Origin of the sequence: Candidatus Acidianus copahuensis (assembly GCF_000632495.1) — an archaeon.
Taxonomy (GTDB): domain Archaea; phylum Thermoproteota; class Thermoprotei_A; order Sulfolobales; family Sulfolobaceae; genus Acidianus; species Acidianus copahuensis.
In genome coordinates, this window is the sequence record NZ_JFZT01000019.1 from 56,771 (window position 1) to 99,579 (window position 42,809).

Annotated in this window: 47 protein-coding genes (1 of these 47 cut by a window edge); 19 read left to right on the forward strand and 28 right to left on the reverse strand. The window is 35.4% G+C overall.

The window, feature by feature from the left end; all coding sequences use genetic code 11:
- Nucleotides 1-54, forward strand: partial view of an alcohol dehydrogenase catalytic domain-containing protein gene (locus CM19_RS02920; protein ID WP_048098950.1) — the end only. It extends 948 nt beyond the left edge of the window; the window shows 54 of its 1,002 coding nt (coding positions 949-1,002); the start codon falls outside the window, past its left edge; it ends in the stop codon at nt 52-54.
- Here the strand turns inward: CM19_RS02920 and rtcA are convergent.
- A complete protein-coding gene (gene rtcA, locus CM19_RS02925; RefSeq protein WP_048098951.1) occupies nt 38-1,045 on the reverse strand; it encodes an RNA 3'-terminal phosphate cyclase in 1,008 nt (335 codons plus the stop codon). The genes CM19_RS02920 and rtcA overlap by 17 nt on opposite strands.
- A gap of 12 nt (nt 1,046-1,057) precedes the next feature.
- Between rtcA and CM19_RS02930 the strand changes: the two genes are divergently transcribed.
- Complete coding sequence (locus CM19_RS02930; RefSeq protein ID WP_052349427.1) at nt 1,058-1,402, forward strand: hypothetical protein; 345 nt, start codon at nt 1,058-1,060, stop codon at nt 1,400-1,402.
- A gap of 68 nt (nt 1,403-1,470) precedes the next feature.
- Here the strand turns inward: CM19_RS02930 and CM19_RS02935 are convergent, their stop codons facing one another.
- Both CM19_RS02935 and CM19_RS02940 read right to left on the reverse strand, forming a co-directional pair.
- Nucleotides 1,471-2,526 (reverse strand): Y-family DNA polymerase, encoded by a 1,056-nt coding sequence (locus tag CM19_RS02935; protein ID WP_048098952.1) that lies wholly within the window; start codon nt 2,524-2,526, stop codon nt 1,471-1,473.
- Nucleotides 2,523-3,374, reverse strand: a complete 852-nt coding sequence (locus tag CM19_RS02940; RefSeq protein WP_048098953.1) for a PfkB family carbohydrate kinase — start codon at nt 3,372-3,374, stop codon at nt 2,523-2,525. Before CM19_RS02940 ends, CM19_RS02935 begins: the two co-directional genes overlap by 4 nt.
- Nucleotides 3,375-4,803: 1,429 nt before the next feature.
- Here CM19_RS02940 and agl3 point away from each other — a divergent pair.
- Complete coding sequence (gene agl3 / locus CM19_RS02945; protein WP_048098954.1) at nt 4,804-5,961, forward strand: UDP-sulfoquinovose synthase; 1,158 nt, start codon at nt 4,804-4,806, stop codon at nt 5,959-5,961.
- On the opposite strand, the gene CM19_RS02950 is transcribed toward agl3, so the two are convergent.
- From CM19_RS02950 to CM19_RS02970, 5 genes are read right to left on the reverse strand one after another with little or no spacing between them, the layout of a single operon-like run.
- Nucleotides 5,956-6,714: a nucleotidyltransferase family protein gene (locus tag CM19_RS02950; protein ID WP_048098955.1), complete on the reverse strand. Its 759-nt coding sequence runs from the start codon at nt 6,712-6,714 to the stop codon at nt 5,956-5,958. The genes agl3 and CM19_RS02950 overlap by 6 nt on opposite strands.
- 1 nt (nt 6,715) lies before the next feature.
- A complete protein-coding gene (locus CM19_RS02955; RefSeq protein ID WP_048098956.1) occupies nt 6,716-7,525 on the reverse strand; it encodes a class I fructose-bisphosphate aldolase in 810 nt (269 codons plus the stop codon).
- A gap of 17 nt (nt 7,526-7,542) precedes the next feature.
- On the reverse strand, nt 7,543-9,054 hold the full coding sequence (locus tag CM19_RS02960; protein WP_048098957.1) for an MATE family efflux transporter: 1,512 nt from the start codon (nt 9,052-9,054) through the stop codon (nt 7,543-7,545).
- Nucleotide 9,055: 1 nt separating this feature from the next.
- Entirely contained in the window at nt 9,056-9,286 is a 231-nt protein-coding gene (locus CM19_RS02965; RefSeq protein WP_048098958.1) for a hypothetical protein, read from the reverse strand.
- A gap of 38 nt (nt 9,287-9,324) precedes the next feature.
- The gene (locus CM19_RS02970) at nt 9,325-9,720 is read right to left on the reverse strand and encodes a CBS domain-containing protein (protein WP_048098959.1); all 396 of its coding nucleotides are present in this window, start codon (nt 9,718-9,720) and stop codon (nt 9,325-9,327) included.
- Between the two features lie 356 nt (nt 9,721-10,076).
- On the opposite strand from CM19_RS02970, the gene htpX reads away from it, so the two are divergent.
- Nucleotides 10,077-11,069: a zinc metalloprotease HtpX gene (gene htpX / locus CM19_RS02975; RefSeq protein ID WP_048098960.1), complete on the forward strand. Its 993-nt coding sequence runs from the start codon at nt 10,077-10,079 to the stop codon at nt 11,067-11,069.
- A gap of 41 nt (nt 11,070-11,110) precedes the next feature.
- On the opposite strand, the gene CM19_RS02980 is transcribed toward htpX, so the two are convergent.
- Entirely contained in the window at nt 11,111-12,220 is a 1,110-nt protein-coding gene (locus CM19_RS02980; RefSeq protein ID WP_048098961.1) for a GMP synthase (glutamine-hydrolyzing), read from the reverse strand.
- Between the two features lie 3 nt (nt 12,221-12,223).
- Complete coding sequence (locus CM19_RS02985; protein ID WP_048099002.1) at nt 12,224-13,603, reverse strand: cobyric acid synthase; 1,380 nt, start codon at nt 13,601-13,603, stop codon at nt 12,224-12,226.
- A gap of 14 nt (nt 13,604-13,617) precedes the next feature.
- On the opposite strand from CM19_RS02985, the gene cobS reads away from it, so the two are divergent.
- Both cobS and CM19_RS02995 read left to right on the forward strand, forming a co-directional pair.
- Nucleotides 13,618-14,346, forward strand: coding sequence for an adenosylcobinamide-GDP ribazoletransferase (gene cobS / locus CM19_RS02990; protein ID WP_048098962.1), 729 nt, complete (start codon nt 13,618-13,620; stop codon nt 14,344-14,346).
- On the forward strand, nt 14,319-15,230 hold the full coding sequence (locus tag CM19_RS02995; protein WP_048098963.1) for a cobalamin biosynthesis protein: 912 nt from the start codon (nt 14,319-14,321) through the stop codon (nt 15,228-15,230). The genes cobS and CM19_RS02995 overlap by 28 nt, the downstream gene beginning before the upstream one ends.
- Here CM19_RS02995 and CM19_RS03000 read toward each other — a convergent pair.
- Nucleotides 15,159-16,175 (reverse strand): zinc-dependent dehydrogenase, encoded by a 1,017-nt coding sequence (locus CM19_RS03000; RefSeq protein WP_048098964.1) that lies wholly within the window; start codon nt 16,173-16,175, stop codon nt 15,159-15,161. The two genes, CM19_RS02995 and CM19_RS03000, sit on opposite strands and share 72 nt — an antisense overlap.
- 79 nt (nt 16,176-16,254) lie before the next feature.
- Between CM19_RS03000 and CM19_RS03005 the strand changes: the two genes are divergently transcribed.
- From CM19_RS03005 to CM19_RS03020, 4 genes are all read left to right on the forward strand, one after another.
- Nucleotides 16,255-16,800 (forward strand): M48 family metalloprotease, encoded by a 546-nt coding sequence (locus CM19_RS03005; RefSeq protein ID WP_048098965.1) that lies wholly within the window; start codon nt 16,255-16,257, stop codon nt 16,798-16,800.
- Nucleotides 16,801-16,863: 63 nt separating this feature from the next.
- Nucleotides 16,864-18,993 (forward strand): glyceraldehyde dehydrogenase subunit alpha, encoded by a 2,130-nt coding sequence (gene cutA, locus CM19_RS03010; RefSeq protein ID WP_048098966.1) that lies wholly within the window; start codon nt 16,864-16,866, stop codon nt 18,991-18,993.
- Nucleotides 18,993-19,454 (forward strand): DUF1947 domain-containing protein, encoded by a 462-nt coding sequence (locus CM19_RS03015; RefSeq protein ID WP_048098967.1) that lies wholly within the window; start codon nt 18,993-18,995, stop codon nt 19,452-19,454. Before cutA ends, CM19_RS03015 begins: the two co-directional genes overlap by 1 nt.
- 4 nt (nt 19,455-19,458) lie before the next feature.
- The gene (locus CM19_RS03020; protein ID WP_048098968.1) at nt 19,459-20,145 is read left to right on the forward strand and encodes a polyprenol monophosphomannose synthase; all 687 of its coding nucleotides are present in this window, start codon (nt 19,459-19,461) and stop codon (nt 20,143-20,145) included.
- Here the strand turns inward: CM19_RS03020 and CM19_RS03025 are convergent.
- Complete coding sequence (locus CM19_RS03025; protein ID WP_048098969.1) at nt 20,123-20,437, reverse strand: Sul12a family chromatin-organizing protein; 315 nt, start codon at nt 20,435-20,437, stop codon at nt 20,123-20,125. The genes CM19_RS03020 and CM19_RS03025 overlap by 23 nt on opposite strands.
- A 63-nt stretch (nt 20,438-20,500) precedes the next feature.
- On the opposite strand from CM19_RS03025, the gene CM19_RS03030 reads away from it, so the two are divergent.
- Both CM19_RS03030 and CM19_RS03035 read left to right on the forward strand, forming a co-directional pair.
- Nucleotides 20,501-21,451, forward strand: coding sequence for an ornithine cyclodeaminase family protein (locus CM19_RS03030; protein ID WP_048098970.1), 951 nt, complete (start codon nt 20,501-20,503; stop codon nt 21,449-21,451).
- Complete coding sequence (locus CM19_RS03035) at nt 21,424-22,566, forward strand: aminotransferase-like domain-containing protein (RefSeq protein ID WP_048098971.1); 1,143 nt, start codon at nt 21,424-21,426, stop codon at nt 22,564-22,566. The genes CM19_RS03030 and CM19_RS03035 overlap by 28 nt, the downstream gene beginning before the upstream one ends.
- Here CM19_RS03035 and CM19_RS03040 read toward each other — a convergent pair.
- Nucleotides 22,556-23,608, reverse strand: coding sequence for a M24 family metallopeptidase (locus tag CM19_RS03040; protein ID WP_048098972.1), 1,053 nt, complete (start codon nt 23,606-23,608; stop codon nt 22,556-22,558). The two genes, CM19_RS03035 and CM19_RS03040, sit on opposite strands and share 11 nt — an antisense overlap.
- A gap of 29 nt (nt 23,609-23,637) precedes the next feature.
- Between CM19_RS03040 and CM19_RS03045 the strand changes: the two genes are divergently transcribed.
- A complete protein-coding gene (locus CM19_RS03045; RefSeq protein ID WP_048098973.1) occupies nt 23,638-24,597 on the forward strand; it encodes a histone deacetylase family protein in 960 nt (319 codons plus the stop codon).
- Here the strand turns inward: CM19_RS03045 and CM19_RS03050 are convergent.
- The 12 genes from CM19_RS03050 to CM19_RS03100 form a co-directional block, all read right to left on the reverse strand.
- Nucleotides 24,594-25,421: a zinc ribbon domain-containing protein gene (locus tag CM19_RS03050; protein WP_048098974.1), complete on the reverse strand. Its 828-nt coding sequence runs from the start codon at nt 25,419-25,421 to the stop codon at nt 24,594-24,596. The genes CM19_RS03045 and CM19_RS03050 overlap by 4 nt on opposite strands.
- 115 nt (nt 25,422-25,536) lie before the next feature.
- Complete coding sequence (locus CM19_RS03055; protein ID WP_048098975.1) at nt 25,537-26,256, reverse strand: class II glutamine amidotransferase; 720 nt, start codon at nt 26,254-26,256, stop codon at nt 25,537-25,539.
- Nucleotides 26,249-26,938, reverse strand: coding sequence for an MBL fold metallo-hydrolase (locus CM19_RS03060; protein WP_048098976.1), 690 nt, complete (start codon nt 26,936-26,938; stop codon nt 26,249-26,251). Before CM19_RS03060 ends, CM19_RS03055 begins: the two co-directional genes overlap by 8 nt.
- Nucleotides 26,935-27,060: a hypothetical protein gene (locus CM19_RS13400; protein WP_256368535.1), complete on the reverse strand. Its 126-nt coding sequence runs from the start codon at nt 27,058-27,060 to the stop codon at nt 26,935-26,937. Before CM19_RS13400 ends, CM19_RS03060 begins: the two co-directional genes overlap by 4 nt.
- On the reverse strand, nt 27,038-27,907 hold the full coding sequence (locus CM19_RS03065; protein WP_048098977.1) for a ribokinase: 870 nt from the start codon (nt 27,905-27,907) through the stop codon (nt 27,038-27,040). The genes CM19_RS13400 and CM19_RS03065 overlap by 23 nt, the downstream gene beginning before the upstream one ends.
- Entirely contained in the window at nt 27,904-29,112 is a 1,209-nt protein-coding gene (thiD, locus tag CM19_RS03070; RefSeq protein ID WP_048099003.1) for a bifunctional hydroxymethylpyrimidine kinase/phosphomethylpyrimidine kinase, read from the reverse strand. The genes CM19_RS03065 and thiD overlap by 4 nt, the downstream gene beginning before the upstream one ends.
- Before the next feature lie 38 nt (nt 29,113-29,150).
- Nucleotides 29,151-29,960, reverse strand: coding sequence for a M48 family metalloprotease (locus CM19_RS03075; protein WP_048098978.1), 810 nt, complete (start codon nt 29,958-29,960; stop codon nt 29,151-29,153).
- A 15-nt stretch (nt 29,961-29,975) separates the two neighbouring features.
- The gene (locus CM19_RS03080) at nt 29,976-30,521 is read right to left on the reverse strand and encodes an adenosylcobinamide amidohydrolase (RefSeq protein WP_216604250.1); all 546 of its coding nucleotides are present in this window, start codon (nt 30,519-30,521) and stop codon (nt 29,976-29,978) included.
- The gene (locus CM19_RS03085) at nt 30,518-31,126 is read right to left on the reverse strand and encodes a DUF929 domain-containing protein (RefSeq protein ID WP_338028267.1); all 609 of its coding nucleotides are present in this window, start codon (nt 31,124-31,126) and stop codon (nt 30,518-30,520) included. Before CM19_RS03085 ends, CM19_RS03080 begins: the two co-directional genes overlap by 4 nt.
- An 85-nt stretch (nt 31,127-31,211) precedes the next feature.
- A complete protein-coding gene (locus tag CM19_RS03090; protein WP_235185604.1) occupies nt 31,212-32,264 on the reverse strand; it encodes a Zn-dependent exopeptidase M28 in 1,053 nt (350 codons plus the stop codon).
- Between the two features lie 4 nt (nt 32,265-32,268).
- Nucleotides 32,269-33,174: an NAD(P)-dependent oxidoreductase gene (locus tag CM19_RS03095; RefSeq protein WP_048098981.1), complete on the reverse strand. Its 906-nt coding sequence runs from the start codon at nt 33,172-33,174 to the stop codon at nt 32,269-32,271.
- 685 nt (nt 33,175-33,859) lie between these two features.
- The gene (locus tag CM19_RS03100) at nt 33,860-35,062 is read right to left on the reverse strand and encodes an NRAMP family divalent metal transporter (protein WP_048098982.1); all 1,203 of its coding nucleotides are present in this window, start codon (nt 35,060-35,062) and stop codon (nt 33,860-33,862) included.
- 277 nt (nt 35,063-35,339) lie between these two features.
- On the opposite strand from CM19_RS03100, the gene CM19_RS03105 reads away from it, so the two are divergent.
- The 3 genes from CM19_RS03105 to CM19_RS03115 all read left to right on the forward strand — a co-directional run bounded on the left by CM19_RS03105 (nt 35,340) and on the right by CM19_RS03115 (nt 37,528).
- Nucleotides 35,340-36,179, forward strand: coding sequence for a hypothetical protein (locus CM19_RS03105; RefSeq protein WP_048098983.1), 840 nt, complete (start codon nt 35,340-35,342; stop codon nt 36,177-36,179).
- A gap of 81 nt (nt 36,180-36,260) precedes the next feature.
- Nucleotides 36,261-37,211 carry a zinc-binding dehydrogenase gene (locus tag CM19_RS03110; RefSeq protein ID WP_048098984.1) on the forward strand — a complete coding sequence of 317 codons (951 nt, stop codon included), beginning with the start codon at nt 36,261-36,263 and terminating at the stop codon, nt 37,209-37,211.
- A gap of 77 nt (nt 37,212-37,288) precedes the next feature.
- Nucleotides 37,289-37,528 carry a hypothetical protein gene (locus CM19_RS03115; protein ID WP_048098985.1) on the forward strand — a complete coding sequence of 80 codons (240 nt, stop codon included), beginning with the start codon at nt 37,289-37,291 and terminating at the stop codon, nt 37,526-37,528.
- On the opposite strand, the gene CM19_RS03120 is transcribed toward CM19_RS03115, so the two are convergent.
- Nucleotides 37,525-38,082 carry a carbonic anhydrase gene (locus CM19_RS03120; protein WP_052349428.1) on the reverse strand — a complete coding sequence of 186 codons (558 nt, stop codon included), beginning with the start codon at nt 38,080-38,082 and terminating at the stop codon, nt 37,525-37,527. The genes CM19_RS03115 and CM19_RS03120 overlap by 4 nt on opposite strands.
- A gap of 113 nt (nt 38,083-38,195) precedes the next feature.
- Between CM19_RS03120 and CM19_RS03125 the strand changes: the two genes are divergently transcribed.
- The gene (locus CM19_RS03125; RefSeq protein WP_048098987.1) at nt 38,196-38,771 is read left to right on the forward strand and encodes an XdhC family protein; all 576 of its coding nucleotides are present in this window, start codon (nt 38,196-38,198) and stop codon (nt 38,769-38,771) included.
- On the opposite strand, the gene CM19_RS03130 is transcribed toward CM19_RS03125, so the two are convergent.
- Nucleotides 38,772-39,539: an ABC transporter permease gene (locus CM19_RS03130; protein WP_048098988.1), complete on the reverse strand. Its 768-nt coding sequence runs from the start codon at nt 39,537-39,539 to the stop codon at nt 38,772-38,774.
- A gap of 5 nt (nt 39,540-39,544) precedes the next feature.
- Nucleotides 39,545-40,504, reverse strand: a complete 960-nt coding sequence (locus CM19_RS03135) for an ATP-binding cassette domain-containing protein (RefSeq protein ID WP_048098989.1) — start codon at nt 40,502-40,504, stop codon at nt 39,545-39,547.
- Between the two features lie 323 nt (nt 40,505-40,827).
- Here CM19_RS03135 and CM19_RS03140 point away from each other — a divergent pair, with 323 nt between their 5' ends.
- Together CM19_RS03140 and CM19_RS03145 are read left to right on the forward strand one after the other, a co-directional pair.
- Complete coding sequence (locus CM19_RS03140) at nt 40,828-41,259, forward strand: NUDIX hydrolase (RefSeq protein WP_048098990.1); 432 nt, start codon at nt 40,828-40,830, stop codon at nt 41,257-41,259.
- Between the two features lie 558 nt (nt 41,260-41,817).
- Nucleotides 41,818-42,738, forward strand: coding sequence for a transposase (locus CM19_RS03145; RefSeq protein WP_052349429.1), 921 nt, complete (start codon nt 41,818-41,820; stop codon nt 42,736-42,738).
- The last annotated feature ends 71 nt before the right edge of the window (nt 42,739-42,809 follow it).

Sequence of the window (42,809 nt, forward strand, 5' to 3'; positions counted from 1 at the left end):
GACGATATGATAGAAGAAAGAATTATAGGTAGAGCAGTTATAATTCCGCCTTAAATACGAACGGGCTAACTCCGGAAATTTCGATTTTTGTATTAGGAAAGAACTTTCTAATTACCTCTGCGTTTGTCTTTGCGTGACAAGTTAACCTCGAACCAGTATATTTTCCTCCATAAATGGAGGCATAAAGCATTAGCATGTCGCTCATATATCTATCTATAGCTCCACCTGACTTTAGATCTTCCATTAATTTTGTAGCAGCCTCTCTGCCAACAATCTCAGCCCTTTTCCCTTTTTCTCCAAGTGAATCCGATCCCATAACGCTCTTCCCATATGCCGCTAATGTAATACCAGAACCAACACTTTCTCCCTCTCTTATATCAGCCTCTATTTCAACTGTGACACCTAATTTGTCTAAAACTTCCTTTGATCCTGTAATTTGCCTTTCTGCTACATGAGATGGGAGAGAGGATGCGTGAGATATACCTTTAATTATCTCAACTCTACCAAGTTCTGTTATATCAAATTGACCTGGATTACCTTGGAAATTGAAAAGTCTTATCGCTCCTCCACCTTTGGGATAATGCCCTCTCTTTATTAGTTCTATCTTTCCGTTTACTCCGATATTCTCCAAAATTTTTAAGAATACTAATCTCATGTAGTCGAATGTAGGTGATTTAGGCACATCTGTTCCCCCAGTTAACGTAATGGTCAATCTAGAGTTAATTAATAAGGGAATTATCGTATTAGCTATCAAAGTAACGCTTCCTGCTGTACCTACGTTAAACTCTAATTTTCCTTCCCTTTTTATTTCTTTTGGAGTAAACAATATCTCCATAGAATTAATGAAATCTCCCTTAGTCTCAGCATCTGTCAAGTATTTCATTAGCTTAACTGCAGTCAGATGTTGATGTTGTAAACCTGGATTTGGTCTATTAGCTCTTATATTGTAGACTTTAATTGCCTTTCCTGTTAAAGCTGAAAGAGTTAGTGAAGTCCTAAGAATTTGACCTCCGCCTTCACCGAAAGACCCATCTATTTCAATCATGATTTAAGTGTTATGAAGGTAAAAATAAAGCCAATACTTCAGATTGTTGGTCACGAGGAATTAGTTGTAATTCCTATATCAATTTATGGAAAATATGTTTTAGGTCTTAACTTTTATGAAGATGTTGACGGTGGAAGATTAGCTAGACTAGTTTTAGTTATGGATAAATATGGCGAAATAACGGGAATTTCTGTAATTGAAGGTGATAAAGGAGTTGTTAGTGCATTTGGAGTTAAAGAGACTTTCTTAGAACTCTCTAAGGCGATAAAAATAGAGAGAAAATTGGAGACAAGTAGACTTCCATTTTTTGTAAATATTAAGAAAAAAATGAACCAGAAACAGAAGATAGAGGAATAACCGGATATAAGAATTACATGATGCTAAATCCTAATGTGGATTTCTCAAAGATAAAGGACATAGTAAAGCTAGAGGTTGAAGAACTTGTCCAGAGTTGACGATTTACTTATCTTTCCCAATCTAACTCCAACCCTTCTTAGCTTTCTATTGTCTTCTTTCAAAATATCTGATATTAATTTTTTTGCTTCTCTTTTTGCAATTTCCCTACTAATTCCAAAAGTAAAGGTCTTTTCTCTACTCACTATATTTAGATCTTCCATAATAGCTATTATCGCAATAGACCTTGGAATTCCCTCGGACTTAGAATAAGCATCGTCTATTGCCCTTTCTAGGTAGGGTAAAATATAGGTCAATTCCCTGCTATTTTCACCAAGAGTAACATATCTTCCTTTATGCTTGATATTCCTTGGTTTTACTGGATCTAAGAAAGTTCCACTAGCTAATGAGATCAGATATCTGGACTTAGCTTTGCCTATTATCTTCTCAAGACGGTTCAAATCAGCATCTAATACATCGATTAACCTGGAAATTCCAACTTCCTTGAGCCTTTCCTGAAGAATCTTACCGATTCCAGGAATTTCGTCAATATTTAACGAGTTCATAAAATCATTCACTTCCTCAGGCCTTACTACTCCTAACCCGTTAGGTTTACTCCTGTCTGCAACGATCTTTGCAAAGACCTTGTTGGGGGCAATTCCGACCGTTAGCGATATGCCCTCTCTTGATTTAATGTAATCCTTTATTTTTTTGCCTAAAGCAACTGCGTCGTCATAATCCTTAACTTTCTGCGTAATATCTAAGTAAGCTTCGTCAATACTTGCAATTTCAATTTTTTCAGAAAATGATGAAAGAATATTCATGATTCTTTTCGATAGTTGGAAATATATCTCTTTTCTCATTGGTAGAAACACAGCAGTTGGTGCGAGTTCCTTTGCCTTTATTATTGGAATTCCAGCCTTTACGCCAAGCTTTCTTGCAATATAGTTAGCAGTTGCTACCGCACCGCTATCCTTTGTTCTTCCAGAAAAAACGCAAACCACTACGGGTTTTCCCTTTAATTCGGGATTCAGAATCTCCTCTACTTGAGCGAAAAAGTAGTCAAAATCTACGAAAAGAACTATCATGCCCTGCATTTAACCTCTAACTTCTCTGATTTTAGCCTTTGCATTACTTCTACAAGGCTAGGAGATGAGATTCCTCCGATTCTTGTAACCTTTAAGCCAGAAGCAACAATAGCATATTTTAATACATCCTCTATACCTTCACCTTCTAGCATGAAAACATTAAATGCTGCATCAAACACATCACCTGCACCAGTAGTATCTATAGCTTGTATTTTTAGTGCAGGAGCAACACACTCCTCTGAACCATAAACGTATGCTCCTCTACTTCCCCTTTTTACGACTACCATATCAGCATTTACTCTTGACTTTAATAATTCGTGTTCCTTCTCGTTTACAAAGAGAATATCAACCCTTCTTCCATCATAGGACGAAGCGTAAGCTCCAGGATCATATGTTATCAATTTCGTCCTTATTTCTTTAGGGATAGATTCAGGAGGAATAGAAGCAAAGTGAATTATGTCAAACATTCCTGAGAATCTCATTACGTCTCCAGATGAAGGTAAAAGCGAGCTAGTAGTTTTTCTTACAATAGATATTGAACCATCATCTCTAAGGAATATAATTGCTGAGGACGGTTTAACATCAAGATGTTCGACAAACTCTAATCCTACACCCTCCTCAGCTAAAGGAACCATTAAAGAGTTCAATATAGAGCTTTTCCCAGTCTTAGCGTAAAGCTTAGAGCTATGACCTAATCTGTTCACTGCAACTGAGTAATTAGTTGCTGAACCTCCAGGAAGTATTTCAAGTATGTCAGTGAAAGATCTCTCGTCAGGAGATGGAATTTGATTTAACTTTGTAATTATATCTATATTGAACTTTCCAACAGCAAGATGAACTGGTTTCATCAGTTAGCCGCCACCTCTTCACTGGTCGGACTCAAAGGTCTTCATCACGACTATATTTGGACATTGCTAAGTTTTAAGTTCTTTACAAGTTTAAAGTGGTAGCACGTTAAGAATTTCTTGAATATTTTTAGGAAAAAGAGTCAAGAATTCCCTAGCACCTCCAGATATTCGTGTCTTCAAGTGCTCAAGATGTAGATAAGAAATGATAGAGACGTTAACGCTTCTGAGAACATAAGGAAAAGAAGATAGAGAAAAGATCAAAAACGAAAAAATGAAGGAAAAGGAATCACTACTACTCTATTTCTTTTCTATCCCTATAACAAAGTGGGGTTTGAGTTTTACGGACATTTATTGTCTTGTTCGTAAAACCCTTGGGCTTTACAACGTTCTGAACAAAGATCATTGCGCCCTATTAGCGGGATAACCCCATCCACAACCCTAAGAGACAAGACCTTATGGCTATGGGAAAATCCGCACAACCTTAATTCCACCCTAACGTTTTTCCCCTTCTTCGGGTCTACCTCACCCTCATGCGGGACAAGTTAATATTGTTTTTGGAATTAAGAATTTTGGAAAATGAAAATCATGAACCGCATAAAAATGTCATGGTTTAAGCGAAACTGTTGACAATAGCGTTTTATAAAAGACGAGGAAAAAAGACAGAAGATCCTTGATCACTTTCGCAATCACCTTTCCACCTTAAATTCTGCTCCGTAGTGGATCCACCTATTATGCCTTGAAGGACGTAAATTAGTATGGTGAGGTAGTGAGACCGCTACTCGTAACCTCTTCCCGAGTGAGTTCTGTAACACTTCAGTGGGATAAGGATGTCATGAGTAAGTGGCAAGTTCTCCTCTGAAGACCTTAGACTTAAACTCTAGATAGCAAAAAGAACCGAACAGTAAGGCTATTATAGGATGATCATGTAAACCTCTTACTACTCCTCAGCAAAACTCATTATAAACTCTAGGAAATAGAGCGAGTAAAAACCTAAATCAATGCAAAAGTACAATGAGTTTCTTTACCTGCTATTTCTCCTTTTACTATTCTAGGACTTCGATTCTAAATTCTAATATTTGTCTACTTGAAGCACGTTAAAGGTTCTTGCTATTCTTTCAACCTGCTAAGATGTGTATCCAGATTATTGTTCTAACTACCTCTTTTATCTTCTCTCCTTTAAGTCCAAGGGGATAATAATTTTCTTTCCTTACCTGATTTAGTTTTGTCCGATTATCGCTATTCTCCTTTGGTAATGTCGCTCTCTTAAATTGTCTTTGGTTGTATAGTTAAAATCAAAATTTTATCAAATATTAATATTTTTATATCCACATATTTTTACTATGCCGAGTTTTGATTTAAGGGAAGATTTGGGTAGCTCACAGATTCGATGCATAACCCTTTTATTTTCTACAATTTGTAATGTTCTTTAATGAAAGTTTTAGTCCTAGGTGCAGATGGATACCTTGGCTGGCCATTATCCTTAAGGTTAGCCATAAAAGGACATGAAGTAATGGGTATAGACAATCTAGCGACAAGAAGAGCAGTAGAGGAAATAGGTTCAAATTCGGCCTTTCCTCTTCCAAGTCCACAGGAGAGGGTGAAGGAAGCAAAGAGGATATTAGGAGTAAACATTGATTTCTCAATAGGCGATATTACAAATAAGGAATTTTTAAGAGAGGCTATCAAGAGCTATAAGCCAGACGCGGTTGTACACTTTGCTGAGCAGAGATCAGCTCCTTACTCTATGAAGGATTTAGATCACGCAGTTTATACGGTGCGAAATAATTTAGAAAGCACTCTTAACTTAATCTATCTTGTTAAGGATATAGATCCTTCTATACATATCCTTAAAATGGGTACAATGGGCGAATACGGTACTCCGAATTTCGATATACCTGAGTCTCCTTTCGTTGACGCAATAGTAAATGGAAAAAATGATAAAATATTTACTCCAAGATGGGGAGGTTCAGTTTATCACATGTCAAAGATATTTGATAGCTACTTCCTAGCCTATTTCAACAGGATTTTTAACTTAACAATAACGGATATAATGCAAGGCCCAGTTTATGGAACTAGAACATCTGAGATTGTGGAAGAGAGTTTAAGAACTAGATTTGATTTTGATGAAACTTGGGGTACAGTTGTTAACAGGTTCTGCGTTGAAGCAATATTGGGAATCCCATTAACTCCTTATGGAAAAGGAGGACAAACTAGGGGGTTTCTCTCTCTTGAGGATAGCATAAATGCCTTAACTCTTCTCCTAGAAAATCCACCTAAGAGAGAAGAGTATAGAGTAGTTAATCAGTTTATGGAGATCTATAGTATAAATGAAATCGCAGAAATTGTGAAGAGAGCTGGAGAGGATCTCGGCCTGGACGTTACTATTAATCACGTTGAAAACCCAAGAGTGGAGGCTGAAGAGCACTACTATAACCCAGAAAGAAAAGTTCTACCCGCACTTGGCTATAAGCCAAAGAAAAATTTGGCTGAGGAAGTGAAGATAATGATTGAGGACTTAATTCCATATAAGGAAAGACTTGAGAGATATAAAACAGCTATAATGCCTAAAACTAAATGGAAATCATAAGCTCGTATATGAGTATTGCAGAGCTCTATAGTAACTTTCAGGATCTCCAACATTTAACCATCTTTCTTTTTCAAGCTGTATTCCAAGAACCTCCCCACCTTCTTTTATTATTTCTTTTATTCCATTAGTTAACTCTAACTCCTTATCCTCACTTCTTTCCACTTTTTTAAGCTCCTTAAATATCTTATTATTAAAAATATAAACTGCAGATATAGCCAAATTTGAAAATGGTTTTTCAGGTTTCTCTTGAACATCAATAATCCTGAAAAGTTTATGTCCCATAAAATTACCGTTCTCCTTAGGTTTTATTATACCATATCTTTGAGGGTTTTCCACTTCTCTCAAAAGAAGCACACCATCAGGTTTGTTTTGATCGAAGAGATTTGACGCCTCTTTATATCCACCTGTTAACACTCCATCGTCTGCATGTATAAAGACTGGAGAGTTAGAGGCAAAATCCTCAGCCTTAAGGACAGCATCGCCGAAACCCCTTGGAGTGTCTTGAAATACAAACGTAACCCCTCTTTCAAAAAGATAATCCATGAGTAGTTTTCCATGTTTTCCTACAACTAAACAGTACTTCTCTACTCCCACATCTGCTAGAGAACCCATGATAAGGTCAATTACAGGCCTCATTACCTTCTTTCCGTCTTCACTTATAAAAAGTGGTAGAAGAGCTTTGGGAAGTACTGAGGTGATATACTTCATCCTACTTCCTTTTCCCGCAGCAGTTATAATTGCCTTACCTATCATTTTACAACATCTTCACAGCTTCTTCTACTCCTATTCTTCCCTTAACAAGTTCAGATATAGCCCTAGCCATCTTTCCTGGATCTTTGGATTGCCATAGGTTTCTTCCAACAGTTATCCCACTCGAACCGACATCTAGTGCATCCTTAAGCATTGAAATAAATTCTCGATCATCATTGGTTTTAGGACCGCCTCTTATTAATATGGGAGAAAAAGCTGTATTCACTACCTCTTTGAATCCTTCCTTATTTCCGGTATAATCTACTTTCAATATATCAGCTCCAATTTCAGAAGCAAGTCTAGTAACATATTTCACTAGTTGGACGTCCTTAACAGAATCTGGATTTTCTGGCACGACATAAAGCGGTTCTACTATAAATGGAATCCCGTACTCATGGGCTTCCTTTCTAGCTAAGGAAATCCTTTCTATGTTATATCCTTCGACTTCATCCTCGCCATATCCTACTACAAGGTAAGTTACAACTGCGTCCGCTCCAGCCTCTACGGCATCCTTTACTGAATATACTAAGGAATAATAGCCTGAACTAAACTTCTTTTCCTTTCTCCATACATTTGCCGTATCAAGTCTGGCTATTAGCATTGGCGAGGATCTAGAGTAAAAGTTCTCTTCAACTCTCTTCAGCATAGCAGGAGTCATTTGTAATGCGTCTGGATAGTTTGAAAGTTTTTCAACCAATGGTATAGGATCTTCTATTCCTTTTAAAGGTCCCATTACTAAACCATGATCTAGGGCTACAACAAACGCTTTTCCGTTTTGAAAAAGCCTTCTCATTCTTATATTAAGACCAGACATATGGGTTTGGTATACTTCTATCGTTTAAAGTTTTTTAGAAAGGAAATTCCAGACTTAAGCAGTTGTTTTGCGTAAGGGTTTAGAACAAGATTTAATATAACATATATCGTTAACCCAAGAATTGATTCCTCTGTCATTATCCTCAGTTCATACAGAGTCTTTCCATACTCGGTTTTTGCTAGGATAAATGGGAAGCCGGAGATTATAGAGATGAGAATTGGGAGGAGAAACTCCTTTGTTGGCATTGAGAAATTATAAAGGCGCTTAGAGATCTTGAACGAATAGAACAACATGCCTATGGAGTTAGTTAAAACTGCCGAAGACATAAGAAGAGCTAAAAATGGCGAGTTCTCTTCTACATTTCCTTTATCTCCTAACAGAAAGATTAAGGCAGATACTATAGAGACTGAAATTGCTGAAATGATTACATTCTTTACTGTTAGAGATGCAGTATTTCCCTTAAATTCATTGACGGATTCAGGACTTAAACTTTCATCCTTCATGTAAATAGCTTTGTAGAAGATCGAATACAAACCTCTTAGAAAATTAGATACTGAAAGCACATAAAGAGCAAATATGGAATCTATGTACTCTGGTCTTAAAACGTAAAGTAACTTGTCTCCATCAACTATTATTAGCATGATAAAAATTCCGGAAGAGATTGCAAACAACTTAAGTGCAGTCTCCACAATTTTTGCGTCTTTATTTTCATGTAGCTTTAGTATTAACCCATCAACAGATGCCTGAGACCATATAATAATATTAGCAATGATCAATGCTGATTCAAAGTAGGAAACAGGTTCCGTTGAATGGACAGCTTCAACTACTACCCAAACTAAGGTTGCCTCGATTATGAGTTGGACGTAGTTCATAATAAATACCAATGATTTTCTAGCTGCTATGATAGCAAGCTTAAAGTCTACTTTCAAATTAGCTTTAGAAAGAAACATATTAATTATAATCTGAGCCAGATATCCTAGAGAATAGGCAAATATTACGGCTATTATTGACAGATGGAGTAAGAACATCAGAATTATTCCTGACGAAAGTCTAATTAGTTGGAAGGCCATTGCAGATATTGCGATAACTCGAGGAGATTTACCTAAAGATGTTGATCCAGTTATCTTACTTAAATAGATTAGAACAATAAGGAAAAGTCCAGCCAGGAAATAAAGTGGTTCATAGTAATGTGATGCACTAATGAAATACGGAATAAGAAAAACATAAACAATAGATGATAAGGCCCCTGCTAGACCATTAAGTATAATGATACCTCCTACAGGTTTATTCTCCGAGGAGTACCTAGAGGTTATTGCTGAAAATAAGTCTGCTGGTATTGTAAAATATCCAGTTATTAGAACAAAAATGTATTGCCAAGCTCCAAAAGTTTCTATTGAAATTGAAGAAAGGTATCTGACAGCTAAGAGGGAAAACAAAAATGAGAAGGGCATAACGGCAGTCTTGATTAAGAGATTAAATATTCCTATTCTAGTTAAACCTGGAGTATTTTGAGCCTTCTTAGACTCCATATCAATCACAAAACAAATAATTTTCAATTCTTTTGATTACTACTTCATCGGATACTCCAGTTATTTTGAGATTAATTTTCTTCTTCACAGTTGTTTTTACCTTAGGCAAGCCAATGCATTCTTGGCTTTCATTTTTCACTATTTCTTGAATTATATCGCCAATATTTCTATTCCTCTCTTTGGAAATTTTCTCAAGTATCTCATACCATTCTCTCCAGATTCTAACATTCATTCAGCTTTGAATATAGTATTGCAGAAAAAAATGTTGTGCTAATATAAGCTATTTTCGTATATGTTGTCAAGGGCTTTTGCTACATCTCTTATAGAAATAATTCCCTTTAATTTCCCTTGATCGTCGACAACAGGTAAATGTCTTATATTATAATTTCTCATTAAGCTAAGTGCTGCCGTAACAGGAGAGTCTTCCCTCACAGTTATTAAAGAAACTGTCATTATGTCATCGACTTTATCATTAAGTCCCTTACCCTTACCTATAGCTCTAACTATGTCCCTTTCTGTAACTATTCCCTTTGGTTTATCTCCTTCAATTACTATTACTGATCCAACGTTACTTTCTGTCATAACCTTAGCAGCTTCTCTTATATCCATACTGCTTGATACAGTTATAACTGAAGTTCTCATATACTCTTTTATTGTTTCTTCCATATATTGATATTACGAAAAAGAAACTTTTAAAACTTAGTATAGCTTTCTGTGACTTCTTTATGGAAAACGCAAACAAGTTCTGCTCTCTAAGTTGGAGGGATGAGTTGAAAACGCATTAACCGTTGGACCATAAAAGGCTATACTGATCTTAAACGAGGTAAAGATCATATGAAAGTATAGAAGGTAAGTAAATCAGGTATAACGTATGTTATACGTTTTTCTTTCATTCCTCCTTAATTTGTATTACATTAATTTCAATTTATTTTTAAAAGTTTAAATATACTATAATTAACACGAAAAGATTTACATGGCTAAGATTTATAAACTCATTTGGAGAAGGGGATATTAGAAAGGCTATGAACTTAACAGTATTAAAACTTAAACTTGGAATGCTTTTTACTACCTTATCTATTCTGCTCTTAGGCTTTGCAGTAGCATTTGCAGTTGTAGCTTACTTGTACGGTGTTAGTTTCGCTCCTCTAGTAATATCTGGAATTCTAGGATTTGTAGCGTTCTTTTCGATAATACAGTGGCTTTTAGGACCTTATATGATAAATGCAATGTATAAAGCAGTTGAAGTTTCACCTGAAGATCCTAGATATGGTTGGTTGGTAGGACTAGTAAATGAAGTGGCAATGTATAATAAGCTTTCAACTCCTAAAGTTTATATAGCCGATGTTCCGTTCCCTAATGCCTTTGCTTATGGAAGTCCTTTAACAGGGAATAGAGTAGCAATAACTCTTCCGTTATTGAAAATGTTAAATAAGGATGAAATAATGGCAGTTCTAGGTCATGAGTTAGGGCATCTAAGGCACAAGGATGTACAGTTGCTTATGGCTGTAGGTCTGATACCGACTTTAATGTTCTGGTTAGGCTATACTTTTATATTTAGTGGAATGTTTGGTGGTGAGGGAAACGGTAGAAATAATGCTGGAACACTATGGCTAGTTGGAATAGCAATGCTAGCTATAAGTTATGTGTTCCAGTTCTTCGTATTATTCTTGAATAGGATGAGAGAGGCTTATGCTGATGTAAATTCTGCATTAACTGTACCTGGAGGAGCTGAGAACTTGCAAAGGGCATTGGCTAAGATAACTTTGTCGACTGATCCAAGAATTATCGAAAAATACAAGCAGAGAAACAGCAGTAAATCATTAACTAATATGTTGTTCTTCTCTCCCGTAGACGTTCCAGAAGACGTATCCGAGGCTAGCGTAGATGAACTTATAGAGCACTGGAAGAAGGAGAAGGTTCACTGGTATGATGACTTCTTTAGCGACCATCCAGCATCTCCAAAAAGGATTCAATTACTGGAGAAGCTAAAAGACGAAAAAGCTATTGCAAAGTAGGAATATTTTTTTAGATATTTATAATTTTAAACTATAATCTTTTATTCAAATTCAATAGTAGCTGGAGGTTTAGATGTTACATCATATAAAACTTCTGCTACTCCTCTTATTTTGACTAGTTCTTTAGCTATGGATATTAGGATATCCTCATTCAGCTCCACAAAGTCCGCCGTCATGAAATCTTCAGTTTTTACAGCTCTAATTATTACACTATAATTACCTTTTTCTGTTGATAGGATTTTTATCCCAACATGGGTTATATCATGTCTTGTAATTTTACTTACTAGATCTCTTATTTTGGGATAATTTAATTCAACATTTATCCCTGCAATTTTGCCATAGCTTCTAACGTCACCCTTAACTCCAGTAGCTTTGTCTGAGTAGATTGTTACTTCTTTACCTAATTCTGAAGATATTTCTCTATCTATTTTAGATTTATTTTGTATAACAACAGCAAAGTACTGAGATGCCATACCTTCTAGATATTTTTCAACTATTCCGGTAGCCTCTCTGACTACTTCGAGTTTTTCTCTAGTTAGTTCTCCAACTGATCTTATTAAAAGTCCAGGTCCAGGAAATGGTTGTCTCTCTGAGATATCTTTAGGTAAACCTAAGAATCTGGCTAGTTCCCTGACTTCATTCTTGTAGAGATCTGCTAAAGGCTCAATAAGTTTAAACCCCCACTTTGTCTGAGTATCTATACCCATCTGAACCAAAACGTTGTGCTGAGTTTTTATACCGCCCTGAGTTTCCACCCAATCGGCTGCAATTGTACCTTGAACTAAGGCTGATGCATTATACCTTTTAACGATCTCGGATATACTCTCATAAAATAAGTCTCTAAAGATATGTCTTTTTTCTTCAGCGTCTTTTTTTCCTTCAAGAGCAGAAAAGAACTTATCTTCAACGTTAATTACCTCTAAAGGCATCACATTTTTTAGCATTTCTTTAACTTTCTCCGCTTCTCCTTTTCTAAGGAAACCGGTGTCAAGCATTACAGGAATAACTTTATCACCAAGAAGAGTATACATTAGTGCAGCTGCAGTTGTGCTATCCACCCCACCACTCACTGCAGCAACTACCTTTTCGCCTTTTGTGACATTGTAAACTTGAGGTCTTATCTCTTCTACGAACTGACTGGGATTGAACACATGTTACACTATATTTGAGGTATAAATTTGTTCTACAGTTTCAACATCTATGTATTTTCTCAAGATTCTTGCTATTTTATCTACTTTTTCTCTACTCTCCTCATCAATCCTTTTCGAGTTATTTTTTATTCCAAAGAGATTAAGGGAAGAATAAAGAGAACCATGCAAACTTGTTCCAATTTTATCTCCTTTTAATGCTCCATCGTAAACTTCAACTTTTTCATTATTTCTTTCAAAGATTTTAAAAACTGGTTTATCATTGTTATATTCAATTTTACCTCTCCTTATTTCATATCCCTCAACAATACCGAATTCAGACTCAGCAACTGACCTTGAAACTACTTTTTCTTCTTCGTATATTATGTCAATATCAAAAATTCCCAAACCTTGATATTCTTTAGGAGATCCACTTTCAATTCCGTGTAAATCAACGATTTTTTTCCCCATAATTTGGAAACCACCACATATCCCAAGAGTGGGCATTTTCTTAATTTGTTCAGAAAATCCCCTCTCAACTAGCCAGACTAGTGATTCATAAGTGTTCCTAGTGCCAGGCAAGACAATAACATCGGATTTTTTTAGTTCTTTTGGACTTCTAATGAATCTAACTCTTGCGTTAGATTTTTCCAACGCTTGAAACTCATTAAAATTACTCATGTAAGGATAAGCTATTACGCCAACTTCAATTTCTCCATCCCCGATATCCTTAATATTCATTGAATCCTCTGCCATCATCGGTACGTCGTCTATATAGGGAATTGAACCTAAGTACTTCATTCCTGTTCTTTCTGTTAGCCAATTAATTCCATCTTCTAGATATTTTTCCTCTCCTCTTAATTTATTTATTATAAATCCAGAAAGTTTTTCCCTAATAGATGGTGGAACCATGTTGTATACCCCGTAAGCGGATGAGAATGATCCTCCTCTATCTATATCTAGCACAAGAATTATTGGAATCTTAAGGTCATACGAAGGGAGAATAGCAGTCATATCGTTATCCATAAAATTTGGTTCAATTCCCCCAGCTGCTTCTATTACAGTATTTTTTTTAACAAGATTTCTTATTTTTTTCCATATTTCTCCTATATTAGAGTAGTATTTTTTAGCGCTCATATTACCTAAGGACTTTCCAAACAGAATTACCTCTATTCCATTTCCAGAGGGCTTTAGTAAAACCGGGTTCATAGACCAAGAAGGTTCTAGTGTGGAACCCATTGCCTGAAATGCTTGAATGAAAGCCATTTCTCCTCCTTCAATAGAAGGATAGCTGTTTAGTGACATATTTTGAGCCTTAAATGGAATACCATCTAATATTCTGACTAATCCAGCTGTTACGAATGACTTCCCTGAATCACTCATAGTAGAAGATATTATAATTGCCACACTATCCACTACGTATGAAGGCATTAAAAGGAATCCTTTCGGAGATATCGTTCTTTACTATTATTCCATCAGTAAAAGCTGATATTGAGGTTATAGCGCAATATAGCTTCTTATCTCCCCTTATTATAGGATTAATTGCTAGTGTAGTAGATTTTTCCTTCTATTACATTTTCTTTCATTTCCTGGGAAGAATAGGAGGAATTCTCCTTATTCCAGTAATTGAAATATTTAGGGGTTTTAATCACTTAGATGGCTTGCTCGATATAGGAGATGGACTAATGGTAAGAGATCCTCAAAGAAGAATACTAGCAATCAAGGATGTGCAAGTTGGTTCTGGGGGAATAGGGATGGCTCTAGTGTATTTATCTCTAATGATTGTATCTCTTGAAACAATGCCTTCACCTTCAATTTACTCTTTCCTTAATCTTATTGGAGCAGAGATTTCAGCTAGAGGAATCGGAATACTTGTACTGTCCTTATATAGACCAGCTGAATGGAGTAGTATTGGTAAGACCTTCAGCTCTTATTTAAGAAGAAAGTATCCATACGTTATACTTCAAGTAATTCCATTCATTCTATTTTATCCTTTAATTGCCTTCTTCATTCTGACTTTTCTATTCATTCTTATTGCTAGGTATATAGGAGGTTCTACTGGAGATTTGGCTGGAGCTGCGATAACTTTATCCTTTCCGATAATGCTATTGATGGAGAGATATTGCTACTTGATCTCCTTAGTGCATTAGCTTTGGATTTAGTTCTTGGAGAACCACCAATCTATATTCATCCAGTTGTTATGACGGGTAAAATAGCTGAGAAGATCATAAAACCTTACAAAGGCTATATCTATGGAATAGTAATATGGATAATATCTGTTTTCCCCGTACTATTCCTTTTTTCATTGCCAACTTTACTTCCTACGGGTATAATAGGTTTCCTGCTTGTAGTTTTTGTTCTTAAAACAACTTTTTCCATTAAGCTGTTGTACAAATTAGTCTCATCATCACTAGACGAGAAAAAATCTAGAGAATTTGTGCAACAAATAGTAAGAAGAGATCTTTCAAAGGCTGATTTACCTCATATTTGGTCAGCCGCTATTGAGTCCCTCTTTGAGAGTCTAGTTGACGGTATTACCTCTCCTCTTTTTTGGTTCCTCTTATTTGGTATCCCTGGTTCTCTTCTTCAGAGGTTAGGGAATACTATGGATAGTATGGTCGGATATAAAACAGATGAACTCAGAAAGGAAGGATATTTTTCTGCAAAAGTTGATACTATAATGAATTACATACCTGCTAGAATAACTGGACTTATTATGATAATAGCTGGGAGGTTCATGAATTTAGATATTAGGAACGCAATAAATACGCTAAGACAAACTCATGAGATTGAAAGTGTAAACGCAAAGTATCCTATCTCAATAGTAGCTGGCCTCTTAGGAGTCAAGTTAGAAAAAGAAGGATTTTACGCTGTAGGAAATGGGAATCTCCCCACAAAAGAGGACGTTGAAAAAGCCCTTAGACTCTTTAAAATCTCTCTAACCCTTTACTTAATTATATTATTAATTATATATTATTGCCTTTATGGTTTTTCCATCTTTGGATATCCTTATGGCCTCATTAAATTCTTCTAGCTTAAATCTATGAGTTATAAGTTTTTCAACTTGAACTTTTTTCGTCGAGATAAGTCTAAGAGCCTCAATCATATCCTCTTCTATTCCTGCATTGCTGGATATAATAGAAATTTCATTATTTAGTAGATCGCTAACGTCATAATCTAGGACTGTCCCCTTATATGGAACGCCAAATAAAAGAACTCTTCCTCCTTTTCTAACAGATCTTAATCCTGAAACTATTGCAGTCGGTGATCCTGAGGCAATTATTGCCACGTCAACTCCTCTATTTTCTGTAAATTTCCTCACCTCTTCCTCAACTTTTATTTTCTTTGGATTAAGAGCCACGTCAGCACCTATACTTAATGCAAATTCTGCCCTAAATTCAGAGACGTCAGATACAATTACCTTATCTACATTTTTTGTTTTGAGAAGCATCACATGAAGTAAACCCATGGGTCCTGCTCCTACAACTAGAACTGAATCCTTGTCTTCTATTCCTATTCTTCTTTGAGCTCTAACTACGGTGCCGAGAGGTTCTATAAAGGATCCCTCGTCAAAGCTTACATTATCTGGAAGCTTAAGAATACCTCCTCGTGAAACATTCCATGCTGGAACTCTGAAGTATTCCGAAAAACCTCCTGGATCTAAATTTGTTTTTCTGTAGTAAGGGCACATTGTAGGACTTCCCTTTTTGCAATAATAACATTCGTAGCATGGTACGTGATGATGAGCAAAAACTCTTTCACCGGGTTTAATCCAGTCTACAGTTGATTGTTCAACTATTCCTGCAGGTTCATGTCCTAATATGGGCTGTGAGGCTGTGTATTGTCCGCATATCTTTTCTACGTCTGTTCCGCATAGTCCACAAGCTTTCATCTTAACTAATACGTCTCCTTCTAATAGTTTAGGGATAGGAACTTCCTTTAAGACTGGCTTACCACCTTCAAGTAGAATTGCCCTCATATATTTACGCTCATCCACGAGAATTTAAGCGAAACTTTCTTGGCACAGTATATATAGTAGTACATAAATAGTTTATAATATGAACACTTTCATATTACTCTCTCTTGTATTAATTGCTGTTGACGTTATTTACCTTGCTATTCCTTTTATTTTAACTAGAAAGTTAAAGGTTATCGAAATTCCTACTAATTTTGGTAACGTGAAAGTAAAGGTTATGGAAAGGAACGAAGTGAATGCATTTTCCTTTTACAATGGAGAATTAATAATTACTTCTGGTATGCTAAACTTGCCCTTAGAGGATATATCAGCAGCTATTGCTCATGAGATAGGACATATTAAGCTATTGCATCATCTTAAAACGCTACTGTTTATTAATATCATGCTTGCCATATCTCTTTACTTTTTCGGCACACCTTACATATTAATTATAGTTTCCATCATAATGATTTTACTTCAGAGATTTCTTTCAAGGCTTTTTGAAATACAAGCAGATAGCTTTGCCGGTAGTCTAGTAGGGAAGGAAAACGTTATTGACTTAATTATGAAATTTGGAGAGAGAAAAGCAGGTTTACTTTCTACTCATCCTTCAGCACTAGTTAGAGTGAACTATTTAAGAAGAGGTTAAACTTTGATTCTCTTTTTCCTAAAATCCCAAAAAATTTAAGGATATAAATATATACTTCTATTTATGCAATATGTAGGAAGGCCGATAAAGAGGATAGAAGATCCTAGGCTAATAACAGGAAAGGGAACATATGTAGATGATATTAAGTTACCTGGAGAAATGTTTGTTGCTTTTCTAAGATCAAGTAAGCCACATGCTTATATTAACGTCAAGAAAGCAGAGGGAATTTTTACAGGTGAGGACATAAATCCCGGAGCTGACTTCCCAATAGCAAGTAAGGAAGTAACATATGTTGGACAGCCTATAGCAATTGTAATAGCAAAAGATAGATATGAAGCATATGATCTTTTAGAGAGTATTGAAGTAGAATATACTGACCTTCCATTTACTCTAGATCCAGAAAAAGCAGTTAAGGATGAGGTAAAAGTTTATACTGGCTTAAAGAGTAATATATACTTTAATAAACAGTACATTTCTGGTGATGCAGATAAAGCTCTAGAGAAAAGTGATCTCGTGATTGATGGAGAACTGATTAATCAACGAGTCATAGCATCTCCTATAGAGACCAGAGGTATTTTAGCCAATTTTGATGGTCAAAAGCTTACTGTTTGGTCATCTACGCAGTCCGCTCATTTCTTGAGAAGGAATTTGGTTAGCTATCTTGGAATGTCAAACGTAAGGGTTATCCAACCAGATGTGGGTGGAGCATTTGGCAGTAAGATAATAAGTCATCCAGAATATTATGCGGTATCCAAGTTAGCAATTAGAACTGGCTTTCCCCTCAAATGGGTTCCAACCAGGACAGAGGAAATGATAAGTGCTGGGCATGGAAGGGATAAAAAGTTTAAGTTTAAGGTCGGCTTTAAGAGGGATGGTACAATAACTGCCCTTAAGGGAGATGTAATAGGAGATTTGGGCGCACCCTATTATGACGCTAATGACGATGAGTCTGGTAACGTATTAAGTACAACAAGGATGATATTAGGTCCTTATAGAATAAGGGATGCATTAGTTAACGCCATAGCAGTACATACAAATAAGGTTCCAACAACATCCTACAGGGGAGCCGGAAGGCCAGAGGCCACTTACTTCATAGAGAGGATAATTAACATGATTGCTAACGAAGTCAAATTAGATCCAATAGATGTTAGACTCAAGAATGTTATAAGGCCAGAAGAGATGCCATATAAGAACGGATTTGGGATAACTTATGATACGGGAGATTATCCGTCAATTTTAGAAAGAGCTAGATCTCAGTATAAAGAGCTGATCTCTGAGGCTAAAAGAGATGAATGCGTAGGGTTGGGCATGTACGTTGAAATAACTTCTTTTGGTCCATGGGAAACAGCTAGAGTTTTTGCAAAGTCCGATGGAAAAGTGGTCGTTATAACCGGTTCAGGTCCTCATGGACAAGGAGATGCTACAGGAATGGCACAGATAGCTGCAGACGTTTTAGGGATTTCTATGGATGAGATCGAGGTAAAGTGGGGCGATACTGATATCATAGAAGACGGGATAGGCACTTGGGGGAGTAGAACTATAACGGTTGGTGGTTCAGCAGTAATGAAGGCTTCCCAAGAATTAAGGGAAAGATTGGTCTCAGCTTCTGCAAAAATGTTGAATGCGCAGCCAGACGAAATTGAGATTTCTAATGGGAAAATTACAAGTAGGAAGGATAGTAAATCTGCAACGATAAGGGAAGTAATATCCTTTGCCTACTCTAACGGTATACCATTAGATGTGACGTATGTCTACAATCCAGGAAAACCAACTACGCCATACGGTGTTCATATGGCCTTAGTTAACGTGGACAAGGATACTGGAATTATTAAAGTAAAAAAGTATGTTGCCATTGACGATATAGGTAAAGTAATTAATCCATTAACCGCAGAAGGGCAAATTCAAGGTGGAGTTGTTCAAGGTATAGCACAAGCAATCTACGAGGAGGCAGTAATAGATGGTCAGGGAAGTTTAGTAGACTCTAACCTCAACGATTACGGATTTCCAACTGCTGTGGAATCTCCTACTATTATTTGGGAATATATAGAAAAAGGTCTTTCCTCTCATCCTACTGGAAGTAAAGGCGTAGGCGAAGCGGGTGCAGTTGTTGGGACTCCGGTTATAGTTAATGCTGTAGAAAACTGCTTAGGTAAGAAGATAGTCAAAATGCCTATAAAAATAGATGAGGTTTAATGCAAAGGCACTTTTTGTCTCAGAAGGAACTTAAAGCTGTAATTGAGAAGGTAAAACAAAAATACAATATAGACATAAATCCCGAAAAGGCTGAAATAGGAAAAGAGAAAAAACAAATTTTTTTCTTCTTTGATGGAAAGCTCAGTTTATTTTCAGAAGAACTAATACCGACATTATGCTTAATAGAATCCCTGAAATTAGATCTTCCATATGTTGAAGTTGATGAAGGAGCAGTAAGAGCCATACTCAAAGGTGCAGATCTTTTTGTTCCTGGTATTAAGTCCTTTCATTGCGAAAATAGTAAGCCGGGAGATATTATTTTAGTCAAGACAACTGCAGAGAGACCTATAGCTGTTATGAAAATGCTTATAACCGTCGAAGAGGCTCTTTCCACTAAGAAGGGAAAGTTCGCTCAATCCCTTCATTTCTTAGGCGATGAAATATGGAAAATGTGCAGGTGATTAAATGATTTACATAGTTATCCCGACCTATAAGGAAAAGGAAAATATAACTAGGTTAGTGAAAGTTATAAATTCTACAATTGATGCTACTGTCCTAATTGTTGATGATAATAGTCAAGATGGCACATTAGAGGCTCTAAATTCTTTAGGATTTTCTAACTTGGTTGTAGTTGAAAGAAAAACTGAAAGGGGTTTAGGATCGGCAATAAGGTCTGGGATAAAAACTGCCCTTGATAAAGGAGCTGAATATGTAATTACAATGGATGCAGATTTCAGTCATGATCCATTATATCTACCATATTTCTTAGATAAAGGAAAAGAAGGTTATGATTTAGTTATCGGATCAAGGTATATCAAGGGAGGAAAGATAGAGAACTGGCCATTAAAAAGGAGAATTATTAGTAAAGGGGCTAATTTTTTGGTTAAATTCTTTCTTAAATCTCCACTTCACGATAATACCTCTAACTATAGACTTTATTCTAAGAGAGCTTTAGAGGAAGTTATAAAATGCGATAATGCTAATGGCTTTGAATTTCAGATATGTGCAATTTATTCGATAATTAAAGCAAAACTTAAAATTGGAGAGATCCCCATAGTTTTTAGAGATAGAGAAAATGGAAATAGTAAACTTACTACAAAAGAGATGTATACATGGTTTAAGTACTTACTCAAGCTTTACTCTTCCTCTTAAGTTTCAAAACCTCTTCCTTTAAGTCGTCTATTTCTTTCTTGAGAGCATTAATCTCGCTCTCATGGATTTGTACAATCTTCTCTAATTTTTCAATAGCGTTTTCTCCCTCAGCTTTTAGTTTAATTACTTCCCTTTCATCTACAGTTATAAATCCTAGTCTTTCAAGTTCTTTCACATATCCTTTTGCCGTTTTTGGAGATACCTTTAGTTCAAGGGCTAAGTCCTTCACATTTATTTCCCCTTTATTTTTAACCATGTTTAGAATGTCTTGAAGTCTTGGCGTTAGCTCCATGGATATAAGATCGTGAAAAAGAGTGTTTTTAAGGAAATAGCCTCTAGATTATAAGGAACAACTTTGGCTCTATTGTTAAAGGAAAAGGATGTAGCATCTATCCTTAATTTTAAGGATTCTTATAGGGCTTTAAGGGAAGCGTTTGAGAAACTTGGGGGTAAAAATGCAGTAAACTCTAAGAGAGTTAGAACTTCTTTCCTTGGCACAACTCTCACATATCAAGCAGGAGGGATTGACAATTACGTTGGTTTTAAGACATATATTAAAGGTAATTTTATCTCTATGCTATTTTCGTCAGAAGGTGAACTTCTAGCTATTGTTGAGTCTGATAGGATGGGTCAGATAAGAACGTCTGCCCTCTCTGTATTAGCCTCAGATGTGATCAAGGGTAACTATTCCTCCGTTGGAATAATTGGTCTTGGTAAGCAGGGTTTAGCTCAAGTAGAGTGCTTTTTCTCAATAAAGGGGATTTCTCCAACAGTATTTACTAGATCTCAAGAGAGGTTATCTAAATCTCTTGAATTCCTTAGATCTAGGGGAATTGGAGTCAACACTTCAACTTCGATAAAAGACCTAATCAAGTCATCAGAAGTTGTAGTTTCAATAACTTCAGCAAAGGATCCCTTTATAAAACTGGATTACATAAATAAACCCCTTCACTTGAACCTTATGGGCTCTAATATACCTGAAAGAGTTGAGGCATATCCTGAGGTAATTAAAGCCTCGGAGACTATAGCCGTTGAAGATGTAGAACAGGCCCTTGAAGAGGCTGGAGATCTAGTATTAGCCAATAAGATGAATATGTTAGACGTAAGTAAAGTAATCGGTTTTTCTTCAATTTTAGTTGGAAAAGTTAAGATAAATAAAGAAGGGATTACCATTTTTAAGTCTACAGGAATAGGTTTAGAGGATGTTGCAGTTCTCAAGGTAATATATGAGAAAGCAGTAAAGATGGGATTAGGAAAAGAAGTAGAGGTCGTCGGTAAATGGTTTCCAGAATTGGGGAACAAATAGAAATTTCTCCAGTAGAGTTAGCCTCACAAAAGGCAAAAAAGACCAGAATAAACTTGGCGAGTGGATCTCCAGATCCTTCTACGATTCCCGTTAAGGAGATTGAAGAAACATATAATGAAGTTCTAGAAGATCTTGGGGCTAAGGCACTATCGTATCCAGGCGCTGGAGGACAGGAAGAACTTATAGAAGAAATTGAAAAATATTTAAGTCCTTTAGGCATATTAGACAAGAACGACAGGATAGTTGTAACTAGTGGAGCCCAGCATGCAATGGAGCTTTTAGGAAAATATTTCCTTGAAGGCGATACAATAGCAGTAGAGAATCCAACGTTTATCGAAACTTTTAACGCCCTAAAGTTAAGATCTTCTGTTGTACTTCCGATTGACTTAGATGAAAATGGTATAAAAGTAGATGAGCTTAAGGAGTTGATTAAGGTTGTTAAGATATCTCTTCTCTATATAATACCTAATTGTCACAATCCTGCAGGGGTTAACTTAAGTGAAACGAGAAGGAAGGAATTGGTTGAGTTAGCCTCAGAAAATGACTTTTACATTATAGAAGATGATCCTTATAGACCAATAGCATGCAATTTGCCTAAACCAATAAAATATTTCGATAAAGATGGTAGAGTAATTTATGTTGGTAGTTTCAGCAAAGTCTTAGCTCCAGGATTGAGAATAGGTTTTTCAGTTCTTAGAGGAGAAATTGCAGAAAAAATATCTCTTATAGAGCAACTTGATTTCTCGACATCAACTATTAACCAATACGTAGTATCGCGTCTATTAAAAAAGGGCTTAATTCAATCTAGAACGGAAGAGCTAGCAAAACATTATTCTAGGAAAATGAAAGTATTAAGAGATTCCTTATTAGATAAAGGATTTCAGAACTTCAACAATCCTAGCTGTGGATTTTTCTTGCTTTTAAATTTAGGAGTAGATAGTTGGAAGGCATTCAATGAAGCAATAAATGCTGGACTTAGTTTTGTTCCAGCCAAACCTTTTTTCTTAAGGGGAGGAGAAACTATGGCAAGACTAAGCGTTGCCATTTCAAATGAAGATCAAATAAAGGAAGGTGTAGATATACTTTCATCTATAAAGAAAAAAATTATACAATAAAGATATTTTTTTCAAGGGAGTTCAGAGGTTTCCCCCTCTTTTCCATAAATACCATGTCTTCAATCCTTATGCCAAACTTTCCAGGTACGTAAATTCCAGGTTCGACCGTAAATATCATTCCATTAGTGACTCTCTCTAAATTATCCTGGGAAATATATGGGTCTTCATGTACATCAATTCCTATTCCATGTCCAGTCCTATGAATGAAAAATTTTCCATATCCGGCCATCGTTATTTTCTCTCTTGCTAGAGAGTCTATTTTCATTGCTGTCATATTTTCCTCGCCGTTCTCGGCGGATATTTGAGCCTCCTTCACTATTTCATAAACTTTTTTCACATCTTCTGAGACGTTTCCTATAGATACTACTCTAGTTGTATCTGTTGAGTAATTCTTGTATTTTACTCCGAAGTCCACTATTATTGGTTCGTTTCTATTTATTTTTCTATCAGTACATCTCAAATGAGGCATAGAAGTATTTGGCCCAGAGGTAAGAATGGTCTTGAAGGAATATCCATCTGCCCCATTTTCAATGAATTTTTCTTCTAGAATATTTGCTAATTTGCACTCTGGAATACCTTCAGTAACATAGTCGAGAAATTGAAGAAAACTTTTCTCAGCTATCTTGATCCCTTCTTTCATAGTAGATATTTCTTGTTCATCCTTTATTGCCCTTAGCTTTCTTAACATCTTTGAGGCTTCAATTATCTTGCTAGGCTTAAAGTTGTTAATTATTTGAATTAAGAAAACTGACCATAATTGATCGTCAACTCCTATTGACGAGCCAGTCTTTAGCGTAAGTTTAGAATATGGATTTTCCCCATCCTCATACGATATTGTAGCTATCTTTGTTTTCTCTAGCTGTTCCTCATATAATTTAGGAGCAAGGAAGAATTCATCATCCTTACTTATTATGAGGAAGAGAGGTCTTTCCATTTGTTCTTCGAAAAATCCAGTTAGGTAGAAGGTATTACTTCCTGGAGAAAGAATAACGTAATCCAATGCTTCTTTTTCCATGAGATCCCTTAGTTTTTTTACTCTCATGTTCTATTTCTTGAATTAGGATCTAAAGAATGTTTATAGTACTTTCTAAGAAGCATGAACTTCATTATCCTCCCTCTTTGCATCATGAAAATCCAGATAGAATAAGAATATCGTTGGACGCAATCAAGGATCTTGGAAAATTAGTTGAACCTGACCCAGCCCAAAATGTCCTAGTTCATTCACCAGAGTACGTGGAGAGAGTTAAGAGGACTAACGGCTGGTTAGATGCTGATACCTATGTTAACACAAACACATATATTGCGGCACTTTACGCTTTAGGGGGCGCAGAGCTAGCAGTTAGGTTAGGTGGAATAGCACTGGTTCGTCCTCCTGGACATCATTCTGGTACTAATGGTAAGGCCTTAGGAGCTCCTACCCAAGGATTTTGTATTTTTAATAATGTTGCATATGCAATAAAGAAACTAGGGCTCAAGAACGTTGCAGTAATAGACTTTGATGTTCATTATGGGAATGGCACGCAGGAAATATTTTATAGAGACCCTGAAGTTCTTCATATAGATATTCATCAAGATCCTGGAACATTATATCCTGGTACAGGTTTTCCTGAGATGATTGGAGAAGGAGAAGGAAGAGGAACCAAAGTGAACTTAATTGTTCCTCCTCTATCTAGGGACGACATTTACTTGGAACTTATCCCGATAGTTGAGTCTATACTAGACGACTATAAGCCTTCTACCTTGATTTTCTCCGCAGGTTTTGATGCATATGTTGAAGACGGTTTATCTTCAGTAATGGCAACAGAAAAAACTTTTTACTCGTTTGGAAGACTAAATTACCCTAGTAAAAGCGCAGTCCTTGAAGGAGGATATTCTGAAGGGTTAAGGAGAGGATTAAGGGCATTTGCTGAAGGGTTTTCTAACTTGGAAAAAGATTATCCCATAACTTACTCAACTGATTCAGTAAAAACTCGTTTCCTTCAATATCTAGGAAAGGAAAGGAAAATTCTAAGGGATTATTGGAAGGTTTAGCAGGTGAAGTAACACTTTAAGGCTAAGTTATATGCTGCATTAAAGTCCCTATCAGCCTTATATCCACAAGATGGGCATACAAATATCGAACCCATAACTTCTCCACTTCGATAACCGCATCTTGAGCATATCTTAGTAGTGTTTCTGGGATCAAGTCTTCTTACCTTAAATCCGTGACTAAATAACTCTTTCTCTAGTATCTGTTCAATTGCCCTAAGCCCTTTCCCTACCTTAGCGTTGTATATTCTTAGATCCTCTATAGCTATAACCTTTGGTTTGATGGCCTCTAGAAAGGAGAGTGCCTCAGAGATTGGTTGTCTAACTTGAGATTTTATATCATTTAAGTAAACTAATCCCTGTGAGTCTCCAAGATACTTGGTGAAAGTATCTACCATTTTTCTATCACCAATATATTTCGTCTTGTATACTTTACCTTCTTCAACTATTGCAACAATAGTAAAAAGATGCCTTATTCCTAAATCTATTCCAACAATAGGACTCTGCTCCTTATAGGCTAAATATACCTTTACTCCACTTTCAAAACTGATTATCGCATACTCAGGTATGCCTTCTTTAGGTTTTTCAACTATCGCGTTTATCTTAGATACCTTTACTTTTCCATTTATTTCTGAGATCTTTAGTGGACCTATTCTCAAATTATTAGGCGCTATACCGAATTCCTTTAACCTATTAGGTACAGGGGGATCTTGTCCTCCAGTTTTCCTTATTGCATTTCTATAATTAATATAGTAAAGAATGTCGCTATGAATCTGTTTTAACATACCATAATCTACTATTTTTACTTCTACAAGTTGTTCTGACATATTATAATCTTCGATTGAACTTATTTAAGAATTTAAGCAAATGAGCTATTATGTCTTGGAAAAATATAAAGATAGTATTTAATAACTATTATAGTAAAATAAAATTGTAAAACAATTATATTTCGATAGGACTTCCAACTTTTATCTTCTCAACATCACTTCTTTTTAGATAGTACAAAAGAGTAGATGAAAAAACGTAATCTCCAAGTCTATACATCACATAATATTCTGTGTTCTCCTTAATTTTATCTTGGTTGAAATAATTTACTACGTAAAGAGTAGGTCCTTTAGATTCAGAAAAGGAAATTAGACCAGAGTTTAGACTTGATGAATACTGTCCTATTTCTTTAATGACTTCATTTAGTGAATCAAAAGGTAATAATCCAGATTCAATCTTTTGCCCTATCTTTTCTAAGATAAGATAACTATCAGTATATGGTTTCTTACCATTTTCACCAAACACTTTTCGATTAACTGAACCATTGTGCGCAAAATATAGATCAAAAACGCTAGATCTCAAGTGATATGGATGATTGTGATTTAGTCCTACAAGAAACTTTTTGCTTGTCTTTCTAGCATGAATAATTCCAATCATTTCATCACCTTTTATTGAGGTAAGTATTGTTTGCCCAACTTTGTCCTCAAATGCAGGTTCAGGGGATCTATAGTATACTTTTTTCCACGAATTTCCCTTTAAGAAAACAACAAAACCCCATCCATCATCATGTCTTCCATAAATTTTAGATAACGGATCCATTTCAGCAGAGGAGAAGAAAGCCTTTACTATGTCTTGGTTTAGTTTATCCTTAGTATGAAACGCTAAAATCCTACACATCTATTATCATCCCATCATATGCCATAATAGCTCTGCCAGATAATGCTTCTTTTATTTCGTTTTCTATCTGAGCAGGAATATGCGTGGCAATAATTCTTTTACCAGATTTCAAATCCTTAACGCTAGTATGTCCATAATTCTCACATCCTTGAATACAAGTTACTTCATGTATTATCAAATCAGCATCTTTAGTCTCTCTATCTATCTCATCACAAGGCTCTTTCGTATCTCCTGAATAAAGTATTTTAGTTCTTCCATCTGTTATAACGTAACTTACTGCATATATTTTATGGCAAGCCTTTACTGAATACACTTCTATGTCTCCGATCTTGGCTTTTGGTAATTCCTCTTCACGGATGTCTGCAGAAATGTCATTTCCAATTTTCTTGTAGACGTTAAGTAAATCTAATAAACCTGGAGGGGAAAATATCTTAACATCTCTCATACCCCTTATCTTTCTTTGAACAAGATAATCAAAGATACCGTTGATATGATCAATATGAAGATGAGTAACGAAAATTCCTTCTATTTCTGGAAATCCAATATCTTCAAGTTTAGAGTTTGAGCCATTACCCATATCTAAAATTATTTTTGCTTCCTTGCTTGATAACATTATTGAGGACTTAGATCTTTTACTTCCTAAAGTTGAACCAGAACCCGTACCTAAGAACGTTATCCTCATATATCATCCCTCTGATCTATATCGACTGGAATTCCGCAATAGCCATTAACTTCTTCTTCTCTCCTTCTTCTTGAATTATTCTTCTTCTCGTTTCTTATTTTACTCTTCTCTCTCTTTGACAAACTTTTCCACCTCCTCCCTTCTAGGTCCTACCGCTCCAAACTTTGTTACAGAAATAGCCGCAACAATGTTTGCAAAATTCACAGCATACTCTAAGTTCTCTCCTTTTTCAAGCATATAAGCCAATGCAGCGTTAAACACATCTCCTGCTCCTGTAGTATCAATTGCCTTTACTCGAGGTGCTGGGATTATAACCCTCTTTTCTTTTGTAGCTATTAGAGATCCTCTCTCTCCTAATGTAATGATTACAGCTTTTTTTACTCTTTTTAAAAGAATATTAATACCGTAATCTATATCATCTGCGTTAGTCAACTGTTTAAATTCAACTTCATTTGGAGTAATTATATCAACAAGGTTTAGTATACTTTGATCTTCAATGACTGCCGGAGCAGGATTAAGTATTTTCAAACCTGGAAAATTTCTTAACGCTTTTCTAACTACGTTTTCCCTTATTTCCATTTGAGTTAACATAACGTCTCCGTCAAGCTCACTAATGTCCTCTTCTTGAAGGTCGAAGTTAGCTCCGCGATGAACTATTATTCTACTATTTCCTTCTTTATCGACGAGAATGTAGGCTGATCCGGTTATATTATTCTTTACCTTGATCTTGTCTATTCCTACTTTCTCAATTTTCCAGAACTCTATAGCATGTTTTCCTCTTTCATCCTTACCTACTGCAGCAATTAGATCTACTTGTGAACCCAATCTGCTTGCGGAGACTGCCTGATTTGATCCCTTTCCTCCATGGCCAATAATTACATCTCTGACGAAGACAGTTTCTCCCTCATCTGGAAAGTTATCTACTTTAAGTACTATATCAGTATTGTAACTCCCAACTACTACTATCATTTTAGTATCATCTCAATTTTACTCAATAGTTCTTCTGTTGAATTTGCAACTAAAACTAATTTACCGTCAATAGAAACCATATCTGAGTTAAAACCGCTCTCGGAAATTTTTACTTTTCCATTCTCTATAGATTTTATAACAGTTTGTGTTGGTGAAATCTTTATTCCAACTCTTTTTGAGGAGATCTCTAGTGCCTTAACCACTGTATTTTTCTTTGGGTTTATAAGAATAGGTCCATCAAGCTTTGTCCACTCTAAATACCTGATTATACCTCCAGCTAACGTCGCATAATCATTATAGGGAGTAATTATAGCAACGTTAGCTTTTTCATCATCATCTATTAGTTTTGGTAAGTAATCCTTTTCCTTTTCCAGAATATATAGAAGTTCCTCTAATTCTTCTCTTGCCTCCTCCATTGCTATCTTTCTTTCAGGGTTGGAAAAGGGGTCAACAGGTCCGTGCCCTTTTCCTAGGTCAAGAGAAAAAGCGATTGAGTTCTCTACAAACTCCTTAGCCATTTTTATTGAGTTTAATAAGGGAAAACCCTTAGCTAAATAGGCAGTAATCGCAGCTGAGAATACATCTCCACTTCCATGAACGTTTTTAGTTTCAACTTTATTCCCTCTGACTTCAATTGTATTTCCATCTATAACTGCAACGTCGAGTCCATTAAAGTAACTCCCTCCCTTTACTATTACGTTACCGTATTTTTCATAGATCTTTCTTGCCGACCTCATTAAATCATCTGGACTCTCTATTTTAAACCCAGATATTATTTCAGCTTCAAATTTATTTGGAGTTGAGATTAAACTTTCTTTGAGTAGGCCTTCTAGAGAAGGCATTATGTCCTCTGAGATTAATGAAGATCCTGATTTAGCAACCATCACTGGATCTAGGACTAACTTAATTCCGTATTGAATAACCTTCTCCTTGACAATGTCAATTATTTTCCTGGAGGCTAACATACCTGTCTTCGCATATAATGGGGAAAAATCTTTCATAATTGTGTCAAACTGGGCTGCTATAAAATCCGGAGGAACTTCTAGAACGTTTGTTACTTCAAATGTGTTTTGAGCTGTTAAGCTAGTTATAACTGTGGTTCCAAAAACGCCTAATGATGTAAAGGTTTTTAGATCAGCTTGTAGTCCTGCTCCTCCTCCAGAATCACTACCTGCAATAGTAATTACAACTGGTCTAGATCTCACAATAAGGAGTCTACAATTTAATATAAAACTTCTAACTTTCACTCATATTCGCTAAGATATCTTAGTCTATCGCTTAAGTACGGATGCGTTCTAAAGAGACTAATCCCTCTATTTTCCATCGACATTATATCGTACTTTGCGAAAAGCACTTGAAGTTCTGGCAAATTCTTGATAAGATTCGAAGGCATAAGATTACTTAAGTAAGCAATCTTGATTAACGCTGTTTGTAAAGGTACAGCAAATTCTCTATTATTCTTTACTGCTGTTATATCAGCTCTCTTTTCAACGTGTCTATGTATAGCATAGAAAAGAGGAAATAAAATGAAAAGATAAACAAAAAATATTATGCCTCCTAAAGCATTAAAAGCGGTATAAACAAGAGTAACGTAAATCGCATCTATTCCCATTAGGGCTAGAATTAATGTCTCAGGATCCTTATTTTTTAGATGTGAAAGTTCATGGGCTATTACAGCTTTGATTTCTTCTTGATTCAGCATTGTAGTTAACGGGTAAGTGACTGCCATTCCTCTAAAGAAAATATTTCCAAAGGCCACAGCATTTGGAAAATTTACATACGAGACGTAAACTCTAGGCGTTTTAATTCGTAACTTTTCTGCAACTTCTTTAACTAGAGACTGGATCTCAGCATTCTCTCTTCTCATCTTTAATAGCATCATCATTATGAAAGGGGAAATAAGATACCATAGACCAAATACTATGATTATTTGTAAAGCATTAAGTAGAATATTATTTGCTGGAATTATTAGTGTTATTATTACTCCTATTACCATTATTGTTATAAATGAGACTACATAATATCTCAGCCAATACCTTGTTACTGAAGTCATGCATAGCTATTAACTTCATACATTATTTGATTTTTGTAGAATCAGTTCTGATAAGGAGTATCTGATTGACCTTGAAACGTCCTTTCCTAATGGCGTACCTGGGCCTGCAAAACTATTTTCCCCAGAGAGGGAACCTACAGCTATTGCATCACTAACTGTTCCAGTAAGCCGAAAACCAGAATCTCTTAGAGCACCAGCTTTAGCTTCAGTAGCTGTTCTAATTAGGTCAATCAATCCGTTTATATTAAGAGGGTAATCTACAAATATGCCAATGTTAATTGTACACCCAGCGTCCTCTCCACTTTCCCCAATTCCAGCGCTAATAAAGAGCTTTCCCCACTTACATCTAAAGTACCCGTATCGCTCTGCAGCAGTCATAAAGATCACAGTGTCTTTTCCGCAATTACACATACTTACTGCATCCTTCCAAGGATCTTTACTACAGTAGCTCTTATCTACAAAAAGAGTTGCAACTCGTCTAACTGTCGATATTCCTTCAGGATAAAGGGCGGACGTCAAGGTTAGATATTCTTTCCCTAATTCAAATATTACCCTCCTCAAGACAATAACGCCTCTATTGTTTTTGATCCTCTTTCTATTTGAGGGATACTATTGATATGAGACATTACGAATTGAGGGGAAAGCCCTGAAATGACGGAAGGATTATAAATATACCCTATTAAAATGTAAGTTCCTTGCTTTCCAGTTATCAATATAGTGGTGGGAATGTGGGGAGGATTACCTAAATACGCTGCAGGTTGGAAAAATCCACCAGAAGCCCACTTCTCGGTCACATATTCCTTAATTATTGAATAGGTCCAAGGGAACTCTTCCTTTATCTTATTAAGACCATATGTAACGTAATTGCTTACTTTAGTCCCATTAGCTGTAGAATTTAAGAACTCGTTGTACAAGTAAACAAATTTAAACTCAATTGAGGAATTTGGTGAAAAACCAGTAAATATTAGAGCTGGAGTATTTGGATATGCATCTAATGGATCCGAATGTCCGTAGGTGAAATTTAATTTTCCAAAGCTCGATAAAGCTAAGTATATAGACCAACTATCAGCAGCTCCAAATGGACATCCATACCAGCTTATTAAAATCACGCATGTTCCTCCATTAGGATTGAGATTTTGAGAACTTACTTTTATGATAGAATTCATAGGAATTTCGAACAAGGGTGAAGTGCCCAAAATTAGGATTATAGCTAACACTAAAGTTATCACTATTGGTATTATTTTTCTAAAATTAATCCCTTTTCACCTCTGAAGTTAACCCCATAGGAACTATGGACCCTTTTCTTTCTTTACCCGTAATACGTTTGAAATCTTCATCTAAATTTTCTCTTGACATGTTATCAAGTGTCTCTATTAATTTTTCTAATCGATTTTTTATAACGCAAAAAAATTCATAATCTTCTCGAATTTCTACATCACGGTTAGAGTGATACACGGGGATCATATCGTCATTATATAGTACCATTGCAGGATATCCATCAGTAATGTAACTGAAGTGATCCGAGAACGGTGTTGGCATTTCGATCCTCTTTATGGGGAAAAGACTCGAAAATTTCCATAGTTCAGGGGTTGCAGAAAAGACTACTCTGTCTGGATAAAGAGAATCAAGAGATATCATTATAAAAGTTCCATCTTTCGGTTGTTGAATAGATCCAGTACAACATTTAGGCCCTTCTTCGGAGGAAAAGAACAATAATTTCAAACCGTGTTTCTTAACCTTAGGTTTTAGGGAAGTAAGTATATCAACTGCAAAAAGATTATCATGAAATCCAGTTAGCCAATGGTCAACGTGAGCACCAACCGTAATGTAGTCGTCTCCTGGTAAAAGTTCCACTTCAAGATTGTAAGAATTTGAATCGATCAGTTTTCCATCACTTCTGATTTCAACTTCACCTTTAGGTTCTCTATCTAAAAAAACGGAGGGTACTTTGCCATCTACCCCTATCCTTCTAAGCTTTCCATCTTCGTAAAAAATTATTGCGTCCTTGTCCTTATACATAGAATAAATTTTCGCAATGTCAAAGGGATGAGAAGGCATTTTTATTGCAACAATATTTTTACCTATTTTTCCCTTTACATCTCCAGAAGTATAGGGCATGAGAGATGAATTTACTGTCTTACCATTCACTGTTACTTCAGTATATTTTATCTTCCAAAACTTAGTCCTAATAGGAATTTCCTTAGCTGAAGGATATATTTCCTTTATTTTTTCCAAGATCTTTTTCTCAATTTCTCCACCATGTATTGCCTCCCCCATTAAAAAAAGGTCTTTCGCTAACTTCACTCGATCACCCTAAATAATCGTTGATATTTACCTCGTTATCAGCCTTTCCTAGCTTAAGATAGGAGGAAAGATTTTCACAGGCTTTATTTATTGCATTATAAAGAATTTCCTGACTGGCATACCCTCCTCCCACATGAAGTGTTCCAGCAAAATTATCAAGAGACCAGAGATTTACATCAAAGTCTTCCTTATCATTCCGCCAGAAGACATCTGTTCCAAATCTAAGATCGGGCCTCTCTTTTAGTATTTTCTCTATATCGTTCTTGTTCACTGTCTCTCCCCTACCTACATTAACAATTATTACCTTTTGTTTAGTCTTAGTAAGTCTTTCATAATTTAAGAAGTCTTTTGTGAATTTATTTAATGGAAGAGTATCTACAATTACATCCGCATCCCCTATATATTTATCAACCTCATTCAAAGGTATTTTTACGTCATAATTACCCTTAAATGACCTTGATGCTCCAATTACTCTCATACTAAATCCATTTTTAGCTATCTTGGCTACTTCAGAACCTATTCCTCCCGCTCCCAAGATTAGTATCGTTTTTCCAGTTATCGGATAGCTTTCTCTTCTTTTTCTTATATTTGTTCCCTTAGCTAAGGTCAATATGAGTGCCCAAGCATGCTCAGCCACTGAAACGGAGTACGCTCCAGCATTAGAGAAAACCTTAATTTCTTTCTCTTTAATTTTCTGAAATGGAAGATCATCAACACCTGCTGAAAAAGTCTGAATTATCTTTAGCCTTTCCATATTATCAATTAACTGAGATACTTCTTTAGGCCAAGCTAAAAGTACTTCAGCTCTTCTTAGATCTTCTTGTGTAAACTCTTTCTCTATTACGTTAAAATTGGAGAGAAGCTTCTTTCCTTCCTCAGGGAGGACTAACGTCGAAATTATTGTCGTCATAAAGGATATTTGTTTTTAACGTGTAATAAAACTCTTTGACCCTTCTGTCTTTCTGTCATCATTAGAATTTCAAAAGGTTATAAGGATTCCATAAAGGTAAGCGAAACAGTTTCATATTCTAGGATAACAAAAGGATAGGTTATTGTATATCATTTTCATGATGAACTCCACACCCTTATGATGTAAAATGAATTTTCCTAATAGCCAATTTCCCCTTAATGGTTTTCATAATCTTTCATTTATACTGTTTATTCTTATTATAAGAATTTAAGAAAAGATTTATATAAAACTCTAGTACATTAAAAAATTCCTTTTTACTCTCTAGATATCATAGACATTAGGACAGCTAACATATAGAACTTTTTTCTTTCTTCTTCTTGCTTTTCCTTTAGTTCACGTTCGTCTAACTCTCTTTCCATTTTCAATTCCTTTTTTACTTCTCATCATAATAATGTACTTAAAGCTTTCTTCTAATGTTTAAAAACAGATCCATATATATCATACATGTTAAGTTTTACTTATACATGCACTAGAGGACCTTTGAAATAAGTAAACTACTGAGAGTTTAAAGGAACAGAGACCTTTCAATGTAAATAATTGTTTTTGCTATAAATTTTTTAACTAATATTTGCAACTATATTTATGAAAACAACTATATTCATTTTATCTCATTGACAATTCTAGTTTAAAATACTGCTAGAACAGCTATCGCTACAAGGACTATAGCTGATGTCCAATAAACTATTTCTTGTAAGCCATGAGAATACATATCTCCCATAATTCTCCTATTTCTAGATATGAAACCAAGGATCAATATCGGGCCGATTAAAGTAAAAACAAATAATACTAATAGATCTAGTACGATACCTATTAGTGACGAAGTCGAAAGAAGCAAAGTTGCAATTACTGCAGGTAAGCTTTCAATTACGTATATTTTCCAAAATCCCCTTTGTTTTATTCCTAACGCTTCAGCTACTCCCCATCCGCTACCTAAAGATATTACCATAAGAGCGAGAAAACCTGCCCCGATCAAACCTAAACCAAACACTAGAGAAGAGTAGGTTCCTGCAACAGGTTCAAGGACTTGTGATAGAGCCTGAGCGGAAGCAAACGTGCTTGGGTCAACATTATTAATTCCAGCAAAGGCCATTTCAACGATGGCCATGAGAGCTTCTGTCACTATTGCTCCAATTAATGTCTCTAACCTCATGTGTCTTAACGCAGTTTCCTTACAATTAACTTTTAACTCTCCCATTTTTATCGCAGTCGCAGATGCCTGAAAAAATAACATGAATGGCATAACAACTGCGCCTATTACCGCGGCTAGAAGAAAGATATAATTCGGAGATGAACTAATGTAGAAAGGTGAGTAAGGCTTTATACCTCTCATCACCAAAGTAGCCATTAACCCAAGGATTAAGATAAATGATACGGCCAACATGATCTTTTCGGCAGCAATATATTTTCTTTTTGTAACTATTAATATATGAATAAGGTAAATTATAGGTATACTAACCAATAGAGGAATTCCTATTACTTCTAAGCCAACACCTATGCCTATGTATTCTATTGCATAGGTAACTGCATCAGTTAGCGCCATAGGTAGGGCCATAAAGGATGCGGTCTTTTCACTATAATTTTCTCTTATGATTTCTCCTAAACCTTTTCCTGTAGCCACTCCTATTCTTCCGGATACTTCTTGAACTACGTAAAGAGGAATTATTAGGACTAACATTACCCAAACAAAGCCATATTTAAATAATGCTCCAGTTTGAGCGGCTCCAATAACACTGGATGTGTCCATATCTGCCATCATAACTAACCACGCAGGTCCAAAGAATGCTAAAAATGTTAATTTACGACTCGTCGTATTCCTTTTACGCTCCATCGTAAAGAAATTAATACCATGATTTATAAAGTTATCACCTATCTATTTAGCCTGAGAATCAAAAGCAAAGTTTCCCTTGACTTAGGAATAAAGTAAGCACCTTAAGCCCATATTTTCTCTACAAATATTATTTTTATAATATTATAAAGATTTTCCGAAAAAAATACAATAATATCAATCTGAAGAGAAGGTATAACATGAAAAATGTCTTTTAAGGTAAAAATATTAAGCTAATTCTTGACAAAGCATATAAACTCAAAGTGATAACAAAAGAAATATGAAACTTGGTATATTGTTGTTTGCAATCTTAGCTTTAGGAATAGCTATAACGCCAACATTAGCTCTGAACTCAAATGGGACACAATATATAGCATATAGTATTTCATATAATAGTGTTTCAAATTCAACTTTTTACTCATCGAATACTCAAATGGATGTTCATGTAAACATTTCTTCAACTTCAGTTGGAGACAAATATAATAACACAATAACTATAACAGGAAAATACTTCACAAATAGTACAATGATGGCCATGGCATATACGCTAAACAAAACAATTAACTTTACTGTTCATTACCTATCTAATGAATCACTAATAACCAAAATGGAGAAAATGAACCTTACGCAAATTCTTAATTTTACGATGCAAAAGATGAATTCTTTTAGCGCATATGGAATTTCTTATCAATATAACTTAACTTATAAACCTAATGGAACAGAGACAGTAATGTTTAACGGAAAGTCCTATACGGTGAATTCATTTAAGCTATATGAACAAAATCAATTAACCACCAACTTTGGCCACTCGAAGAATCATGGTTTAGCCTTAAAATCCTATGGCATAGTTCAAGGTAATGCCTTAGTGTTTACGAATGGTATTCTTTACTCGGCTAACATTAATTCTAACTCTAATTCCACTGGATTCTTTGGAAAAGTAATGTCAGAGTCCTCCTTAAATATCAAACTTTTATCTACTAATCTCCCATTGCCTAATTCGAATGCATTAGATTCTATAATGAATACAATGACATCAAATAAGCTAATATTATCTGAAATAGTTGCTTCAATAGCAGGAATAATAGGTTTTGTATTCTTGGTAATTAGACATATTATTTGAGATAATTGACTTATAATTTACAGCATATTTTTTAGATTTTTAAGATAAGATTTTTCTAATCTACGTACATTTATACTTTGAATGAAAGCTTTAGTTCTAGAAAAACCAGGTCTAGAAAATCTAAAGTTAAAGGACTTAGACGTTCCTAATGGTGAAGGAGTACTCGTAAAGATAGTCATAGCAGGATTAACTATGTTAGATTATATGTCGGTTTCAAAAGGAGAAAATACACCAGTGATACCAGGAGTAGAGTTTGCAGGAATTATAGAGGAAGGTGAAATGAAAGGAAAAAAGGCGTCCATTTATACGAGAACTTTTGACGGAACTTGTAAGATGTGTAAAAGAGGAATGGAGATGTTTTGCTTATCTGGTAAACGAATGGGAATCGATGTAAACGGAGGTTTTGAGGAATACATTAGAGTTCCTAGAGAAAACCTAGTTGTATCTGATTTACCTTGGGAAACACTGGCTAGTATGTCAATTTCGGCCTTGGCTCCATATCATGCCCTTAAGACTGCAGATATAAAAAGAGGGGATACAGTTGTAGTTTTAGGCGCATCGGGAAACACTGGAATATTCTCTCTACAAATAGCCGAGAGATTAGGAGCTCGAGTAATAGGCATTACTAATGGTCCGCTAAGGATATCAAGATATACCTTTACTTATGATGAGGCAGAAGAAAGAGTAAAAGAGATAACTGACGGAGAGAAAGCAGACGTTGTAATTAATCAACTTGGTGCATCGAAATTTCCTTTAGCCTTAAAATTAGTGAGAAAGGGAGGTAAGATAGTAGTGTTTGGTACAATGCAAGGAAAAGACACAAACTTGGATTTAAGTTGGCTTTACCTTAATCATGTTAGTATAATAGGAACCGTTAGAGGAACTCTCAAGGAGATGATGGAATTGGCTGAAATTTGTAAAGATTGTAATCCGTATGTTTGGAAAGAACTTGCTCTGGAAGATGGTTCGTATGCACTTTCTCTGTTATTTTCAAAGCAAAGAAAAGGAAGGGTATTCCTAAAAATTGGGTAGAGTAGGAGAATTAACAAGAGAATTTCCACACTGTTAATATTGGACAAAGCTTATAATATAAAATAGTAATTTAACATGTGTCAGTCTTTCTATATTTAAATAGGGTTTCAGGATTTGCTGTACTTTTTTTAGTTTCAGTTCTTACTAAAATTCTTTCTCTTCCTTGGTTTTACCAGTTTTTATACCTTCTTTTTACAGTACCTGATTACTCATTTACAGGCTTTATCTCAAATATAGGAATGATAATACTTCTTTCCTTTACTATTATTATAGCAGGAATATATAAGTTAGCTCTAATCATAGCGAATAAAAATTAAAGTTCGTCTTTTATTATTTTAAGGCCTAGTAAATTTGCTATCTGTATGTCTGGTATTACGCTCTCTTTACTGTTCGATTGAATAATGTAAGTACCGTTAATTTCCTCTTCATATTTTGTATTATATCTTAGCAATTGAACTTCTGGCTTTCTTTCTGGCCATTTTAAGGAATTTACATCAATAAATTCTATGGTAATTTTAGATTTCGGAAATATTTCACTTAATATTTTAGCTTGAATTTTAACATTTTCTTTTTCTAATTCATTTGTAGTGCTGAACTTTATTGAATTAAATTGGTCTATTAGCGATTTCATAATTTCATCCTCAACTTTGATCCCTTCTTTAATAACCCGATAAACTAACTTCATAGCAGCACAGTCGTTATGAGGCATGAAGATCACTTCTTCAGCGTCTATCTGCGATAACGCTTTTCTTAATCCGTTTACGTTAGCTCCGGCATTCCTAAAGACGTACGCATCTTCTTTCTCTGAGCGTTCTCTTATAGTCTGGGTTAATCTATAATCCATACATGAAATTACGAGTTTTTTCCCCATACATAACCAATAAACTCTGGGTTTAAATTTTTTAAGTAAAACATTATTTTTTGATCAAAAGAAAAATATAAAATGTTAGATAATATTTTAAGCATGAATCTCGTAAACTACATATGAAAGTTGTTGTTTTCTCATCAAGTAAAGAGGCAAACATGGAAGAACCGGTTGTTTGTGATAGGGATTCTGTTAAAGTTGATGCGTCAAAGTGTACCGGTTCGTCAATAAGTCCAGCCCCTTTTATAGTCAAATACTTAAAGGATTTAGGATTTAGAGTTACGGTAGTAGATCCTTTTGCAGAACCTTCTTCTTACGATGCTGATGAAGTAATTAGGGGTACATCATTTCAAGTTCCAGATGAAGTGGTTAAAGATTCATATGTTGTAGTTGCTACCAGGCATGTATATGATACATGGGCAATTATGAAGGCTATATTTGGAGGAGCAAAAGAAATCGCAGTAGTGATGAGCATTAAAAGGGCTAAAGTGATAATGAAAAGGCTAATGCAATCCGGTATAGAAAAGGAAAAGCTAAAGAAGTTAAGAATACCTGCAGGATTAGATATAAACGCAAAAGGGGAAAAGGAAATGGCAATTAGTATTATCTCTGAAATATTGATGTTAGAAAGAGGGGGAACTGGTCTTCCTTTAAGGGACATAAAGGGCTTTGAAAAATCCTTAGATGAGATTTAATTACTCAGCAGTCATATATTTCCTAGAAAGTAACGCACCAATAATAACCATTATGAGTGCGAACAATGCTAATATACCTAGGTAAGACCAGTTAGGATCAGTAGATAGTAATACTTCTCTTCCTAGTTCGGCTGAATAAGTTATAGGATTAACATTACTTATATCTTGTAGCCACTCTGGGAAGAAGGCTTTTGGAAATAATGCAGTACTAGAGAACATTAGTGGAAGATTTATTAGATTAGCTATTACACCAGGAGCTTGCCAATCTGAAGTCCATAAAGTAAATACTGAATACAATGAGGAAAAGCCTATACCAAGAAAAGCTAATGCCAATACTAAGACAACTATCGATACCAAATTAAGGTTAAGGGATACTCCTAAGGCTATCGCTACTGCAAGCATTATGGGAACTTGAATTAACCCTCTAGTGACACCACCTAACACCTTGGAAAGGAAAACATAATATTTTGGTACAGGAGTTATGAATATTCTTTTCATATAACCAAACCTCTTGTCTTGTATTATACTCATGGAACTAAACATACCGACAAAAAGCATAGAGACGGAAAGTTCTCCAGGTAATATGAAAGCTATGTAGTTATTAGTATGGAAAAACTCCTGTAAGAATTCTGATGGCACATGCGAAAAACTACTTCCAAAGAATATTATCCACATTACTGGTTGAGAGACTAACATTATCCACATGTAAATACTACGATAGATTCTTTTTATTTCTCTCATATAAAGTGCACTTAATCCTTCCAGCATATTTATTACCTCCTAGCTCTCCTCATCATCATGTTGAACTTTCTCAAGTCAAACTCTCCTTCTTCTTCCAAACTACCGCCCGTTAAGTTTAGAAATACTGTATCTAAACTAGACTTCTTAATTCTTAAGCTCTTAATATTGTTTGAACCTATAGTATTAATAACTCCTAATAGAACCTCTTCGGCATTTCCAGTTTTTACGGAGATCTTCCCATCCTTTCTAATAACCTGACCAAACTTGTTTAGTTCAACGTTTAATCCATCCTTGAGTTCTATCTCTATCACGTCACCTCCGTATTTCTCCTTTAGTTCTTCAGGTGAACCCAAAGCGACAATTTTTCCCTTGTTTATTATTCCTATTTTCTTGCATAGCATATCAGCTTCTTCCATATAATGCGTTGTGAGAAGAATTGTTGCAGAGTAATCCTTGTTTATTTGCCTTATCAGGTTCCATAGAGAAGCTCTAGTGTTGACATCCAAACCAATCGTAGGTTCATCCATGAAAACGATCTCTGGCGAGTTAAGGAGAGCCATAGTAATCTCAAGTTTTTTCCTCATTCCAGTTGAGAACTTGCCTGCCTTTCTGTTCTTGAATTCTTTTATTCCAAAGTATTCAAGTATTGCATCTGCTCTTTCCTTCCAATCTTTTACCTTAAGTAGTTTAGCTTGAATCTCTATATTCTCCCAAGCAGTTAAATCGTCATCAACTATAACCTCAGAAGATATCCATCCAATCCTTTTTTTTACTTCGTTCGGTCTTTCCTTGATACTTATTCCTCCAATCAAAGCATCTCCCTCGGTTATCGAAGTTAATCCAGTTAACATCTTAATCGTAGTTGTTTTCCCGGCTCCATTGGGACCTAGAAGACCAAAGATTTCCCCTTTTTCTATTTGAAAATTAATGTGATCTACAGCGACAAAGTCATTGTATTTTTTGGTAAGGTTTTTAGCGATTACTACGCTCATAAATTAGTCTACCATTTCTAAGATATATCTTTTTTCTAATAAAACTGTAAAGGAAGACTTTATAAACGATATCGAATCGATATTTTAATTATTTTTAGATTTACTAAATTTTTATTTTAATTAAGTTTGCTAAGAGATAGACCTAATCGTAAAATATCTATGAATACTCCTCTTTTATATGTATTGCGAAACAAATCTAAAGAACCTCACTAAATTGATATAGAACAGAATTCTTTAATTTACGTTAACTCAATAAGGCCTATAAATGGTATAAAGAGAAGCGAAGAAATTAGTTTAAATAATAGTAATAGTCAAAATTGTTTATGCGTTATCCTCAAATTCTTTCAGTTCACCTCTTTATATTCAACGGAAATCAGATTTTATTACAAAAGAGGAAAAATACAGGATATAGGGATGGGTGTTATAGTGTTATAGCTGGTCATGTAGAAGCTAAGGAATCCGCGACTAAAGCTATGGTAAGGGAAGCAAAAGAAGAATCTGGAATAGAAATAAAACCTGAATGGCTTAAATTAGTTCACGTAATGCATCGTCTTGAAAACCAAGAGAGAGTAGATTTCTTTTTTAAAGCAATGAAATATAATGGGGAACCTAGAATTTTGGAGGGAAAAGCTGATGATTTAAGGTGGTTTCCAGTTAATCAATTACCTGAAAATACTGTTCCTTACGTGAGGCAAGCTATAGAGAATACACTCAAAGGGGAAATATACAGCGAATATGGTTGGATCTCAATATGAGTTTATAGCTAAGGAGAAACAAAATGTATCAATTTTTAAGATATAGATATTGCGTATATTTACTACTTAGAACCTCTAACAGTTTGCTCTGAATACCCTAGAGATGCGAGAGACAATTAGGGAGTATCTATGCTTTACTAATCTCTCCAGGAAGGTTAAGTGTTCTAAAACTTTAAGAGATCAAGTTGAAGATGAAATGTTAAAGAGAGTATCTTTAACTTTCGTTTAGAGTTGTTATTAGTCCTCCTCAGAAATGAGGATCTATCTTCTTATAACTTTTTCTTAATGTCATCCCAGCCTTAAAGGGCAGGGCTTTCAATTGTAAGTGAGGAATAAGTCCATAGAGGATATCTTGAAATACACTGAACAACCTAATGTCATTTAGGTACAAACGATTTTCTCTCTGCCTTAGCAAAAGATAAGGGTTAACTGTGAGACAGCAATATCTACTGAAAGTTCGAGATAGTTTACAACTGAAAGCCTCGCTCTTTAGAGCGGGGATGTTATCAAAAAAAGTTTATAAAAAGATAGAGAGTAATTCCTAATGAGGACGGTACGGTGGGTAAACCTAAGAAGAGTAGTAAGGGATCAGTCCCTATGCCTACCGTATCAGTCCTAAGACGCACCATAACTGTAGATCTAATTCAAACAAAAGAACAAGAGGAGGAGTTAAAAGAACTAGGAAACTTGTGTTCAAAACTATGGAATCAAGTAAACTACGAGAGAAGAAGACAGTTCTTTAACGGTGAACACGGTGTTGATATCAAGGGTACCTATACAAAGTGGTATAATGAGTATAAGAACATGATAGGTACAATAACAGCACAACAAGTATTAAACAAAAATAATGAGGCATGGAGTTCATTCTTCTCCTTGTTAAGGGCAAAGAAAGAGAAAAAATTACTACCATTCATCAATAAAGTAAATCCACCTGGTTACTGGAAGGATAGGAAGGAGAGGAAGTTGATAATAGTGCTAAGAAAAGACCAATACAAGATAGATAAAGAGAAACAGGAGATTGAACTACACCATTTAGGGAAATTCGAGGACTTGGCAATAAGATACAAGGGAGAAATATACTATAGAGGGGAACAAGGAAGACTAGAAATAATATACAACTCCGTGTTGCGTAAGTGGTATGCCCACATTACCATAAAGGCAAATGAAAGACTTGACAGAAAGAATGATGAATGGGTTAAAGTACCACTAACACCTAAAGGTAATTTAGTAGGTGGGATAGATATAGGGATAAACAATCTCTTTGCTGTTTATGTCTCTGATGGTACACAAGTGTTAATCAAGACTAGGATGTTGAAGTCTATCTCGTACTACTTCATGAAACTGATAAGTATGAAACAGAAGTTATTATCCTTGTATAAACAACCGTTCTCAAATGAAATAAGACGATTATATGTTAAGTGGAAGAGGGAGTTAAACACTATAAGGGATAAACAATCTCTTTGCTGTTTATGTCTCTGATGGTACACAAGTGTTAATCAAGACTAGGATGTTGAAGTCTATCTCGTACTACTTCATGAAACTGATAAGTA

Bases quoted from the DNA above. Each gene is read 5' to 3' on its own strand.
- CM19_RS03110 (WP_048098984.1), top strand. From the start codon at position 36,261: ATGAAAGCTTTAGTTCTAGAAAAACCAGGTCTAGAAAATCTAAAGTTA.
- CM19_RS03125 (WP_048098987.1), top strand. From the start codon at position 38,196: ATGAAAGTTGTTGTTTTCTCATCAAGTAAAGAGGCAAACATGGAAGAA.
- CM19_RS03065 (WP_048098977.1), bottom strand. From the start codon at position 27,907: ATGATAGTAGTAGTTGGGAGTTACAATACTGATATAGTACTTAAAGTA.
- CM19_RS03015 (WP_048098967.1), top strand. From the start codon at position 18,993: ATGCAAAGGCACTTTTTGTCTCAGAAGGAACTTAAAGCTGTAATTGAG.
- CM19_RS03040 (WP_048098972.1), bottom strand. From the start codon at position 23,608: ATGAGAGTAAAAAAACTAAGGGATCTCATGGAAAAAGAAGCATTGGAT.
- CM19_RS03140 (WP_048098990.1), top strand. From the start codon at position 40,828: ATGCGTTATCCTCAAATTCTTTCAGTTCACCTCTTTATATTCAACGGA.
- CM19_RS03005 (WP_048098965.1), top strand. From the start codon at position 16,255: ATGAACACTTTCATATTACTCTCTCTTGTATTAATTGCTGTTGACGTT.
- CM19_RS03050 (WP_048098974.1), bottom strand. From the start codon at position 25,421: ATGTCAGAACAACTTGTAGAAGTAAAAATAGTAGATTATGGTATGTTA.
- CM19_RS03100 (WP_048098982.1), bottom strand. From the start codon at position 35,062: ATGGAGCGTAAAAGGAATACGACGAGTCGTAAATTAACATTTTTAGCA.
- htpX (WP_048098960.1), top strand. From the start codon at position 10,077: ATGAACTTAACAGTATTAAAACTTAAACTTGGAATGCTTTTTACTACC.
- CM19_RS02935 (WP_048098952.1), bottom strand. From the start codon at position 2,526: ATGATAGTTCTTTTCGTAGATTTTGACTACTTTTTCGCTCAAGTAGAG.
- cobS (WP_048098962.1), top strand. From the start codon at position 13,618: ATGAAGGCATTAAAAGGAATCCTTTCGGAGATATCGTTCTTTACTATT.
- CM19_RS03060 (WP_048098976.1), bottom strand. From the start codon at position 26,938: ATGAGGATAACGTTCTTAGGTACGGGTTCTGGTTCAACTTTAGGAAGT.
- CM19_RS03045 (WP_048098973.1), top strand. From the start codon at position 23,638: ATGTTTATAGTACTTTCTAAGAAGCATGAACTTCATTATCCTCCCTCT.
- CM19_RS03135 (WP_048098989.1), bottom strand. From the start codon at position 40,504: ATGAGCGTAGTAATCGCTAAAAACCTTACCAAAAAATACAATGACTTT.
- CM19_RS03095 (WP_048098981.1), bottom strand. From the start codon at position 33,174: ATGACGACAATAATTTCGACGTTAGTCCTCCCTGAGGAAGGAAAGAAG.
- CM19_RS03020 (WP_048098968.1), top strand. From the start codon at position 19,459: ATGATTTACATAGTTATCCCGACCTATAAGGAAAAGGAAAATATAACT.
- agl3 (WP_048098954.1), top strand. From the start codon at position 4,804: ATGAAAGTTTTAGTCCTAGGTGCAGATGGATACCTTGGCTGGCCATTA.
- CM19_RS03025 (WP_048098969.1), bottom strand. From the start codon at position 20,437: ATGGAGCTAACGCCAAGACTTCAAGACATTCTAAACATGGTTAAAAAT.
- CM19_RS03035 (WP_048098971.1), top strand. From the start codon at position 21,424: ATGGTTTCCAGAATTGGGGAACAAATAGAAATTTCTCCAGTAGAGTTA.
- CM19_RS02960 (WP_048098957.1), bottom strand. From the start codon at position 9,054: ATGGAGTCTAAGAAGGCTCAAAATACTCCAGGTTTAACTAGAATAGGA.
- rtcA (WP_048098951.1), bottom strand. From the start codon at position 1,045: ATGATTGAAATAGATGGGTCTTTCGGTGAAGGCGGAGGTCAAATTCTT.
- CM19_RS03055 (WP_048098975.1), bottom strand. From the start codon at position 26,256: ATGTGTAGGATTTTAGCGTTTCATACTAAGGATAAACTAAACCAAGAC.
- CM19_RS02970 (WP_048098959.1), bottom strand. From the start codon at position 9,720: ATGGAAGAAACAATAAAAGAGTATATGAGAACTTCAGTTATAACTGTA.
- CM19_RS03130 (WP_048098988.1), bottom strand. From the start codon at position 39,539: ATGCTGGAAGGATTAAGTGCACTTTATATGAGAGAAATAAAAAGAATC.
- CM19_RS03105 (WP_048098983.1), top strand. From the start codon at position 35,340: ATGAAACTTGGTATATTGTTGTTTGCAATCTTAGCTTTAGGAATAGCT.
- CM19_RS03000 (WP_048098964.1), bottom strand. From the start codon at position 16,175: ATGAGGGCAATTCTACTTGAAGGTGGTAAGCCAGTCTTAAAGGAAGTT.
- CM19_RS02955 (WP_048098956.1), bottom strand. From the start codon at position 7,525: ATGTCTGGTCTTAATATAAGAATGAGAAGGCTTTTTCAAAACGGAAAA.
- CM19_RS02940 (WP_048098953.1), bottom strand. From the start codon at position 3,374: ATGAAACCAGTTCATCTTGCTGTTGGAAAGTTCAATATAGATATAATT.
- cutA (WP_048098966.1), top strand. From the start codon at position 16,864: ATGCAATATGTAGGAAGGCCGATAAAGAGGATAGAAGATCCTAGGCTA.
- CM19_RS03075 (WP_048098978.1), bottom strand. From the start codon at position 29,960: ATGACTTCAGTAACAAGGTATTGGCTGAGATATTATGTAGTCTCATTT.
- CM19_RS03085 (WP_338028267.1), bottom strand. From the start codon at position 31,126: ATGAATTCTATCATAAAAGTAAGTTCTCAAAATCTCAATCCTAATGGA.
- CM19_RS03120 (WP_052349428.1), bottom strand. From the start codon at position 38,082: ATGGGGAAAAAACTCGTAATTTCATGTATGGATTATAGATTAACCCAG.
- CM19_RS02965 (WP_048098958.1), bottom strand. From the start codon at position 9,286: ATGAATGTTAGAATCTGGAGAGAATGGTATGAGATACTTGAGAAAATT.
- CM19_RS02950 (WP_048098955.1), bottom strand. From the start codon at position 6,714: ATGATAGGTAAGGCAATTATAACTGCTGCGGGAAAAGGAAGTAGGATG.
- CM19_RS02930 (WP_052349427.1), top strand. From the start codon at position 1,058: ATGAAGGTAAAAATAAAGCCAATACTTCAGATTGTTGGTCACGAGGAA.